This is a genomic window from Streptomyces albicerus (genome assembly GCF_008905045.1).
Taxonomy (GTDB): Bacteria; Actinomycetota; Actinomycetes; order Streptomycetales; family Streptomycetaceae; genus Streptomyces; species Streptomyces albicerus.
On the sequence record NZ_VWMY01000041.1, the window covers coordinates 1 to 57,671 of the forward strand.

Sequence of the window (57,671 nt, forward strand, 5' to 3'; positions counted from 1 at the left end):
CTCCTCCCCGAGTTCCCAACCATCCACAACCGATGGTCCTCCGAAGCCACCAGGACGGGGCCCCAGCCCTCATAGAGTCAGGTCAGCGCTTTAATCGGACACTTAAGACATCCCTGTGCGTTGTACGAGAGTGGCTCCGGAGAGCATGCTCATGGCGCGGCAGGCTATATGCCTGAGCTGCAAGAACTCTGAGCAGGGCCGGCGTTGCTGTGATCCACGCGCTCCTCACACGTGCGCGGCAAGCGCGAGCCTGCGGCCGCTTGTGGCCGACTTGGATGCACGCCAAGGCTCTGCGTCTCGGCGCAGGCTGTGATCTTGGTCCAGAGGTGGGCGCTCGCACCGCTCGCCGTCTGCCCTACCTGCAGGTCACCGGTACCGGAGCGGGTGGACGGCTGGGCATGTCTCCGCGACGACACGGCCATTTGTCCAGCGAGGTGTTGGCCGTACCCATCGCCGAACGAAGGATTCTCCCCAGGGTGTCAAATCGTCCCTGTGTCACCTAGCATAAAACCATGGTGGAACTAAGTGATCTCGCGGGACTCGTGAAAGATCTCTGCTGGCAGCTCGAAAATGATCTAAACCACAAGTTTAGTCCCCTGCCCTCCGCTGCTGCCGAAGATCTAGCGTATTCCTTGGCTGAGATCGCTGAGGTGCTGGATTTTGGTAACACCTCGGTCCCGGCCGCTATTCGCCATAAGTCATCGCATCCCACCAAGGGTCTGCATCTATTGGCGCAATTGGCTGAAACCTTGGAGAGGGATCTCCTTGGGAATAGCTGGAGTAGTGTAGAGAACCCTTCATATGTGAGGACGATGCTGCTCGGTGCTGCCGCTCGCCTGAGTTACTACTCGGAGCAAATCGAGGATAGGTATCGGCGGCCCGATCTTCACGCAATCGAAAGCACGCTACGTGTGGCGGCTCTCCCATATCGCCTCGATAGGGTCGTTCCGTTGCCGGAATCCGGGATGCTGGCATTTGCCAACGCCGAGATGGATCGGTTCGAAATCCCGCAACTCGGTGAGCATCCTATGGAGGGTGAGTCGGAACAGGTCCCGGTAGACATTTACATCGATAGCGATAATGAGGGTCAGATTGCCGCAATCGTAAACAGTGCTGCGGCGTTGCTGGAGGCGATGGGGTACGAGGAGTTCGGCGAGCCTGAAATCTATCGAGGGTCGATATTCAGAAGGTCAAAAGCCGTCGCTAACCAAGGGATCGACGAGCTAAAGAACCGGCTCATGAAGGTTGAACGGGGAATCGAGCTGGCCCAGCTTGACCTCAGACAGGCTGAGGTGAACTCCAAGGAGGCGGAAGCCGCAAGTAATCTCCTCGCGTCGCTAGAAGGGGTTCCGCGTGCTTGCGTTCGCGTAGGATCACTCTTGATCGTGAAGTACACGTACCAATCAGAACCCGTCGTACTGATCCGGAACCTGACGCAAGTCGAGATGCATGCGTTGGGGCGCTTTCCGGAGATTCAGAAAAACCCCGAGCGCGCCCTTGAGATGTTGGCTACAGCCATCGCCAACACGCCAGAGTCTGGTGACGTAGTGCCTCTCCAAGACGGGGAGATAGCAGATTAGTTATTGCTTCCATAGGTTGACCTTTTCACCTCCGATCATCGGTGCTCCTTCGGGCCCTTTTACGTGTGGTGCGATCCAGACGGGCCGATGAACTTGCAACCGGGGGTACCACTGCTGTCGCCAATGGCCGCGTACGATCCATTGGTGGTGGTAGTCGCGGGGGGTCCCTCCCTCTCCTGGGTCCTCGCTTCTATTCGGACGACGCAGCTCGATTACGCGCACGCTTGCTGGCTTTCGGTTGGCGCGCTGTAGCCGCTTGCGCGTAGCGCGATCTGGCTCCAGGTCGGATAGCTTTGCCAGTGGCTGGCGCATCAGCAACCAAGCCGTGAGGATCGTCCGGCCCCAGAGGTTGAGGACGCTGTCCTCGTTCAAGTGCATGTCGCTGTCAACGAAGTGGGCAGCGTCCATGGTGTAAGCGAAACGAGGTTGTGCCCTCTTTTGTCTCTCCGCTTCCTCTTCCGTGATGGTGCCTTCGGCGACTTCAGCCTCGAAGGTTCGATGGAGATCAACGTAGAAACTGAACCAAAGAACTGGGCTCTGCAGGCCCATATCGGTGAAACTCCATGATGCCCCTGAAATGTACACAGGCTCGCCGTGTCCACCCTTAGTGTTTGGGTCTTCGGCGATCGGTTCTTCAAAGATAATGAAGCCGTTAAGGGTGGGGACATCAGAGGATGCTAGCTTGAATGATGGAAGTGAGTCTGCTGCCGCAATCGCCAGTTTTGTCATGGCAGATGAGACGAAGAAGAGTTCAGCAGATCCCAAGCGATTGATTTCGTCCAGTCGCCGCTGGTTTCCAGTTGGACTTAGTCCTGCCTGTGGTCGACCCATTTCATCTTCAACAGACATGGCTGCGCGAACCGGTCGTTCTGACCACCAGTTCACCACTAACGGATGTTCGTAGTGAGCTAGTAGATCACTGCGGAGTTCTGGAAGGTCAACGGCCCGAATATCGGACATGTTCCCGGCCCCCTTACGGGCATCAAGACGGCACAGAATGTATGTGGGAGGCGCCTGAGCGGTTGCCTCGCGACCAGCTCTACTGTTCGGCTGTTCACGCCTCCTTGCACGTGACTGTGCCCGGCCGCGCCGCATCGCAAGCTGTGTGGCCCTGGGTAGGCGGGGGATTGGCCGGGGCACCGACCATGGACTAGGTGAGGGTGTTACAGCCCTCCGCCTGGCCGGACAGGTGGGACAGTTCCGTTTCTCGCTGTCCCACCTGGTTTCGCAGGTCACCCCGACTGTTGGGACAGCCGGACACGTGGGACACCCCTGTCCACCACTAGGGATCTCGACCGTATAAGGGCGTCGACGCGGAGCGTCGGCAACCGACGACAACGCCGCAGATGGGCGCACCAAGCCCCGCGTCTGCGGCATGACCCGCCGGACAGGACCCGGACACTTCGTCCGGGTCCTCTGCCGTTGGGTGCCTCACGCTCGGTCGGGCGGACAAGGAAAGACCATCTGTCCAGCGTGGCGACCGGATCGGTACCGTGAAGCTGGCCCCTACAACCAGGAGGCAACACGCAATGCGTGGTCTTGGAGATCACCTCAGCATCGGTGAGCGCATCGCGTTCTACCGGAAGCGCCGCGGCTACACGCAAGAGGTGCTGGCCGGTCTGGTCGGTCGTAGCACCGATTGGCTCGCGAAGATTGAGACCGGGCGCCGGAAGCCGCCCCGTATCGACATGCTCGCGGAGCTGTCGCGCATCCTGCGTGTACCTCTCGGGGACCTGCTCGGACAGACCGTGCTCATGGAAGACGAGCGGCAACAGGACGATGTCCCCGCCGTGCGCGACGCCCTCATGAGCCCGCGTCGCCTCTCGCGCCTGCTTTTCGGTCCTGACGCTGAGACTCAGCTTCCGACGCCTGCCCCTGCGGCCGTGCGTGTGGAGCAAACATGGAACGACTACCAGGGCGGAAGGCTCGGCAGCGTCATCGCCGCGCTCCCCGCTCTGCTTCAGGCGGCACAGGAGTTGGAGGAGCGAGCAGGGCGCCGCGGTGAGGACCGGGGTGATTGCTGGGCGGTATCGGCCCGGACACACCACCTCGCGGCAACGACGCTCGCGAAGATCGGTGAATCGGACATGTCATGGCTCGCTGCTGAGCGCGCGATGCGAGCCGCTGACGAGTCGGACGACCCGCTCGTACTCGCGTCCGCGGCACGGTCCGGCACACACGCCCTGCTCGCCAACGGGCGATATGACGATGCCCTCGAACTGGGCAACACGGCCGCAGCGTGGCTGTCGTCTCAGGTGGCCGAGCGCGATCCGGCGGCACTCAGCCTGTTGGGGATGATCCACCTGCGTGCCGCCGTCGCGGCAGCGCGGCATCAGGACCGGCCCACCGCCACGGGGCTGTTGGACCGTGCCGAAGAACTCGCGGACGACCTCGGGTCGGATGAGAACTACTGGCAGACCGGATTCGGGCCGACGAACGTACTGCTCCATCGTCTGTCCGTTGAGCTGGACCTCGACAACGTCACGTACGTCGTGGAACACGGCCGGATCAACGTCGACCACATGCCGCAGGAGCGCAGCGTCTCGCACCGCATCGACTACGCGCGTGCTCTGTCGCTCGCTGGCCAGGGAGATGAGGCCTTCGGGGAGCTGCGTACGGCTGAGCGCACGTCGCCGCAGCTCGTACGAAACAATCCGAGGGTGCGCGAGACGCTGCGGGACCTGATCAAGCAGTCCCCCGTGACCGGCGGTTCGCGCTCGTCCGAGGTGTTCGTGATGGCGCAACGGTGCAGGGCGGTGCAGTGAGTTCAGGCAAGCGTGGGGTGCTCGGGGTCGTCGGATCGGCGGCCGGAGGGGTCGAGGCACTGCGTACCGGTCTCGTCGAACCGGCGATGGACCGCGGATGGCAGGTAGCCGTCACGCTGACGCCGACCGCAGGTCAGTGGCTGCGCATGAGTGGCGAGGTTGAGCGGCTGGAGAAGCTCACCGGCCTGCCCGTACGCGACGAACCGCGCCTCCCTGGCGAGGCCCGGCCGCATCCTCCGGTGGATTGCTACGTGGTCGCTCCCGCGTCAGCCAACATGGTCGCCAAGCTCGCGACTGGCCTGATGGACAACCAGGCGCTCACCCAGGTTGGCGAGGCTATCGGCACGCTCGGTCTGCCGGTCGTCGTCTTCCCGCGGGTGAACGCGGCGCATGCTCGCCACCCCGCGTGGCAAGGCCACATCGACGCCCTTCGAGCCGGGGGAGTGTACGTCGTCTACGGCCCGGACGTCTGGCCGCTGTACGAGCCGAGGGAAGCGCCGGCGGGGCGCGAACTCCCATGGGCCGCAGTGTTGGACGCCGTGGAGGAAGCCATTCGGTGACGATCCGTCAACCCGCTTGACCTGCAAGGAAAGAGGACCCAGACAGTCTGTCCGGGTCCTCTTCCAATTCCGGCCGCATGCTCATTGCCATGTCAGGGATCAATGAGCGAAGCGGCGAGTTGGGAGGTCTGACTCCCACGGAACTTGCCTTGATCGAAGCAGGTTTGAGCGAGGCGCGCGCCACGGTCGAACGACTGTTGAGGCGCGCGGACGACCTCACGGCGCGGGTGGAGTCCCGTCGCCGACAAGCTGTTCAAGGCGGTCCAGTCGCTCGCCGAGTAGATGAAGAGCGTCATGAATCGAGCTGAGCTCTGCGGCCAGTGCGGTGAACGCGGGGCTACTGCCCGGCTCGGTGCCGAGCGGCATCGACGGGTCACGGACGAACGTCCCGCGGCCCTGCTGGGTGAGAACCAACCCCTCGTCGCGGAGCTGGCCGTACGCGCTCTGCACGGTCATTAGCTGCACGCCAAGGTCCTTGGCGAGCTTGCGAGCCGCGGGGAGCTGGTCTCCCGGGTCGTACTCGCGGTTCGGGCCCGTGATCTTCTCGCGGAACTCCGCAGCGATCTCCTTGGCCGTGGGCGTCTGCTTGGGCGCTTCTGGGCTCTGCTCCATGGGTTCGAGAGTAGCCGGACCTAGGTCAATCTCTGCTCTACGCCCGGGCCCTCTTGACAGTCAGATTGACCTAGGTCAATCTGAAATCACGCGCCGGCGGGTCCCGTGAAAACGGGAGCCCCTCCAGGGGTTACCGCACCCGTCGGGAGCGTCTGACCTTTGACAACTGAATGGGGATCACGCCGCCTCTCCTCGACCAAGTAGGCGGTCACGCGGGTCTCACCCGCGTGAGGTATAGCGCAACCAACCCCCTTGCAGCGCTTCGGCGTTGCGGCCCCGACCTGCCGCGATGGTGGCGGATCGAATCCGCCTCGGGGCACTCCGGGCGACCGTCTCTCACCACTTCACGACCATGGCCGCCCGGCACCTCCATATCCCTTCGACACAGGAGCGCTGCATGCGTGCCTACATCGGCGGTCATCAGGCCGTCTCGATCAACGACTTCATCGAACTCGCCCTGGGCACCCCGGTTGAGCTATGGCTGGGGGAGGAGGGCGAGACCGAGGACGAGCGGGCGGCCCGGCTGGACGCGGCCCGCGACATCCTCACCGAGAACCCCGACCTGCCGGACGACGTGACCCGCATCGCCGCCGAGGTGATCGAGGCGTACGCCCCGGAGCTGCTCAATGTCGTCCCGCTGACCCGCCCGGCCAGGCGCCGTCGGCCCTCCCGGAAGGGAGCGGCGGCATGAGCGCCCAATCCCCGACCGGGTTCGCCCTGGTCCTGGTCCTCTGCGGCTCGCTCATCGCGACCGTCGGTTCCGTGGCCAGCCTCGTTGCGCACGACCACCGGCTGATGGGCATCGCCGCGGCTGGATTCGCGGTGCAGTTCCTCGGGTGGAAGCGGCATGCCCGCCGGAACGGGGGTGCGTCATGACGACTGCCACCGAGACGATGCGGCCCCAGGTGCCGAAGCTGACCAAGCCCGAACTGTGGCTGTTGGGCGGTGTGGCCGTGCTCGCGGCCGGGGTGGGCGGACTGGGTCTTGCGTCCTCGTTCGAGGCGGTGTCGGCCGCGGGTGCCCGCTGGGGGTTCGACTCCCCGTGGATGCTGCCCGTGGGCATCGACGTGGCCATTCCGGTGTTCACCGCGGCGTTCCTGCTGCTGATCCGCACGGACATGCCGCTGGGCTGGGTGCGGTTCGTGCCATGGGCGCTGACCGGCGTGACGTGCTGGCTGAACATCGCGGCCGGACACTCGCTCTCCGCGAAGCTCGCGCACGGCACGATGCCGCTGCTGTGGGTGGTCCTGTCCGAGGTCGCCGCGCACGTCTACGCCTCGCGGATCGGCGCGGCCACGGGCCGTCGGATGGAGAAGATCCGCCGCTCTCGCTGGCTGCTCGCCCCGCTGTCCACGTTCGCTCTGTGGCGCCGCATGACCCTGTGGGAGATCACCTCTTACTCGGAGGCCCTGAAGCGGGAGCGGGAACGGCAGTTGGCCCGCGCGGAGCTGCGGGAGCGGTTCGGCCGGCGGTGGCGTTCGAAGACTCCCCGCCCGGACCGCGTGCTGTTGAAGCTGGGTGAGCTGGCCCCGGCCAGTGAGGACGTTCCGCCCGTGCCGCCGCAGGACCCGGAGTCGAAGCGCGAGGCGCCCAAGCCGCCGCGCAAGCGCCCCAACAAGGCCAAGGCCAAGACGCCCAAGGCGTCGCGGACCCCCGCGGAGCTGCTCGCCGAAGCCCGTGAGGCCACGGCCGAGTGGAGCGATGACGCGATCAACGCTGAGGCGATCCGCACCACGCTGCACTGCTCGGCAGCGAACTCCCGCGTGCTGCGGGACCTGTTGCTGAGCGAGCGCGTGGACGGCCGACGGCTGCACCCCATCGACGACGACGGCGCCGACGACGGCGTGAGCGGCGAGGGGGCTGCGGCATGAGCACCCTGGCCACGATCCTGCTGTCCGCGCTGCCCCTGATGACTGGTTGGGCGGTCCATGTGTGGTGGCTGCGTGGCTGCCTGAACACGGCACGGCGTGACCCGCTCACCGGCTTACGGACCCGTGACGGGTTCACTCGCCGCGCCACGGCCCTGCTCAGGGACCCGCGCGCGGTCGTGGTGCTGGCCGACGTCGACAAGTTCAAGCAGATCAACGATACCCACGGGCACGCGGCCGGGGACGCGCTGTTGAAGGCGACCGCCGACCGGCTCGCTCACCACGTCGGACCCTCCGGGGTCGCCGGGCGGCTCGGGGGTGATGAGTTCGCCGCCGTGGTCATCGACGGCCACGGCACCGCGGGTGACCTGCTTGCCGTGCTGCACGGCGTGCTCGCCCGGCCGGTCGACGGCCAGGACCCGGCCGTACGCACCACGGTCTCGCTCGGCTGGGTGCGCGCCGCGGACTTCCCGGGCGATGACCTGTCTGGCCTGCTGCGGCGGGCAGATGAGGCGATGTACGCGGCCAAGCAAGCCCGCGCCGGAATGCGCCGCGCGGGACTGGGCTGGCTGTTCGCCACCGTCACCGGCCGACGTGCCGGCCGAATCGGTGCCCGCACCGATGCGCCGGTTGTGGAGGTGGCGGCATGAGCGAGCCCCTGGCCGCGGTCGACACATGGCGGCCCGTGATGGAAGCAGCTGGGTTCCGCTGCCAGTGCGAGGGCGAGTGCGGCAACGCGCACGCCAAAGGCGGCGGACGCTGCCCGCACGAACACGACCACTACACCAGCAAGCACGGGCGCCGGATCCGGCTGATGGCCGCACCCGCCGACCCGCTCACCCCCGGCACGGCCGCTGTCCGCCTCCCGGCGAGCGAGCTGCGTGCGTGGTGCCCCGACTGCCACACCGCCGCGGCACGGCGCGCCCGGAAGCAGCTCCCCGCGACCCCCGCAGAACAGTGCGGCCTGTTCGACATGTGACCCGCCGACGCGTTCAGGAGACTCCGACATGAGCCACGAGAGCAAAGTGATCGTTCCCTCGCTGGGCGAACTGGGCCCGGCCATCAAGGCATTGTCCGCGCTGACGGTGGCGTTCCCGGCGCTGCCCGGCCGCACGATCGAGGTCGGAACGGTGCTCACCCGGACCGGTGTCGAGCTGGGCATCCGCGTGGAACTGCACACCACCTTCGCCGACTTCGAAGCCTGGCGGGTGGCGTTGGGCGTTGCCCCGGCCGACATCGAGCACCAGCCGGGGGCCCGTACCCAGACGCTCCGGGCGTACGGCGCCTTCCACGGCGTCCCCGTGGTGGTGACCGCCTACGGCCCGGTCTACGCCCTCGCCCAAGCCGCATAGCCGCGCATCCCCCGGCGCGACGCATCGCCCCGGCATCCATGCCGTGAGGGCGCCGGATCGAATCCGGCCCGGGGCACGCACGAACCGCACGAGACGGGCCCGACCGCTCACCTCCTACAGCGTCGGCCGGACCCGCTCTCCCTCACACCCGGAAGTGGAAGGACCCTCAGTGAAACACCCCGACGACGACAACGAACTGTTCAACCGGCTGGAAGCCGAGATGGCCGACCCGGGCGCCCCTTCGCGGGGTGAGGTGGTCGACCTCGACAAGGCCCGGACCGCGCGCGGCGAGTCGGCCGACTCGACTCCCGACGCGTCGGCCGACTCCGCGCGGTCGAAGTCGGCCGACCCGGAGCCGACCGAGTCGCCCGACGCGACGCCGACCCTGGTCGACCAGAAGGTACCGACCGTGTCCGGCCCCGGCGTCATCGACCGCATCAAGAACTCCAAGCGGCTGGACGTCTTCCCCGCGTGGATGAAGTCGAGTGCGGAGTTCAAGGAAGCGCTCGGCTGGCTGGCCGGGCATGCCTGGCACACCGTTGCCTTCCACGTGGTCCGCGTGCCGTTCGTCTACTTGCCCAAGCTGGTCTGGCGCTCGCCGCGCGGCGCATTCAACATCCTCGGCAAGGTGGGCCGTTGGGCCGTGGACGGCGAGGGCGAGACACTTCGCCAGTACACGGCCACGAACGAGCAGGTGGATGAGTACCTGAAGCTCTCGCGGCAGCGGGACCGGCGGGTGCGTCTGCGGATGGTCCTCACGGTCCTGGGGGCGGTCTTTGCCCTGGGGGTGGCCCTGTTCCTGGTGTACGGTGCGGAGCCGATGACGCAGGTCATCGCGGCCATTGTGGCGGTGCTCGGGTGCGGGCTGGCCGGGGCGCCGGCGGATGCGCCGCTGGCCACGCGGGCGGTCATCAAGACCGAGGTACAGAAGCTGACCAGCGACATCGTGGTCAAGGCCATGGCCTCCATCGGCATCGGCCAGATCGCCTCCGCGGTAGCCAAGGGCCAGGACGGCATCAAGTTCGTCTCGCCCATCACCCGCGAGGGTCCGGGCTGGCGCGCGGACATCGACCTGCCGCTCGGGGTGACCGTGGCGGACGTGGCCGACCGGCGCTCCCGGCTCGCCTCCGGCCTGCGCCGCCCGCTCGGGTGCGTGTGGCCGGACGCCGACCCCAACGAGCACGAGGGACGGCTGATCCTGTGGGTGGGGGACCGCGACCTGTCCAAGACCGGCATCGTCAAGTGGCAGCTCGCGAACGCCCGGCGGCACGACATCTTCAAGCGGAACCCGTTCGGCATCGACCCGCGCGGCCGTGCTCAGTCGGTGCCGATGATCCAGCACAACATCCTCATCGGCTCGCTGCCCGGCCAGGGCAAGACCGCCTCCGTGCGGGTGCTGGCCTGCGGCGCCGCCCTGGATCCGTCGGTGGAACTGTGGCTGCACGAGAACAAGGGCACCGGCGACCTGGACTCCCTCGAATGCGTCAGCCACCGGTTCGTGTCCGGCATCGACGACGACTCGATCAAGTACGCGGCCGACTCCCTCAAGCTGCTGCGTGCCGAGGTCATGCGCCGCGCGGGAGTCATCAAGAAGCTGCCGCGGGACCTGTGCCCGGACAAGCGCATCACCCGCGCGATTGCCGACAAGCGGTCGCTGAAGCTGTGGCCGCTGGTCGGCGTGTTCGACGAGTGCCAGAACCTGTTCGCGCACCCCAAGTACGGCAAACAGGCTGGTGAGGACGCGGAGTTCATCATCAAGCTCGGTCGTGCCCTCGGGGTCATCCTGGTGCTGGCCACCCAGCGGCCGGACAAGGACTCGTTGCCCACGGGGATCAGCGGCAACGTGTCCATCCGCTTCGCCCTCAAGGTCGCCGGGCAGGTCGAGAACGACATGATCCTGGGCACGTCGGCGTACAAGAACGGTGTGCGCGCGACCTCGTTCCGCCCGGAGATCGACGCAGGTAACGGCTACCTCGCCGGAGCCACCGCGCTGCCGGTCGTGGTGCGCACCGCCTACCTGGACGACAACGCCACCCACGCCATCGCTCAGCGCGCGCATGCGCTGCGCAAGGCCGAGGGCACGCTGTCCGGCCACGCCCTCGGGGAGGACGCGGAGAGCACGTCGGGACCGTCGTATGACCTGCTCGCCGACGTGGCCGCGGTCGTGCCGCCCTCGGAGAAGCGGGTGTGGAACGAGCGGGTCGCCGCGCGGCTCGCGGAGCTGCGGCCGGAGGTCTACGGAGGCTGGAAGGGCGAGAACGTCACCAGCGCGCTCAAGCCGCACGGCATCAAGACCACTGGCGTGGCCGGGACGACCGACGACGGCGAGCGCACCACCCGCCGCGGCATCGTCCGCGACGACCTCACCGCCGCGATTGCGGAGCGTGACGAAAACCGGGGTGCCGCCTAGCCCCACAGGGCCGCTACCGGTAGCGGGCTCACCTGCTACCGGTAGCACCCCCGCTAGCACCCCAAACAGCTTCCCATCTGCGATCTAGCGGATAGTACCCCACCTGCAGAAACCCTGAAAACCGGCCCGGAGGGACCCTGATGACCCCCATAGCCCTTGCTATCGCCTGCCTGTTAGTCGTCACGTTCTGTTACACGGCTGTGTGTGCGGGCAGCCCGTTCGGCGACTGCCGCAAGTGCAACGGCTTCGGCTTCGCCATGACCACCGACCGCAAGGGACGCCCCAAGCGGGGCAAGAACTGCCGCCGCTGTAAGGGCCGCGGCAAGCGCGTCCGCATCGGCCGCTGGATCTTCAACCGCGCCCAGCGGCTCTACCGCGAAGGCACCCGCTGACCACCGCCCCGACCCGTCGGAAGGAGACCCGCCGCATGGCCGTGACCGTCTCTCTCGCACTGCTCTTCGGCTTCGTGCTCTTCATGCTGCTGCGCTCCAAGACCCTCGGAGCGGGCTCCGCGTTCGTCGCCGTGATGTTCGGCTTCTACCTCGCTTCCACCGGCGCCGCCGACACCGTCAACCAGCTCATGAGCGCCGTCGTCACCGCGCTCCCGGACCTGTAGGAGCGACCGTGAACGAACAGATCGTGGCGCGCCACTGGCTCGCCCACCTCGCCCCCAAGGCTGCACCGGCGCTGGCCACGTCCACCGTGCTCATCCTGGCCCGGATCTGGAACGCCAATGGCGCCGAACACTCCGTCGGCAACGCGGTGTTGATGACCGCGCTCTCCCTCGCCGCGGCCGCGGCCGGGGCGTGCGCGAGCGTCGGCCGCGCCGGAGACCCCGTGACCGCGGGAACCGCGTTCGCCGTCTCCGGCGGGCTCGCCCTCGCCGGCGTGGCCGGATACGCCGACGGATGGTCTCTGCCGCTGCTGTTGTGGGTGCTCGCCACCGCTGCCGCTTACGGGCTCGCCGCCCGGTACTGGCGCGACGACCGCCGCACGCGCGTGGCGTACGAGCGGCACGTGAGCGACCGGCGCGAGGAACGCGCGCACATCGAGCGCGTGGAAACCATCCGCGGCACCACACAGATAGAGGTGGCCCGCACCGGCGCCGCCTACGCCGAACAACTCGCCGCCGCGCTCACCGCCCGCGCCGCGCTGCCCGGCTTCGACCCCCAGGCCCTGGCAACCGCAGGCCTGCCCGAACTCCCCACCGCTGAGAGGAAGTCCGTATGAGCGCCGTCTTGTGGCCCGTCACGGCCCACATCGTCGTCGCCCTGAATGCCGCCAACGGCACAGGCGAGCACGAGAGCGCGATGCGCCTGATGAAGGTGACCGAGGAAGCCGGTGAGGCCACCGCCGCGTACATCGGCATGACCGGCCAGAACCCCCGCAAGGGCACCACCCACACCCGCGCCGACGTGGCCGACGAACTGTGCGACGTCATAATCGCCGCCGCCGTCGCGTTGCACGCCTTCAGCGCCGCCCCGCCCGCCGTCCTGGACGCCAAGCTGCACGCCGCCGCACGACGGCTGCACGCCCACGACCTCAGCACCGAACTGCCCCTCTAACCCACCTGAAAGCGAGTGATCCACATGTCCGTGGGAGAGACCCCCATCACCGTCGTCGGCAACCTCGCCGCCGAACCTGAACTGCGCTACACCCCCAGCGGGGCCGCGATGGTGAAGTTCTCCGTCGCCTCCACCCCCCGCAGCTACGACAAGACCACCGGCCAGTGGCAGGACGGCACCGCGATGTTCCTGCGCTGCACGGCCTGGCGCGACCTGGCCAACCATGTCGCCGAGACCTTGACCAAGGGCATGCGCGTGGTCGTCACCGGCCGTCTGCGTCAGCACAACTGGAAGACCCCCGAGGGCGAGAACCGCTCGATGCTCGCGCTGGAAGTCGACGACATCGGCCCCTCGCTGCGCTTCGCCACGGCCAAGGTCGAACGCGTCCAGCGCAACGGCGCCACCTCCGGCCCGGCCGCCGACACGTGGAACACGGCCCCGGCCGGGGCCGCCGCCGTGGGCGACGAGCCGCCGTTCTAGATCAGCCCGGGGCGGTCGCCTCTCACCACAAGACCACGACCGCCCCGGTTCCTCTTGTCCCTTCGACAGCACAGGAGCTGCTACGTGCTGACCTTGACCGATCTGTTCTGCGGCGCCGGGGGATCATCCACCGGAGCCATCGCGGTGCCCGGTGTGACGGTGCGGATGGCCGCCAACCACGCCCGGCACGCCGTCGACACCCACCAGGCCAACCACCCCGAAGCCGATCACGACTGCGCGGACATCTCGCAGGTGGAGCCGCGCCGATACCCGGCCACCGACATTCTGTGGGCCTCACCGGAGTGCACCAATCACTCCATCGCCAAGGGCCGCCGTCGTGGCCACGGCGCTCACACCGACGGCCTGTTTGCCGAGAGCGGCACTGACGAAGCCGCGATCCGCTCGCGCGCCACGATGCACGACGTCCCCCGCTTCGCCGAGACCCACCAGTACCGGGCGATCATCGTGGAGAACGTGGTGGACGCCTACTGGTGGGGACCGGAGCAAGCCAGGGGCGCCGCGTTCGACGCATGGCTGCGCACCCTGCACGCCTGGGGATACGAGCACCGCATCGTGTGGATGAACTCGATGCACGCTGCCGCCTATGGCCCGCCCGCGCCGCAGTCACGGGACCGGATGTATGTGGTGCTGTGGCGCACCGGCGAGCGCATGCCGGACTTCGGCAAGTGGACCCGCCCGGCGGCCGACTGCCCCACCCACGGCCACGTCCGCGCCATACAGGCATTCAAGCGTCCGGACCGGCGCTGGGGCCGCTACGGGGTGCGTGCCCAGTACCTGTGGCGCTGCCCGCGTGTGGAGTGCCGCAACCAAGTCGTTGAGCCGGCCGTGCGCCCCGCCGCCGACGCGATCGACTGGGGTCTGCCCGCCACTCTGATCGGGGAGCGCAAGCGCCCCTTGGCGGCCGACACGATGCGCCGGGTCCGTGCCGGATTCACCGCGTTCTCCGAACCGCTCACCGTCCCGGTGGAGGGCCGCAGCGGCAAGCGCGCGGCTCCGGCATCGTCGCCGCTGCGCACGGTGACCACCCGCAATGAAACCGGGCTGGCGCTGCCGCCGTACATGGTGGAGCTGCGCGGCGGAGGTTCCTCGCACCGCGCCATCACCGCGCCGCTGGCCACTGTTACCGCGGGCGGCAACCACCACGGCATCGTCACCGCCCCGGACCTGGTGGTGCCCTACTACGGCAACGGCACTGCCCGGCCTGCGAATCGGCCGCTGCCCACCGTGACCACGGTGGACCGGCACGGCGCCCTGTACGGAGGCACCGTCACCTCCGTGGAGGAGTGCCGTTTCCGGATGCTCGAACCCCACGAGTACGCCGCCGCGATGGCCTTCCCCGACAGCTATCGGCTGCTTGCCAGCGACAAGCGCACCCGTGTGCTGATGCTCGGCAACGCGGTGACCCCGCCCGCCGCCCGCGACCTGGTCGCCATGGTGGCTGAGGCCCTCACCGGCCACGAACTCTCGCTTGCCCACGGCCTGTAGATACGCCCGAGGCGGCCGTCTCTCACCACAAGACCACGGCCGCCCCGGTTCCTCTTGTCCCTTCGACAGAACAGGAGACCTCCAGCATGACACCTGCATGCAAGACCGTGCTCCCGCACGTCATGCATCACCCGAACGGGGACCCGTTGCGCACCGCGCTGCATCTGGCCGCAGCCGGAGTTCCGGTGCTGCCCCTGCGGGGGAAGGTGCCCTTCGGGAACTGCCGCGCCTGCGCGAACGGCGCGTGCGGCGGCCGCCCGCACATGAAGAGCGCGGGCAGCTGCCAGTGCCCGGCGGTCTGTCACGGATGGGCCGCCGCCACCACCGACCCTCGCATCATCACTTCCCGTGCGTGGTCTCCTGCTTGGCGGCAGGCCGTCTCCGTCGCCTACCACCCGGGCGGGGCCGGCCTGACCGTCGTCGACCTGGACACCCCGGCGGCCGTCGAATGGGCGCGCGAGAATCTCCCCGCCACCTGCACGGTGCCGACCACACGCGGGCAGCACTGGCTCTACCGAGGGGGTATGCGCTCGGCCAACGCGGTCCGGTCCGGCGTGGACATCAAATCGCGCATGGCCTACGCCCGCTGGCTCGGGCCCGGCTACGGGAACATGGCGGACCTGCCGCCTACCGTCCGCGCACTCGCCGTGAGGGAAGAGGCCACCCCCTGCGCGGGGAAGGTGGCCTCTTCGTCCGGCACGCGCGCCGGATGGGACCGGACCGTTGCGACCGGGTGCAGGCACACCGAGCGGTACGTACGCACCGGCCTGGAACGCGGTCTGGCCATGGTCCGCAGCCACACCGAGTCCGGCGCGGGATCGCAGGCGTTCCAAGTGGCCCGTTTCCAGGCCAACCTGCACGTGCAATGCCCCGGACCGTGTGCACTGGACACCATCGGTGCGCTGATCGTCGCTGCTGCCGTGTCTGTCGGCGTCCCCCAGGCGTACGCCCGCCGCGCCGTCGCCAATGGCCTCAACACCGCCACGGGCAGGGCGGCATGAGCACCAATCCCATCCCCCCGTTGCACCTGTACTCCGTGCCCAGCGATCCCGAACAAGCCCCGCGGGAGCTGCCGAAGCGGGAGCGCCCGCGCACCGCATGGACCGCGGATCAGCTCATGGCCGCGGACTTCCCGGAGCCGAAGTGGGCGGTGCCCGGCATCCTTGCCGAAGGCGTCAACCTGCTCGCTGGACCACCCAAGGTGGGCAAGTCCTGGCTGTCCCTCGGACTGGCCCTCGCGGTCGCCTCCGGGGGCCATGCCTTCGACTCCCTGCCGGTCGACGGGGGGCCGGTGCTTTACCTCGCCTTGGAGGACACCCCGCGCCGTCTCCAGACCCGTATGGGCAAGATGTTGGGCGGGCAGCCGGCCCCCACCGGCCTGACCCTGGTCACCGAATGCCCGCCCTTCCCTCAGGGCGGCAGCGACGCCATCGCGGGGTGGTTGGACCGCAACCCGGACGCTCGCATGGTCGTCGTCGACGTGTTCGCCAAGATGCGTGGCCCCGCCCCGCAGGGCGTGTCCGCGTATGACGCGGACTACGTCGCCGTCACCTACGCCAAGCGGATCGCCGACCACTACGGCATCGCCGTGGTCCTCGTCCACCACGTCCGCAAGATGGCGTCCGAGGACTTCCTGACGGAGGTCTCCGGCACCAACGGCATCGCCGGAGCCGCGGACGCCACGCTCGTACTGAAACGGGCACGCGGACAGGCAGACGGCATCCTGCACGTCACCGGACGCGACGTCGACGAAGCCGAGTACGCGCTTCAGTTCCAAGCCGCCTCCGGCGCCTGGCGCATGCTCGATGGACCGGTCACTGACCACACCATCGGCGACACCCGCGCTGCGATTCTGCGGCATGTCCGGGAGAACCCCGGCGTCCGGCCGAAGGACATCGTCGCCGCGCTGCCGCAGCTCGATGCCGAGAACGTCCGCCGCACCTGCTCTCGCATGGCCGCTGACGGACAGCTCACGAAGGACGGCACCGGCCGCTACTACCCGGACACCGAGACCCGGACGCAGGGCATCCCGGAGGTGTCCCACCTGTCCGGCTGTCCCAGCACACCCGATGACCTGCGCGAACGAGTGGGACAGCCGGAATCGGGACTGTCCCACCTGTCCGGCTCGACAGACGAAGGGAGCGCGCGGTGACGACGGCTCTGCCTAGGTCACGAGACGACAAGCTCACGCTCGCCGAGATCTGCAAGGACCTGAAGATCTCGCGCTCAACCTTCTACGACTGGCGCGCGAAGGGGCGCGCCCCGCGTTGCATCAAGCTGCCGAACGGTGATCTCCGGATCCGTCGAAGCGACTACGAGCACTGGCTGAACGACCGGGAGGACTGCGCCTGATGGACACGACGTACAACGTCAAGATCTGGGGCATCAGGGTCTATCGGGGCAAGCAGAAGACGTCGTATAGCGTGCGCTGGGCACTGGACGGCCGAGAGTGGCGCGCACCGTTCGACACCAAGGCGCTTGCGGACGCGTTCCGCTCCGAGCTGGTCAGCGCCACGCGCCGTGGTGAGGCATTCAGCCTCACCACGGGGCGCCCGGTCTCGCACCAGTCCGGAGCGAGCTCGATGAGTTGGTACGACTTCGCCGTACAGTTCGCGGACTTCCAGTGGCACCGCACCGCCGGGAACAGCCGAAAGAACACGGCCAAGGCTCTGATGGGGGCGACCGTTGCCCTGCTGCGCACACCGCCAGCGGCCTTCAGGCCGGTCGACGTGCGCACCGCGCTGCGGGAGTTCGCGTTCAATACCAGGCGCCGGGAAGAGGCTTCCCCCGAAGTAGCCGCGATCCTGAAGTGGGTGGAACGCAACACCTTGTCCATGGCTGCGTGGGAGGACCCGGCCAGGGTGGACGAAGTCCTGCGCGCCTTGGGGACCAAGCTGGACGGCACACGAGCCGCGGCCAGTTCCGTGAAGCGCAACCGGCGGATCCTGAACGTGGCAATGGAGTACGCGGTCAAGCATCGGATCTTGCGGGGCAACCCGCTGCCGAAGGGCAGAGGCTCAGTGCCCAAGACGTCGAACGCGATCGACAAGCGGTCGCTGCTCAACCCGGAGCAGGCGGGGCGCCTACTGGGCTGGGTACGTCGCCGCCCTCGCGGCGGCAAGCGGCTGCACGCGTTCTTCGCCACGATGTACTACGCCGGGCCGCGTCCAGAGGAAGTCGTGGCGATGGACGTGACAGACGTCCGGCTGCCCGAGGAAAGCGCCGAAGACCAGTGGTGTGAGCTGTTGTTTCACACAGCTCAGCCGGAAGTCGGGAAGCACTGGACCAACGACGGCGAGATTCATGAAGAGCGCGGACTGAAAGGGCGCGCGGCGGACGACACCCGAGTTGTCCCCGGCCACCCCTCGCTGACGCGTATTCTCCGCGAGCACATCAAGGCGAAGAACCTGAAGCCAGGAGAATTGCTGTTCCAAGGCGAGAAGGGGGAAATGCTCGCCGGCTCCGTCATTCGGCGGGCGTGGCGGAGTGCCCGCGAGAAAGTGCTCACGACGGAGGAGTTCGCCTCACCGCTCGGCAAACGGGTGTATGACCTCCGGCACAGTTGTCTGACCCGGTGGCTCAACGACGGCATCCCACCCGCGCAGGTGGCTGAGTGGGCGGGCAACAGCGTCCCTGTACTACTGGCCGTCTACGCCCGGTGCATCTCCGGACAGTTAGGAGACCTTAAGCGGCGGATGGAGGCTGGCGAAGACCTCCCGGAAGGCTTCGCCTGACACATGTGGTCCTTGGCTCGCTACCTGAAGTTGGTAGCGAGCCAAGGGGGGAACCGGTAGGGGAATTGCTGGGAATTCTGAAGAGTATTAGCGACTACTCCGTGGCTTCCTTGAAGTTGACAACGCGGCATTTTCCCGAAGACTTGGCCATCCGGAGGGCCAGAAAACTTTGGCGCAGAGTGGACCCCACCCCGGCTGAGAAGGTGAGAATTCCGGGCTTCTGCTCTTTCTTTAGGGCTTCTGCTATGAGTTCTACGCTGCCATCTCGTATTTCAATCAAGATACTGTCGCCCCCTGCGTGAACGAGGGAGACTCCAGGCAAGTCGGCCATGCGGGTAGCTATTCCTTCGAGTGCCGCATTGATCATTCTGGATGACTCGACGAATTTTGCTATGTCATTGGCGAGAATGTGTGTCTCAACCTTGTTTCCTACGTCATCGCCGTCAATTATCGCAAAGGCCATGCTGGTCTCTTGACTCCTGGTTGTGGCGGTCAGTTGTAGTCGATGACCTTTGTGGATGGTGGTAGTAGTGCCCCAAGGGAGAAAGTGAGGGAACTGGGCGCCTGGATAAATAGGCGACCTTCGGGCGAGGATTGGTGATTTGCTGCTTGCGTTGAAAGGTAGAGTGACCAGTCCTGGGCAATCTTCTTCAGAAGTTCATTGTAGGCTGATCTGTCATTGGGGAAAGGGGAGACGGTGCTTTCGATCACCAGGGCGCTGCTGCATACGTCGTTGGGTCCCACGGTATACCTGCTCGGTGTGGTTCCCGACGCTGCTGAAGTTGCTTCAGTGATCATCGTCGGGTTGTTGGTCAAGTTAAGAATCAGTGCATGTCGATTTACTGTTGGCGCAATGGTTGTCGTCAGGTTGGTGGGTGTGCATTGAATCATCTGTGCGAGTTGCGGATACGTTGACTGTGTGGTTTGGGGGCCGGTCGGAGTTCCTTCGAGTACTAGTGGGGGCAGCGGTTGATGGGATCCTGTATTAGTAACTTGGTGTACAGAAATCTCCTTGAACTCAAGGATTCTGAGCTGGGCGCCGTGAGCGCCGTTGAAGGTCTGCTGTCCCAGTCTGTAGGCGTTGGCCAGGCTACATGTTAGGTAGAATGAGATATGGCTGGACTCTTTCGGGTCCTCTTCTTTGAGTCTGGCTTCAATTACGCGTTGGGTAAGTTCTGCCCTCTCGTCCATAGTCAGCCCGGAGTGCAGTTCATCGACATTCACGTAAAAAAAGCTGATATGGCGATTCTTGGCATCGGCGGCATGTCGTAGGAGCCTCGAATCCGACCAAGTCGATGCTGGCGTCGGCTTGAGGAAGACGGCAACTCCGACACCAGTACGACCGTGAAGGCTAATCCAACTTATGGCGAGGATGACGAATCCAACTGCAAGAAGTACGGCGAGGGTCTTATTCTCCCCAGGAATGAGCTTGAGTAGCTCCGGCATCGTCCCGGCAACCAGGGACGATCCCAACGCTGCTATGAGTGCGGCCGAGACGGCCCTGTCTTCACTCACCTTGCGAACGCTGCGACTGAGTCGATTCGCCATGCGTGACGGTCCCCATCTGCTCAACGGTGCATCGTCTGTGAGTCGCCCCAACAGCCTCACGGGCGAGAGATTCAGTATGCAGCGCGCCTGTCTCTGGCCTCACCGGCGGATGGGGGAACGCCAGAGCTGCGCTACAACTCGTCGGAGTGCAGCACCCATTGCGCCTTCGTGACGAACGCCGCTTCGGCTGTCTTGAACACCTGCTCAGCAGCGAGGTGGCAGGCGTCCATGGTGGAAGGGCGTTGCTCATACTCCGTACGGGAGTCGACGACGGCTTGGAGCGCTTCACGCACATCCTTGGCCAGAGCCTGCGTGTCGTCTGCAGGGCCGACGATTGCAATACGTCGGACTGCCGCGTCGGCATCAAGGAGGGCTGCTTCTACCGGGTCCCAGACCAAGGCCTGTGCGTGTTCGTCCGGGTCATGTTCCCCGCCCATTCCGAAGTCAGGCCCGTGCTGCATGTCGATCACTGCCCTCAGGCGTGCCCGGACGCTGTCTGTCGCGGACAGGAGTTGTGCATACGCCTGTTGGCGCTGGTCCAGAAGCCAGTTGCGCTGCTGTTCACGGCCCTGGGTGAGAGTTTGCCGGGCCATGGCTCTGCCGGTAGCCCAAGCCGCCACTGCGGCCCCGAGTGCAGCGGCAAGGCCGGCGATGACCGCCCCCCACGCTTCGTTCATGGCCCCAGAGTGCCGGACCGCGTGATAGCCCGTTAGTCCTTGAGTGCCTGTCGTGTGATGAGCCTCAAGCTGTGAGCTTCAGTGCCAACGGGCGCGGATCTGGACGACTCTCAGCCGCTCGGGAACTTCGCCACGTATTTGCCACGGCCACCCGCAGAACTCCAGTGACAGCCGGACAGCGCCGGACCCTCCCCGCGATCATCAGAGGAGGGTCGGGAACCTTCCATGCCTGGCTATACGTGCTCTGAACAGCAAAAACGCCCTCCCGATGGGAGGGCGGGGATAGGCGCCCCCGGCAGGACTCGAACCTGCGGCCAAGCGCTTAGAAGGCGCCTGCTCTATCCACTGAGCTACGGGGGCCGGGTGTGGTGGCCTGTGGTGCTGGTGCCCGGGTGTGGGCGGGTCCGTGACCTTGCCGGGGACAAGGATAGAGCGCCCGGGTCCCTGTCCTTGGTGCTTCGCCTCCGTGGCTCGATGTGGAGGTTCAGTGAAGCGGTCCTGATAATCGCAGGCAGGTGCGAATCGTGCATCGCTTTTGGCGTCTCACGCCCCGGGTGTTGTGCACTCGTTATGCCTGCGCCCCAGTCGTCCCTTCCGCCCCGTGTGTCCGATCGGCGCGCAGACATGCCCATATGCTTCAGAAAGCCTCCAAAATTGGGCATTCTTCGCATGTGGTGACCTTGGACGTACGGCCTCAGCTGCTCGACGCACTCTCCGCCCTGCGCGACCGTGTCGCCGCCGCACGCTTCCCGCTGCCCCTGGCGGGGGCTCCACGCGCGCGTGCCAACCGCGACGAACTGCTGGCGCAGCTCGACGATTATTTGGTGCCCCGGTTGAGACAGCCTGAAGCACCGTTGCTCGTCGTGATCGGGGGATCGACCGGGGCCGGCAAGTCGACACTGGTCAACTCCCTTGTGGGACGGCGGGTCAGCGAGGCCGGGGTGCTCCGGCCCACGACGCGCACTCCGGTGCTCGTCTGCCACCCGGAGGACCATCACTGGTTCAGCGGGATGCGCGTACTGCCCGACCTCACGCGCGTGTGGGTGCCCCAACAGGACGCCGGGGACGACCTGCTGCTGCCCGGCGAGGACGGCACGCGCGTCCTGCGCATCGAGACCGCCGACACCCTTCCGCACGGGCTCGCCCTCCTCGACGCGCCCGACGTCGACTCCTTGGTGGCCGACAACCGGGTGCTCGCCGCTGAGCTGCTCTGCGCCGCCGACATCTGGGTCATGGTCACCACGGCCGCGCGGTACGCCGACGCGGTGCCGTGGCATCTGCTGCGTACCGCCAAGGAGCACGACGCCACGCTCGTCACCGTCCTGGACCGGGTGCCCCATCAGGTCGTCTCGGAGGTCTCGCGGCAGTACGGCGCGCTGCTCGCCAAGGCGGGACTCGGCGACGTACCCCGCTTCACCGTGCCCGAGCTGCCCGAGTCGGCGTGGGGCGGGGGGCTGCTTCCGGCCACCGCCGTGGCGCCCCTGCGCGCCTGGCTCATCCAGCAGGTGCAGGATCCGGGGGCTCGTCAGCGGGCGATGGCGCGTACGGCGTACGGGGTGCTCGACTCGCTGAAGTCGCGGATGCCCGAGCTGGCCAGTGCGGCGGCCGCGCAGTACGCCGCCGCGCTGCGGCTCACCGCGGCCGTCGACGGGGCCTACGACAGCGAGCACGCGCGCGTACGGGGCCGTTTGCAGGCCGGGGCGGTGCTCGCCGGCGACGCGCTCAAACGGTGGCGCAGCTACCCCCTGGACTGCACCGCAGCCGAGCTGCTCGACGCGCTCGCCGAGAGCCTGGCCGCGCTCCTGCTGTGCGCCGTCACCGCCGCCGACGAGCGCATCGACGAGGCCTGGCGGCGCGAACCCGCCGCGGACACACCGGGGCTGACGGACCGTGATCCGACGCTGGAGAGCGCCGAGCACCGCATCGGGATGGCCGTACGGCGCTGGCGACGGGTCATCGAGGAGTACGCCGAGGAGGAGGTGCGCCAGCTCGAGAAGAGCGTCGCGCCGGACCCCGAGGTGGTGGCCGCACTCGTCGCCACCGCGCTCCTGGGCGGCCGCCGGGCGCGGTCCGCGGGCGAAGGGCTCGCCGAGCGGATCGGCGCCCGCGGTGCTCTGCGGCTGCGCGACAAGGGCGGCCGACTGCTCACCGACTACCTCGACAGGACGCTGCACGCCGAGAGAGAGCGGCGGCTCGCCCCGCTCGACGCACTCGACGTACGCCCCGAACCCCAGGCCGAACTCATCGCCGCGCTGTCCGTACTGCAGAAGGAGAGGTGACCGCGGTGACCGCCGTCACGGACCACACGGATCAAGCCGACCACCCCGGAGACGACGAGGGGCGCGAGGACGGCGAGCACGCGCGGGTGGAGGACGATTCCGTGTCCGCGCACGAATCCGCCCACAAGGAGGAGAGCGAATTCGCCCACCGCGACTCCGTACACAACGAGGAGGACGATTCCGGGCACGCGCGCGTGGAGACCGGTAAGGACCCGCAGGAGCCGGATTCCGCGGAGGCCACGAACGCCACGAACGCCACGAACGCCACGGAGACATCAAGCGCATCAGAGACGTCAGACGCATCAGAAGCATCAGAAGCATCAGACGCAACGAATTCTTCGGACTCCGAGAGCGCCTGGGACGACGGACTGATCGCGCGGCGCGTGTCCGCCACGACCGAGGGACAGGCCCGGCCCGTAAAGGAGGCAGTCGTGGAGAACAGGCCGCCCGTTGTGACCCCTCTCGCGTACGACGGGCCGCTACGGTCCCGTCTTGACGCGCTGCGTGAACTGGTCGGGCTCTCCCGCACCCGGCTCGACAGCCGGACGCTCGCCGAGGCAGGACGTGTCCTGGACGAGGCGGTGGCGCGGCGCAGGCTCTCCGGGCAGCACACCGTCGTCGCCATCGCGGGGGCCACCGGCAGCGGCAAGTCGCAGCTCTTCAACGCGCTCGCCGGAGTGGCCATTTCGGAGACCGGAGTACGCAGGCCGACCACCGCCGCGCCCATCGCGTGCAGCTGGAGCGACGGCGCGGCGACCCTCATCGACCGGCTCGGCATCCCCGGGCGGCTGCGGCGGCGACCGCTGCAGAGCCCGGAGGCCGAGGCGCAGCTGCGCGGGCTCGTCCTGGTCGACCTGCCCGACCACGACTCCGCGGCCGTCCAGCACCGCGAACAGGTGGACCGCATCCTCGCGCTCGTCGACGCCGTCATCTGGGTCGTCGACCCGGAGAAGTACGCCGACGCCGTGCTGCACGAGCGCTATCTGCGCCCCATGGCGGGGCACGCGGAGGTCACCTTCGTAGTCCTCAACCAGGTCGACCGACTGCCCGGAGAGGCCGCCCACCAGGTCCTCGACGACCTGCGGCGGCTGCTCGACGAGGACGGCATCGCGCTCGGCGAGTACGGCGAGCCGGGCGCGACCGTGCTCGCGCTGTCCGCGCTCACCGGGGACGGCATCGCCGAACTGCGCGAGGTGCTCGGCCACTTCGTGGCCGAGCGGGGAGCCGCGGCGCGCCGGATCTCCGCCGACGTGGACGCGGCCGCGGTGCGACTGTGGCCCGTCTACGCGAACCGGCGGCAGGCAGGGCTCAGCGAGGAAGCGCGCGACGAGTTCGCCGACCGGCTTGCCGACGCCGTGGGCGCCACGGCGGCGGGCGAGGCGGCCGAGCGCGCATGGCGGCGCAACGCCAACCGCGCCTGCGGCACACCCTGGCTGCGGCTGTGGCGCTGGTGCCAGGACCGGCGCGAACCGCCGACCGGGCGCCTCGCCGTACGGGCGCACGCCGACGAGGAGGCCACGGCACGGCAGCGCGTCGAACAGGCGGTGCGTACGGTCGCCGAGCAGGCGGCCGGGGGACTGCCTGCACCCTGGGCGCAGGCGGTCCGAGAGGCGGCCGTACGGGGGGCACAGGGGCTGTCCGAGGCGCTGGACCAGCTGGCGGTACGGGCGGGGACGCCGGTCGGACGGCCACCGCGGCCCGGCTGGTGGCCGGTCGCCGTACTGGCGCAGGCCTCCATGACGATCCTCCAAGTCATCGGCGGACTCTGGCTGTTGGGGCAGGTCATCGGATTCATGTCGCCGAATCTCGGGGTCCCGGCGCTGCTGATGGTGATCGGCATCGTGGGCGGCCCGGGCGTCGAGTGGGCCTGCAAGCTGGCGGTGCGCGGGCCGGCGCGGCGGTACGGGCTTGAGGCGGAACGGCGATTGCGGGAGGCGGCCTCCGGGTGCGGGCGGGCGCGGGTACTCGATCCGGTGGCGGCGGAGTTGCTGCGGTATCGGGAGGTGCGGGAGCAGTATCTGCGGGTCACGGGGATCGGGGCCTCGGCGGGGTGAGAAAACTTGGCTCGGCGGGCGGGCGCGCGAGGGCTCTGGGGTTCGGCCTGCCGGGATGGGCTCTGGGGCTCTGGGGGCGGGGGCGGGCTCTGGAACGGCTCGTTCGGGTGACGGAGTTGTCCACAACCGGGCGGTAGCCCACAGCGCTCAGCGGGCTCGGGCCGACGGAGGCAGTCTGAGGTCGCGGCGATCACTGCGCGAGCACATCGCGGTCGCCGCGACAGACGCAGCCGTACGGGACGGGCCCGTACGCGTGGGCAAGGGAGGGGTTCGCGATGAACGAGACGATGGTGTGTGTGGTGGGGAACGTGGCCACGCAGCCGGTGTTCCGCGAGACGGCGGCAGGCTCGTCGGCGAGGTTCCGGCTGGCGGTGACGCAGCGGTACTGGGACCGCGAGAAGAACGCGTGGAAGGACGGGCACACCAACTTCTTCACGGTGTGGGCCAATCGGGCGCTCGCGACGAATGTGCAGGGGTCCGTCTCGGTGGGCGATCCGCTTGTGGTGCGGGGGAGGCTGAAGGTCCGCTCCGAGCAGCGCGACGGGCAGTCGTGGGCGGGCGCGGACATCGAGGCGTCGGCGATCGGCCACGATCTGGCGCGGGGGACCGCGGCGTTCCGGCGGGCCTCCAGGGGCGGGACGGCATCGGACACGCCGGACACGCCGGACACGCCGGCTCGGCCGGAGCCCAGCTGGGAGACGGAGCCTGCGGTTCAGCCGGACGAGGCCGCTCAACAGCAGCAGGAACCCGCCCTGGTGACGTGAGATCAGGTGCCGGATCAGATCCAACGGTCCGACCGAAGTGCGGCTTATCGACGAATGCGTTCCGAACGGTCCTGGTGGATTTGTCGATAAGCCCAGCTCACGCCCTGTGCCGGCGATAACGATTCCGAGTCGGATCGCTTATCCGATGGCATGACTGGGGAGAGCGGTGCGCCCCGTCCTTAGGATGCCGGGCATAGCTCTCGAGGCTTCTGATTCTGCTGGTGGGACCGTAACCCCCCACGTCAACGGGTCCTGCTCGAAGGGGAATTCTGTGCTTTCTTCGTTCTCTGCGTCGTCCGCGCACGGACGAGGTGTCGCTCGCCTCGTCGCGGCGGCCCTGGTGTCCGGACTCGTCGCCGTGAGCGCCCTGACCACCGCGGGTACGGCCGCCGCCGACGAACTCCCCCAGAGCCAGGGCGGCGCGACCGCCACCATAGGCGGCCTGAAGATGTCCGGGCCGGCCGTCATTCACGAGAACGGCGAGGACAAGCAGGTGTCCGCCGGGCTGTTCGAGATGTCCGTCGACAACGGCGGCACCCTGCAGACCTACTGCGTCGACATCCACAACCCGACGCAGAAGGACGCCAAGTACCAGGAGACGCCCTGGAGCGGCACGTCGCTGAACGGCAACCCCGACGCGGGCCGGATCCGCTGGATCCTGCAGAACTCCTACCCGCAGGTGAACGACCTCGCCGCGCTGGCCGCCAAGGCCGGCGTGACCGGCCTCACCGAGCAGGACGCGGCGGCCGGCACGCAGGTGGCGATCTGGCGGTACTCGGACGGCGCCGACGTGGATGCCGTGGACCCGCAGGCGGAGAAGCTCGCCGACTATCTGCAGCGCAGCGCGCGGAACCTCGCGGAGCCCGAGGCCTCGCTGACCCTTGACCCGCCCGCGGTCTCCGGTCGCGCCGGTGAACTGCTCGGCCCGGTCACCGTGCACACCAACGCGGACGGTGTGACGGTGACACCGCCCGCCGACGCGACGAGCGGAGTGAAGGTCGTCGACAAGGACGGCAAGGCGATCACGTCCGCGGCCGACGGCGGCCGGCTCTTCTTCGACATCCCCGAAGACGCCGCGGACGGTTCGGCCGCGCTGACGGTGCAGGCCTCGACCACCGTGCCGGTCGGCCGGGCCTTCGCCTCCGAGACCAGGAGCCAGACCCAGATCCTCGCCGGCTCCAGCGAGTCGACGGTCTCCGCGACGGCGACCGCGAACTGGGCCAAGAGCGGTGCGATACCCGCGCTGTCGGCCGAGAAGAACTGCGCCAAGGGCGGCGTGGACATCACGGCGGCCAACGAGGGCGACGAGGCGTTCACCTTCGAGCTGATGGGCTTCGAGCACACCGTCGAGGCGGGCGCGTCACAGACCGTGACGATCCCGCTGCAGGAAGACCAGGCGTACGACTTCACGATCAAGGGGCCGAACGGCTACGAGAAGCGGATCAAGGGCGTACTCGACTGCCAGACCCGGACCAGCGCCGGCGGCGAGACGACCCAGACCCTGAACGAGCCCAGCCCCGCCACAGCCGGCGGCACCTCCACCACGACCACCGACCTCGCCGAGACCGGCGCCTCCAGCGCCACCCCGGTGATAACCGAAATCGCGATCGCCCTGGTCGTACTCGGCGGCGCGGCGGTCCTCTTCGTCCGCAAGAAGAAGACACCAGGGCAGGACTGAAGACGCGAAAGAAACAGCACCTTGAAAACTGGACAGCGAGTAACCACCCGCTGACTCCCTGCTTGCCCGTCCCTTGAGTGGGCGACCCTGGCACCGCCGAGGACAGCTCGCGCCCCAGAACCCGCAACGTTCACGAACGTCCTGCGTCATGTCCTGCGGCGCCCGTGCTGATCGCGTGCCTATGTCGACGACCAGTGACGGGTCGACTACAAGGGTGCTCCGGGAACGTCCAGGTCACGGGCCCTCGACCAAACGGGTTTCCTTCGAGGGGTGGCCGTCGGGCAAGATGGGGTGTATCTGCCCACTGCCGATTTCAAGCGTCCGGACGGTTTCTCTTGGCTGAGTTCATTTACACCATGCGCAAGACGCGCAAGGCGCACGGCGACAAGGTGATTCTCGACGACGTCACCCTGAACTTCCTGCCGGGGGCGAAGATCGGCGTTGTCGGTCCGAACGGTGCCGGTAAGTCGACCGTGCTGAAGATCATGGCTGGTCTCGAGCAGCCGTCGAACGGTGAGGCGTACCTGTCGCCCGGCTACAGCGTCGGCATGCTGCTGCAGGAGCCGCCGCTGGACGAGTCGAAGACGGTCCTGCAGAACGTGCAGGACGGCGCTGCCGAGATCATGGGCAAGCTCCACCGCTTCAACGAGGTCGCCGAGCTCATGGCGACCGACTACTCGGACGCGCTGATGGAGGAGATGGGCAAGCTCCAGGACGACCTGGACCACGCCAACGCGTGGGACCTCGACGCCCAGCTGGAGCAGGCCATGGACGCACTGGGCTGCCCGCCCGGCGACTGGCCGGTCACCAACCTCTCCGGTGGCGAGAAGCGCCGCGTCGCGCTCTGCAAGCTGCTGATCGAGGCCCCCGACCTGCTGCTTCTCGACGAGCCCACCAACCACCTGGACGCCGAGTCCGTGCAGTGGCTGGAGCAGCACCTCGCGAAGTACGACGGCACCGTCGTCGCCGTCACCCACGATCGGTACTTCCTCGACAACGTCGCGGGCTGGATCCTGGAGCTCGACCGTGGCCGGGCCATCGGCTACGAGGGGAACTACTCCGTCTACCTGGAGAAGAAGCAGTCCCGCCTCAAGGTCGAGGGCCAGAAGGACGCCAAGCGCGCCAAGCGGCTCAAGGAAGAGCTCGAGTGGGTGCGGTCCAACGCCAAGGGCCGGCAGGCCAAGTCCAAGGCGCGACTGTCCCGTTACGAGGAGATGGCCGCCGAGGCGGACAAGATGCGGAAGCTGGACTTCGAGGAGATCCAGATCCCGCCGGGCCCGCGTCTGGGCTCCATCGTGGTCGAGGTCAACAACCTCTCCAAGGCCTTCGGTGACAAGGTCCTCATCGACGATCTTTCGTTCACGCTGCCGCGGAACGGCATCGTCGGTGTCATCGGGCCCAACGGCGCCGGCAAGACCACGCTCTTCAAGATGATCCAGGGTTTTGAGACGCCGGACTCCGGCGAGATCAAGGTCGGCGAGACCGTCAAGATCGCCTACGTCGACCAGGGCCGCGAGAACATCGACCCGAAGAAGTCGCTGTGGGCCGTCGTCTCGGACGAGCTGGACTACATCAACGTCGGCCAGGTCGAGATGCCGTCCCGCGCCTACGTGTCCGCCTTCGGATTCAAGGGCCCGGACCAGCAGAAGCCGGCCGGAGTCCTCTCCGGCGGTGAGCGCAACCGCCTCAACCTCGCGCTCACCCTCAAGCAGGGCGGCAACCTGCTGCTCCTCGACGAGCCGACCAACGACCTCGACGTCGAGACCCTGTCCTCGCTCGAGAACGCGCTGCTCGAGTTCCCGGGTGCCGCGGTGGTCGTCTCCCACGACCGGTGGTTCCTGGACCGGGTGGCGACGCACATCCTCGCGTACGAGGGCGACTCCAGGTGGTTCTGGTTCGAGGGCAACTTCGAGTCGTACGAGAAGAACAAGGTCGAGCGGCTCGGACCGGACGCCGCGCGTCCGCACCGCGCCACCTACAAGAAGCTGACCCGGGGCTGATCTTGCGGCATATCTACCGCTGCCCGCTGCGCTGGGCGGACATGGACGCGTACGGCCACATCAACAACGTGGTCTTCCTCCGTTATCTGGAGGAGGCGCGTATCGACTTCCTGTTCCGCCCGGACAAGGATTTCCGGCAGGGGTCCGTGGTGGCGCGCCACGAGATCGACTACAAGCAGCAGTTGGTCCACCGGCACACGCCGGTGGACATCGAGCTGTGGGTCACGCAGATCAGGGCGGCGTCGTTCACCGTCGCGTACGAGGTCAAGGATCCGGAGCAGGTGTATGTCCGGGCCCAGACGGTCATAGTGCCGTTCGACTTCGAGGCGCAGCGGCCACGCCGCCTCACCGCCGAGGAGCGGGAGTTCCTCGAGGAGTACACGGACGACGAGGACGACCCCGCGGGGGCCGTCGCGGCATGACGGCTCTGCACCTGGCCGACGAGGGGGAGGCGGCGGACCTCGCCGCCTTCCTGGCCCGGCTGATCCACTACGACCGCGCGGCCGCGGTGCGGCTGCAGGCGTCGGGGAAGACGCTGGCGGTGTTCGGCCGGCCACCGTCGTTCGAGGTGCTCGCGATCCGTACGGCTCGGCTCGCCAAGCCGTACGAGAACGGTCTCGACGCCTCGCTCGACGTGACCGTCTCGGCCGGTGAACTCCTGGAATCCCTCGACGAGTCGGCGGCCACCGCGACCGTGCCCGCCGTCGTCACCGGCCCGCCGTGGGCCGGAGTGCTGCCGCCCCGCGGCGGCTGGCGGCCCGAGCCGGGGCTGCCCGCGCTCGACGCGGTACGGGCGATGGTCGCCGCGGCGGTCGCTGAATTCCGGTCGCGTATCGACGAGCTGGCGGCCGAGGGGCGTACGCGTGCCCAACTCGACCGCATCGGGCGGGAGATCTGGTCCCGGCCGATCGGCGACACTGAACTACCGGTGCGGGCCGCGCACGCGGCGCAGTCGCTGGGATTCCTGAGGCCCGCACGCACGGCCGTGCCCGACGAGGCCGTACTGCGGCTGCTCTCGTCGGGCGCGTGGCTCAGGCTGCGTACGCCGTACGGGTCGATCGCCGTACGCAGGGCGGGACTTGGGGCGTTGGACGTCAGCGTTCGCTGAGCGGCCGCATTTCAGACCAGCGGCCGCATTTCAGACCAGTGGCCGGTGCAAGACCAGTGGCCAGAGCAGGACGAGTGGTCGGAGCTAGACGAGTGGCCAAAGGGCTGCCGTCAGGCCGAAGCCCATCACACCCATGGTGGTCGTCAGGACCGTCCACGTGCGCAGGCCACTCGCCACATCCAGGCCGGCGAGCTTGGTGAACATCCAGTAGCCCGCGTCGTTGATGTGCGAGACGGCCAGGCCGCCCGCGCCCATCGCCAGGGCGACCAGGGAGAGTTGGCCCGTGGACAGCTCGGCGCGTTCCAGGAGCGGGGTGAGGATGCCCGCCGTGGTGATCAGTGCCACCGTCGTCGAACCCTGGGCGGCGCGCAGGGTCAGCGCCATCAGGAAGGCGAGGAAGAGGGCCGGCAGGCCGGTCCTGTCGAGTACGTCGGCGATCGCGTCACCGATGCCGCTCGCCACGAGGACCTTGCCGAAGACACCGCCCGCGCCCGCCACCAGGATCACCATCGCCACGGGCGGCAGGGCGGAGCCCATGACCTCGGCGATGCGGGTGCGGTGCCAGCCGCGGCGGGCGCCGAGGAAGTACGCGCACAGGGTGACGTCGATCAGCAGGGCCACCATCGGAGCGCCGAGGACCGTGAGGACGGCGCGGAGGGTGGAGCCCTCGTCGAGGAGGTTCTGGCCGAGGGTGCCGAGGAGGATCAGCAGGATCGGGGTGACGATCAGGGCCAGGACCATGCCGAAGGAGGGCGGGCGGACCTCCGAGGTGGTGGTCGCGGCGGTCGCGGAGGGCTTCGTGAGTACGGCGGTTCCGTGGCCGTCGTCCGTGGCAGGGGCCGGTGCCGAACCCGGACCCGCACCTGGACCCGCACCCGGACCCGCACCTGAACCCCGACCCGGACCCGGGGTGGCTCCGCCGTCGGTGACCTCGCCGGATGCGTCCTCGCCGTAGACCTCGGCGTACACCGTCGGGTCCATCGGGTACTCGCGGCGGGTCATACGGCGCGACACCAGGTAGCCGAGCAGGACCACGACCGCGGTCAGCGGGATGCCGATGAGCAGGACCAGGCCCTGGTCGGCGCCGATCGCCTGGGTGACGGCGACCGCGCCCGGGTGCGGCGGCAGGAAGGCGTGCACGGTGAGCATCGCGGCGCCCATCGGCAGCGCGTACACGAGGAGGGGCTTGCGGGAGGCGCGGGCGACTCCGTACGCGATCGGCATCAGGATGATCAGGCCGACCTCGAAGAAGACCGGGATGCCGAGGACGAAACCGGCGACGGTGAGCGCGAGCGGGGTGCGGCGGGAGCCGAAGCGGTCGATGAGGGAGTGCGCGAACGACTGGGCGCCGCCGGAGAGTTCGATGATCCGGCCGATCATCGCGCCCAGGGCGATGATCGTCGCGATGTGGCCGAGCGTGGAGCCCATGCCCGCCTCGATGGTCTCCACCAGCTTGGCGGCCGGTACGCCCGCGGCGAGGGCGACGCCGATGGAGACGACGACCAGGGCGACGAAGGGCTGGACCTTGGCGCGGAGGATCAGCAACAGGAGGGTGGTGACGCCGGCGAGGGCTATCAGGAGGAGGGTGGTGTGGCTCATCGGGCGTCTCCCTCTGGGGAGTTGTTCTTCGGCGACAGGACAGTGACGACGGAGGAGTCGTCGTGGGCGGCGAGGCCGGCGCCTTCGCCGAGGAGGTAGAGCTGCTGGGCCGCGGACGCCAGCGGAACCGGGACGTGGGCGTCCTTGGCGATGCCGGTGACGATGCCCATGTCCTTCACGAAGATGTCGAGGCGGGACTTCACTTCGGGGTCCGGGCCGTCCGCGTACGTCTCGACCATGCGAGGGCCGCGGTCGGCGAACATGAACGAGCCCGCCGCGCCGTGGCGGAGGCTCTCCACGACCGTGGCCGGGTCGAGGCCCAGGGCGCGGGCGAGGGCGATGGCCTCCGCGGCCGCGGCGATGTGGACGCCGGCGAGGAGCTGGTTGATCGCCTTGAGGGACTGGCCGTCGCCCGGCCGGGGGCCGACCAGGGTGAGGGTGGAGGCGAGGAGGCCCAGTACCGGGCGGGCCTGGTCCAGGGCCTTGTCCTCGGCGCCTACGACGATGAGGAGGTCGCCGTTGCCCGCGCGGACCGGGCCGCCGCTGACCGGGGCGTCGACCGTGAGGATGCCTTTCTCTGCGAGGCGGGCGGCTGTGGTGCGGGCCGCGTCCGGGCCGACCGTGCTGGTGAGGACGACCGTGGCGCCGGGGCGGAGGGTTTCGGCTGCGCCGTGCCTGGCGAAGAGGGCGCCCTCTACCTGGGACTGGTCCCGGACTGCGAGGAGGACGATGTCGGCGTTGCGGGCTGCCTCGGCGGGGGAGGTGGCGGCTGCGCCGCCCGCCTCGGTGACCAGGGCTCGGCGGTCTTCGGCTATGTCGTAGGCCGTGACCGGGAGGTGGGCGGCGAGGCGGGTGGCCATGGGCAGGCCCATGGCGCCCAGGCCGAGCACTGCCGTGTGGGGAGCGGTTGGCATGTGGGTGTCCTTTGGGGAGGGGAGGGAGACGGGGAAGAGGGGGGTGTGGGGGATGACTTCGGCTGCGGGTGGGTGGGGGCTGGTCGCGCCCACGCGGCGGAGCCGCATATCGGTACAGCCCCGCGCCCCTGATGGGGCTGGGGCTGTGGATTGGCTGCCCGCTCCTGGGGCTCGGGGCCTTGCCCTGAAGTGCCCTTGCTTTGAAGTGCCCTTGGCCTGATCCCGGCCTTTGGCCCCCGCAGCGGCCCTTGCCCTGAACGCTGCTCTGGCCCTGAACTACGCGGACTGTGGGGTCAGTTGGGCGATGACCCGGATCGCCGCCTGGGTGACCGCCTCGCGGCCCGCCCGCCAGAGGCTCACCACGTCCGAACCCGGTAGGGCGGACGGGAGTTGGGCGGCGACGGCCTGCAGGTAGGCGCGGCGGAGTTCCGCGTTGACGTTGACCTTGGCTACTCCTTGGGTGAGGGCGGGGTGGAGTTCGGCGGTGGGGAGGCCGCTGGCTCCGTGGAGGACGAGGGGGACGGGGGTCACCGCGTGGATCGCGGACAGGCGGGCGAGGTCCAGGTGGATCTCGTGGGTGGTGAAGCCGTGGACGTTGCCGACGGCGACAGCGAGGGCGTCGATGCCGGTCTCGGCGGCGAACTCGGCTGCCTGGGCCGGGTCCGTCATGGTGGAGGGAGCCACGGTGGCGTTCGTCGAGACGTCCTCGTCGCCCGGCAGGGCACCCAGCTCGGCCTCCACCCAGGCCCCGTGGTCGCGGGCCCGGCGTACGGCCTCCTTCGTGAGCTTGACGTTCTCGGCGAAGGGGAGATGGGAGCCGTCCACCATGACGGACGTGTAGCCCGCTTCCAGGCAGGCGGTGATCTCGTTGAGGTCGCGGCTGTGGTCGAGGTGGACGCCGAGACGGGCGGTCGAGCGGGTGGCCGCGTCGAGGGCGAGGCGCATCAGGGGTTCGCGGCCCGCGTGTCCGAAGGGGCTCGAACCGGCCTGGATCAGCACCGGGTGGCCTTCGGAGGCTTCCGCCGCGGCGACTATGCCCTGGACCGTCTCCAGGTTGTACGCGACGAAGCCCGGGAGCGCGTATCCGGTCTCGTACGCCTCGGTGAGGGCCTTCAGGCCTTCGGCTCCGGTGAGCAGCATCAGGCGGCGCTCCTCAGGAGGGCGAGGGCGTCGGAGAGGGCGTCGTCGCCGCCGACGTTGCCCGCGAAGACGACGTACGGGATGCCGGCGGCCGGGCCGTCGACGGGCTGCCAGAGGGAGACGATGCCCGGCAGCAGGGTGCCGCGGGCCCAGGCGCGGCGGATCTCCAGGCCGTGGGTCGCGGTGTCGCTGGAGGTGATGCCGCCCTTGGCGATGACGAAGGCGGGGCGGCGGACGGCGTTGACGAGGCGTACCGCTTCGACGAGGGCGGCGGAGACGCGGCGGGAGATGGCGAGGCTGGCGTCCGCGTCCGTGCCGGTGACGAGCGTGCGGGTGGTGCGGATGACGGCGTCGGAGGTCTCCAGGGCGGCCGCGGCCGCGGTGGCGATCTCGCAGATATGGGCGTCGCGGCGCGTGTCGTCGAGGAGGTGGGCGACGTCGAGTTCGTACTCGGTGAGGTTGCCCTGCTGTTCGCGCAGGCGGTCCAACTGGCGGGTGGTCAGGGAGACATGGGAGCCGACGACGATGAGGCCGTGGGGGGCGTCGCCGCGCAGAGGGCGGAGTTCGGCGGGGGTGAGCGGCTGGTGGGCGGACTGGCCGGCGCGGGCGCGTACGAAGGAGGGGCCCACGCGGTAGAGGAGGTGGGCGCCGTTCTCCTCGGCCTCCGCGAGGGCCAGGGCGAGGACGCGGAGGTCGTCGTCGCAGACCGCGTCGACCACGGCGGGGGCGCCGTGGCGGAGGGTGGAGAGGAGGGACGCCACGTGGCTCGGGCCCTTGGTACGGAGATCGGTGAGCGTGATGCGGAGGACCTTGTCGGCGGGGGTGCGGCCGTTCGTCTTCTCCTCGATCCAGTCGGGGAGGCGGGAGGAGCGGTAGCCGAAGGTGGCGTCCCGGGCGAACTCGCTCTCACCGACCGGGAGGAGGCCGTCCGGGGTGCGCATCCAGTGGGTCGAGTCGATGGTGAGGCGGCCGGCCTCTATGTAGGCGGGGACGAGGACGACTCCGTCGGGGGTGGAGGCGCCGACGGACGTCAACTCCTCGGCGAGTACGTCGGTTTCGAGGGGGAAGTGGCCGCGCAGGGTGGAGTCGCTCCGGGAGGCGATGGCGTAGGGGATGCCTTCGGCCCGGGATGCCTGGTGGAGCGCGCGGACTATGGCGCGGTTGCGGGTCGCGGTGTCCTCGGGGGAGAGGCTGCGGGTGTTGGTGAGGACGAAGAAGGCGGGGGTGCTCTGGCGGAGGGCCCAGCGGAGGTCGTCGACGGTCCAGGTGGTGAGGACGGGGATGTCCTTGACGGTCTGGGTGCCGGTGGGGTCGTCGTCCAGGACCACCAGGCGGGGAGCCGAGCGGATTCTGGCGGCGACTTCCGCGGCGGGGATCTCGCGGACCGGCGGAAGGCCGGCGAGGACTTCGGGCTCGGGGAGGGCATGGCGGGGTAGGGACATGGCGGTTCCTGGGTGAGGGTGAGGGATCGGGGGATGGGGGCGGGGATTGGGATCGCTCGGGGGAGGTGAGCACACTCGTGCCACCCCAGTGGCACGAGTAACTACCGCCACGTACCGGTTACGCGTACGGATTACGTGTGCCTACGGCCACCTGACCGCTGCGGGGCCGGGAGCTGTGCGCGTCAGTGGTGGTCCGGGTCCTTGATCACGTGCGTGCGCAGGTCGTTCGCCGTCTGGTTCATGTGGGCGTCCATCGCGCGGCGGGCCTTCTCCGGGTCGCCGGACTCCAGGGCCACCAGGACCGCCTCGTGGTGGGCGATCGCGTTGACGCGGATCTGCGGGACTGCCGAGGTCTCGCGGCGGCCCTCCGCCAGGAGGGGGCCGAAGGGTTCGAAGAGGAGGGGGACGAAGAGGTTGCCGGTCGCCCGCATCACCGTGGCGTGGAAGTCGATGTCCGCCTGCACGAACTGTTCCGTATCGGCCGCGTCCGCCGCCTCGCGCATCGTCGCGAGGTGCTCGCGCAGCTCCGCGAGGTCGGCCTCGCTGCGGCGGAGGGCGGCGAGTTCCGTCGCGCCGTTCTCGATGAGGCGGCGGGCTTCGATGAGCCGCTCGGAGAGGGCGGAGTGCGAGGAACGGGACGCCGCGCGGACCACGTGTTCCATGGCGGTCCAGCGGTCCGGCGGGTTCACGTAGGTGCCACGGCCGCGGACGACGCGTACGACGTTCTGGGCGCGCAGCTGTTTCACCGCCTCGCGCACGGTCAGGCGGCTCACGGACGACTGCTCGGCGAGCTCGGCCTCCGGGGGGAGGGCGGCGTCCGGCGGGTACGTGCCGTCGATGATCGCGCTGAGCAGCTGCTCGGCGAGGTCTTCGGAGAGCGACATCGTTGGGCCTCCGGCGGGCGGGTCTGGGCAGGTGGTGACCAGAGTCTGTCATCAGGTGATCCGCATGATCCCAGGAGAGGTGATCTGGAAGTCTGACGTCAGACATCTGATGTCTCGATGGCGGTAACCATGACACCGGGGTCGGGAGCCGTCAATACCTCCGCGCCATTGCGGTTCGGTTACGGCGATGGATCAAGCGAGTCGGCCGAGGGGCCGGGTCACTCGTGCTCGCTGTCGTCCGGCCATACACCGATGTGGTCCGGCTCCAGTTCCAGGGCGACCCGGTCGCGCATACCGAGGGCCTCGGTGTACTCGGCGGGAAGCTGCAGCCTGCCCGCCCGGTCGAGCATCGCGTACTCGCGGGCCACCACCGTCTCGTGGCCGGTCGTGGCGTCGACCTCCGTGCGGCGCAGGACCTCCGTGGAGGTGCGGCCGTCGCGGATGGCGACCGTGCGGCGGACCTCGCCGGCGACCGCCTGGTCGTGCGTGACGATCACGATGGTGGTGCCGAGGTGTTCGTTCGCGGTGCGGAAGGCGGCGAAGATCTGCTCGGCGGTGTGGGAGTCGAGCTCGCCGGTGGGTTCGTCGGCGAGGAGGACGGCGGGGGCGTTGGCCAGGGCCACGGCGATGGCCACGCGCTGCTGCTGGCCGCCGGACATCTGGTACGGGCGGCGGGCTCGGCAGTCGGCCACGCCCAGCAGCTCCAGCAGTTCCAGGGCGCGTTCGGACTGGGCGCGGCGGCGCTTACGGGATCCGGAGCCGGAGCCGGAGCCAGAGCTGGTGCCGGTGCCGGTGCCGGTGCCGGTGCCGGTGTCGGAACCGGAGCGAGAGCCGGTGAGCTGCATCGGCAGGGTGATGTTCTGCGCGGCCGTCAGGTAGGGGAGGAGGTTGCGGGCCGTCTGCTGCCAGACGAAACCGACGGTCTCGCGGCGGTAGCCGAGCCGGTCCTTGGCGTTCATGGTCAGCAGGTCGTGGCCCGCCACCCGGGCGGCGCCCGCGGTGGGGGTGTCCAGGCCGGCCAGGATGTTCATCAGGGTCGACTTGCCGCTGCCGGACGCGCCCACCAGAGCCATCAACTCGCCCTCGCGGACCAGGAGATCGAGGCCCTGGAGTGCCTGTACCTCGACACCGTCCGTGGAGAAGATCCGGACCAGCCGGTCACAGGTGATCAGGGCGTCGTGGCCGTAGGCGGGTCGGTCGCGGCGGTCGGCGGCGCGCTGGGCGAGGTCGGCGAAGGTGGGGTCGGTGGGCTCGGTGGTTGTCATCGGGCGACTCCGGTGGTGATGGTCATGGGGTCACTCCTGCGCTGCTGGTCTGTGGGTCACTCGTGTGCTGCCGGTCACGGGGTCACTCGTGTGCTGCTGGGAACGGGCGGTCGTCATCTGCCGTCCCCCGCCCGCAGCTCCCTGACCGACCCCCGCCGCCCCGTCCACCACGCCTGGCCCGCCGCGACGCCCGTCGCGAGGAGGAGCAGGGTGAGGGCGGGCAGGAGCAGGGACGCCGGGTCGGTGTGCAGTGCGGCGGTGCCTGGCGGGGGCGCGCCGCCGGGGGTGGCGAGGGCGATGGAGGTCAGGTCGACGCCGGGGGCCAGGAGGCGCACCGTCGCCCAGCCGGTCAGCGTGCCGCCCGCCGCGGCGAGGAGGGCTTGCGGCAGCGCTTCCAGTACGAGCAGTCGCCGGCCCTGAGCTCGGGTGAGACCCATGGTGCGCAGTCGGGCCAGCAGGGCGGTGCGTTCGGGCGCCGCGCGCACCAGGGCGAGCAGCAGCGCGAGTACGGCGTATCCGGAGCCCGCCGCCACCGCCACCGCATAGACGCGTTCCGCGCCGGACTGGAGGGGGGAGTCGACGTATCGCGCGCGTTCCTCGGACCGCAGACGTACGTCCGGGCCGGACGGGCCGGACGGGCCGGTGTCGGCGGCCTTGCGGAGGGCGCTCGCGTTCAGGTGGTCGCCCGTCACCAGGAGTGCGGTCGGGCGGGCGGGGACGGTGCCGAGGCCGGTGCGGTCCACGACGACGAAGTCGCTTCCCGGCAGGGCCGGGGTCAGTTCGCGTACGAGGGTGATGCGGATGGTGACGTCGCTGCCGTCCTCCAGGCGTACGGAGAAGGGGCGGGTGCCGTAGCGGTCGGCGACGGAGGGGGAGGCGAGGGCGGGAAGCGGGGCCTCGGCCGAGCCGTCGCCACCCCCTCCCGCTGAGCTGCCGGCCCTCGATCCGGCTGAACTGCCGGCCCCTGATCCCGCTGAACTGCCGCTTGCCGTTGGACTGTTGGCGTCCGCCGAGCCGCCGCCCGGCCCCGCCGAGCCACCTGGTCCCGCCGATCCGCCGGGCCCTGCCGAGCCGCCGGCCCCCGGCGAGCTCCCGGTGCCACCCGAGCCCGCGTTCCCCGCCCCCTCCGACCCGCCCGCGGCCTTCAACTCGTCCGCCGGGAACGCCCCCAGCCCCGTCCGCCCCGCCAGCCGTGCGTACCCCTCGGGATCCACCCCGGCCAAGGGCACCGTCTCCACCCCGGCCCCAGGCTTGGCCTCGTAAGCGATGCTCAGGGGCGTGACCTCCCGTACGCCGGGTGCCGAGCGGATCCGTTCCGGCAGGGCGGCGGGCAGTGCTCCGATGGTCTCGACGCGTGCGTCCGCGCCGAGGGTGAGCAGGGCCGCCCTGTCCCGCGCGTCCGTGACGCCCGCGAGGACCGAACCCCCGAACGCGGCGGTGGTGAGCGCTGTCAGCAGGGCCAGCAGCGGGAGCACCGTGGAGACGGAGGTACGGCCCGCGCGGGCCAGCGACAGGTGGCCGACCGCGCCGCGCAGCCGGCCGGCGGGGCGGGCCAGACAGCGGAGGGGCAACGGATAGAGCCGGACCAGGACGAGCGCGGCGATGACACCGATCAACACCGGGGCCAGCGAGACGAGTTGATCACCCGAGCCACCCGAGCCACCCAGGTCACCCAAACCGCCACCGCCGTCCGAGCTGCCCAGGCCACCCGACCCGCCGGAGCCGTCAGAACCGCCCGACCCACCCGACGTCCCGCGCCTCCGCAGAGCGAACACCGCCCCCGACGCCAGCACGAGCAGCGTGAGTTCGGCGACGGTACGGCGCCGTGAGGGACGTACGGACGCGAGGTCCTCGCGGGCCCCGTGCACGCGTACGACTCGGTGGGCGGCCGCGGCGCGCAGGGGCAGCGCGGCGCAGGCGAGGAGTGCGACCGCGAGGGCGGCCCCGACGGCGTACGACGGGCGGCCGTACGGGACCGCGAGCAGCGCGCCCGCGAGGCCGAGCGCGCCCGCCGGCAGCGCGACCACCGCCGTCTCGGCGAGCAGCCGTCCGGTCAGGCCCCGCAGGGAGGCGCCTCGGGCGCGCAGGAGGGCGAGTTCGGTACGGCGGCGGTCGGCGGAGAGGTGGCCGGCCATGAGGAGGACGACGACCGCGACCGCACCGGTGCCGAAGGCGGCGACGGAGACGAGGGGGCGTACGCCGGAACGGAGCTCGGCGTACGAGGTGAGGACCTCGTCGAGGTCGGTGCTCACGCCGGCGTCCGCGTCCGTGGAGTCGCGTACTTTCAGCAGGCCCGGGCCCGATTCCAGCGAGGCGACGGCCCTGCCCAGGCGGGACAGGTCGTGCGCGGTCAGGGCGGCGGGATCCGGGGCGAGGTGCCAGTAGCGCGCGGGTTCGCCGGGGGTACCGAGGAGCGCGGGGGCGGCGTCCGGGGGCAGGAGGAGGGCGCCGAGCCAGTAGTGGCTCGGTTCGCCCGTCACGGGGAGCCGGATGAGGGACGGGGTGCGCAGGAGGGGCTCGGTGGACCAGTACGCGCCCTCGGGGTTGCGCGGGGCGACGATGCCGGTGATACGGAGGGCGAGCGGGGGACGTTCCACGGCGGGCACGTGGATCACCGAACCCACCTTGATCCGGAGGCGCTCGGCCGTCTCCGTGGTGACCGCGGCCTCCACCGCCGGGGTCGCAGCGGTCACCGTGCCGTCTGCGCGTGGGAGGCGGCCCGCGCGCAGACGGGCGTGCTCGGCCAGCCCGTTCGGCGCGGCGAGCGACATCTGCGCGGGCAGTCCGCTCGGCCTCGGCAGCCAAGTCTCCGGCGCCTCAAGGGGTTTGGCGTTGCGGACGCCGTACGTGGACTGCGCCGGGTCGGTGACGAGCGGCCGTTCGATCACGCCCAGCACTCGCTCGGTCTGCTTGCGCAGCGTGTCCGGGCGCAGGGCCGACTCCCGTTCCGACTGCGGGACGTAGACGGGGGGTTGCGGGGCGGACACCTGCAGGGTTGTCCTGAGCGGCGTGGCGTCCGCGACCGCTCGGCGCAGGCCCGCGTCCTCGTAACGCTCCACGGCCCGGGGGAAGGCCGCGGCCAGGCAGGCGGTCGCCATCACCAGGAGAGCGAGGGCGAGAGCGGCGCCGGGGGCGCTGCGCAGCCGGGTACGGATCCAGGGGGCGACGGGCCGGTCCGGACGCCGGAAACCCGGACGCCGGAAGCTCAGACGCGAGAAGCCCGGGCGCGACCCGAAGTCGGAGCGCGGCTCGCCTCCGTCACGCCGCCCCTGCCCCTGCCACCGCTCACGCCACCGACGCCCCACCTCACTCACTCCCCCGCTCGTGCAACGACCGCATCGACCGCAACGAAGGAGCCGCATCCTCCCGCCGCAGCGCCAGCCCGCCTGTGACGAGCAGCGGCGCGATCACCACGGCGGCCAGCAGGAACGCGACCCGGCCGGGCGGAAGTTCCACCAGTACCTCCGGGACCGGCCGAGCCGCTCCCGACGTCAGCACGATCAACGGAATCACCGCCCGCGTCAGAACCGCCCCCAGCGCCACCCCCACCACCAGCGCCAGCGCCACCAGAACGCCCTGCTCGGCAGCGACCATCCGGGCCAGCTGACGCCGCGGCGCGCCCAGCGCGCGCAGCAGCGCGAACTCGGCACTCCGTGCCCGCACCGACCCCGCCGTGCTCACCGCGAAGCCGACCGCGGCCAGCGCGGCGGCGACCACGGACGCCGCCGCGAACGCCGCCTCGGGACCCGCCCCGAAGGGGTCGTCCCGCAACTGTTCGGCGACCTCGTCCCGCACGACCACCTGCGACGGCCCGACGTCGGGCCGCTCGCGCAACTCCGCCGCCACACGCGCCGCCGCCCCCGGCGCCGTCCGCAGCCACCACTCGGTGGGCGTGACGCTCTCGCCGTACCCCTGGTCCAACGCCCGGTTCACGGACCGGAGATCGACCAGCAGCGCCCCGCCGGAGGCATCCCCGCCGCCGGAATCCTGCGTGGTCGGCAGCGCCCGTACGCTCCCCACGATCCGCACCCGCACGGTCGAGCCGGCGAACGGCACGTCCACCCGTTGCCGCGTACGCGCGCCCGTCGCCTCCAGGAAGCGGTCGGTCGCCACCGCCGTGACCTCGGGTGCGGCGGGCCGGGCCACCCGCAGCCGGACCGCCAACGACGAAATCTCCGAGGTGAATTCACCTGGGGCGTACCCGGTGCCGTAGTCGACCGTCAGCGGGCTCCCGGACTCCACGGTCGGGGGCCGCGGGTTGCTGTCGGCCTTGGGGTCCGCCGTGGTGCTGCTGCTGCGGGACGTCACCTTCCAGGACGCGGGCTGCGTCAGGCGCCGCTCCGAGCCGTCGGGTCCCGTGGCCGTCAACTCCTCGACGGACAGCCGGTGTTGTTCGGCGCGATCCGTCGGCTGGACCATGTCCAGTTGCATTCCGGTCAGCGTCAGCGGCTCGGCCGCGCGGCCGTTCGGGGCCTCGGCGGCCTGCGCCAGGTCCAGGGTGAGCCGGTGCGCCCGGCCGTCGGCGGGGAGTTCACCGACGCGGATGCGGTACGGCGTGCCGTACCGGTCCTCCAGCGTCACCGTCACGTCCACCGACATCTCGGAGCGGTGCGCCGCCGGGTCCGGGTCCGCCGTCGAAGAGTCCGGAGCCTGCGTCGCACGCGCAGCGGCGGCCCGGATCCGCAGCACCAGACCGAGCCGCGTACTCCCCTTGGGCAACGCCGCACCCACCGACTCCGACCGCGGGGGCCCGAGCTCCGCCAGCAGCCGCCCCACCGGCTCCTCCGCCAGATCCCCGCGCATCAACAACCCACCCCCGGCGTCCGATCCGACGTCCGATCCGGCGTCCGTTCCGGAGCCCGCCCCGGCGTCCGCCGTGTCCAGCGCCACCACCGTCGCCGTCCGATTCCCGGACAGCGGCAGCGACGTACGCACCGCGGGAGCGACCCCGCGTACGCCGTCGACGTCCGCGTAGACGCCGGCCCGCCCCAACTCGCCCTCGCCGCCCCCGAGTACACGGACGGACGTGCCGGCCCGGAAGTCCGCCTGGTCGTCCTGCGAGCGGTCCCACGACGCGCCCTGGCCGATCGCGAGCATGCCCAGGGCGATGGCCAGGACGAGCAGCAGCACGGGCCCGGCGCCGCGCATCGGGCGGCGGCTGAACTGCCAGCCCGCGAGCGCCGCGGGCAGCCCCCGGCCGCTCGCCGCGCGCCGCTCGGCGAGGCGGGCGACGGGTGGCAGCAGACGCAGGGTGAGCACGGTTCCGGCGAGCAGGGCGAGCGCCGGGGCGGAGACGAGCAGCGGGTCGATGCCGAGCGTGCCGGAGCCGTCGCCCGTGACGGCGCCGGAGGTCTGCCGGCTCAACTGCCAGTACGCGACCGCCGCGATCACCAGCAGGCCGACGTCCGCACCCGCCCGTACCGGAGCGGGCAGCGAACGGGCCCGCCCGCCCGCCGAACCCCCGGTCAGCGCGGGCACGGTCACCGCCAGCGCGCACCCCAGCGCGACCCCGGCCGCCACCGCCCACACCCCACCACTCGCCACCGAGGTGTCCAGCCGCAGCCCGATCCGCGACAATGCCCCCTGCCCGGCCAGCAGCCGCGTCAGCGGCCCGGCGAGCAGCGGCGCGCAGAGGGCGGCCGGCACGGCGAGGAGCAACGCTTCCAGCGCGGCGAGCCCGGCCACCCGCCCGCGCGAACCGCCGCGCGCCCGCAACAGCCGTGTCTCACCCGCCCGTTCGGCACTGAGCAGCCGGGCCACGAGCAGCAGCGCGTACCCGGCGAGCAGCGCGAGCTGGAGCGCGACGATCAGCAGCGTCGAACGGGAGACCAGCAGCGACCGCTCGACCCGGTCCAGTTCCTCCGGCAACGATGTCGTGACAGCCGTGGTGCCGTGCAGCGCCGGGGCCTTGAGCAGCGTACGAGGGCCCGTGCGCGCCGCGTCCCGCAGCGCGTCGATCCGCCCGGTCGTCAGCGTCGAGAAGTCGGCGGACGCCAGCCAGGCGGTCGGCCCGCCGCTCACCACCTGCCCACGCCCGGCCGGCCGCAGCACCGCCGGATCGGCGAGCAGCGGCCCGTACGTGGTGAAGTCGAGCTTGCTGATCCCGCGGCCGGCGAGGTCGTCCAACCGCCAGTACGGCGAGGTGACGCGGGCGGGCCGGTACAGCCCGGTCACCAGGACCCGTGCCTTCGGACCGTCGAACCGGTCGACGAGCGTCAGCCGCGCACCGGGCTTCAGCCCCAGCTGTCGCGCGGCCGCGTCGGGAAGGGCGACCTCGATCTCCGGTGCGGCCTTCCCCGACCCGCCGCCGGGCGCGGCCGGCAGACGCCCCTCGACCACCCGCACCTGCGTCCGATCCAGCGCCGCGAAGTGCGTGAGATCGGGATCCCCCGAGCGAGCGGCGGTGGGCTGCAGCGACCTCGGCAGCGCGTACGGCCCCGACCGTGTCAATGTGCGCAGCGTCACCGGCAGCCCGTCGAAGGTGCGCCGCGCGCCCTCCCGTACGGTCTTGTCGGCGGCCGCACGCTCCTCCGGGGGGACGTCGGCCTTGACGATCAGGTTCGTGGCCGCCGCGCTCTCCGTACGGGCCGCACCCTCTGTCGTGTCGAGGAGCGAGTGGCGCAGGGCCGCGTCGCCGATCGCGCCCGAGTACGCGGTGAGGGTCGCCAGGACCGCGGTGGTCAGCAGGACGGTGAGCAGCGCGGCGGCCAGCAGCAGGCGGTGTGCCCGCGCGCGCAGTAAGACGAACCCCGTCACCCGGCCCCCCGCCGTATCCCGGACATCCCGGATCTCCGGGCGATGCTGTCAGAGGGAACGGGTCGCGGGTAAGCGCTTGTGATCCGAGTTTGACCGGATCGTGACCGGAATCCGGCGACGCGCGACCGGAATCCGCGCGTCAGCGGCGGTACTCAGCCCGTCGTGTTCACCGGTCAGTCCGTCGTGATCACCGGCCGGCCCGCCGTGTCCACCGCTCAGCCCTCGGTGTTCACCATCGACGCCGCCGCGTACGTCAGGTAGTTCCACAGCGTGCGCTCGTGCTCCTCGGAGAGGCCGAGCTCCTCGACGGCGACGTGCATGTGCTTCAGCCAGGCGTCGTGCGCCGCGCGGTCGACGGCGAAGGGGGCGTGGCGCATCCGCAGCCGGGGGTGGCCGCGGTTCTCGCTGTACGTGGTCGGGCCGCCCCAGTACTGGATCAGGAACAGCGTGAGGCGCTCCTCGGCCGGGCCCAGGTCCTCCTCGGGATACATGGGCCGCAGCAGCGGGTCCTCGGCGACACCTTCGTAGAACCGGTGCACGAGGCGCCGGAAGGTCTCCTCGCCGCCGACCTGCTCGTAGAAGGTCTGCTCCTGAAGCGTGCCGCGCGGAATCTCATTCACGCCTCCATGGTCTCAGACCGGGCGACCGAGGACTCAAGGCGTAGGACCACCGCTGTCGGGCGACCGATTCCGGCCTTGAGGGACTGATTCCGGAACGGTCGCCCCCGGCGCTCGCCTCCCGACCCGTCCCGCAGCACAGTGGACGTATGAGCGCGCACGCCATCGACCACAGGCTCGACGACCTCGCCGCCACGGCGCGAGCGGCGCTGGTGCGCGAGATCGACGCGAGCGGCGCCTGGGACGCGGACCCGGTCTGGCGGGAGGCGTTCGAGAACGTCCCGCGCCATCTCTTCGTGCCGTACTACTACGTCGGCGTGGTGGGCGGCTACGAGCGACGGTGGGGCGAGGACCCCAGCCTGCGCCGGCGCGAGAACTGGATGCGCGGCGCGTACGCGGACGCCCCGCTGGCCACCCGCGTGCGCGACGGCGAGCTGCTGTCGTCCAGCAGCCAGCCGTCCCTGATGGCGAAGATGCTGGCCGAGCTGGAGGTGGCGGACGGGAACAGGGTCCTGGAGATCGGCGCGGGCACCGGCTACAACGCGGCGCTGCTGTCGTACCGGCTCGGCGACGAGCTGGTCACCACGGTCGACCTGGACCCGGAGATCACCGAGTCGGCCCGGCAGCACCTGGCCGCCGCCGGCTACCACCCGACCGTCGTCACCGGCGACGGGGCGCGCGGCTGCCCCGAGCACACCCCCTTCGACCGGATCATCGCGACCTGCACGCTGAACTCGGTCCCACGCCCCTGGCTGGCCCAGTGCAACCCGGGCGCCCGCGTCCTCGCGCCGTTCGCCACCGGCCTCATCGACCTGCGCGTACGGGACGCCGGGCACGCCGAGGGCCGCTTCCTGCACACGCCCGCCTACTTCGTACCCCTGCGCGGCGACACCCGGCCCGAGCGGGAGCTTCCCGACGTGGACCCGAACAGGCTGCCGCGCCGGGCCAGGACCCACGAGCTGTTCCGCTTCCTGCTGGCCCTGACGGCGGGCAGCCTCGACCCGTACGAGGCCTGCGTGCTGTGGGAGCGCGAGGACCAGCCGGTGCGCGAGCGGTACGGGATCACGGTCGGCGACGACCGCGCGTGGGCGTGGCTGGACGACCCCGAAGGGCCGAACACTTGGCCGCTGCCGTGAGCTCCGCTGGTTGGCTCCGCCGGTTGTGCGGTTCGTCTGCCGCGCCGGTGGGGGCTGGTCGCGCAGTTCCCCGCGCCCCTTACGGGGCCCTAGCCCCGCCTGATGGTGATCGTCGTCCACGCGCCCACGTGCACCCGGTCGCCGTCCTGCAGTGGTACGGGGACGAAGGGCTGGATGGGCTCCTCGGCGCCGTTGACCGTGGTGCCGTTGGTGGAGTTCTGGTCGACGACCGCCCAGCTGCCGTCGGGCTGCTGGACGAGGACCGCGTGCTGGTGCGAGACGCCCGGGTCCTCCGGCGGCACCGACAGGTCGATGTCCGGGGACTCGCCCGTGGAGTGGCGGCGGCGGCCGATCGTGATCTGGTTGCCGATGAGCGGACGCTGCTGTTCCGGCGAGTACGCGGGCAGGTTCAGGCCCGCGGCCTCCGGTCCCGAGCGCTGCATCATCGCCATGAAGTACTCGCGGTCGGGCCCGATCGTGATGCTCCACGACAGCGGCTGCTGCTGGTACCCGGGCGGCGCCTGCGTCGAGCCGGGCTGCGGGTAGCCGTAGCCGCCGCCCTGACCGCCACCGGGGCCGGGAGGACCGCCGGGACCACCAGGACCGCCGGGCGCACCGGTCGACGGGGGTGAGAGCACCCAGTCGTCGTCACCGCCCCCGAAGGACTGCCCGCCCGGTGCCTGCGGATGCCCGGTCTCCTGCGGGTACCCGGTCTCCTGCTGGTACCCGGGCGGAGCCGTCGGACCGGACTGCTGGTACCCCTGCGGAGCACCGGGGCCGCCGGGGCCGCCTGGGCCACCGAGACCGTTCTGCCCACCAGGTCCACCGGGACCGTTCGGGCCGCCGGGTCCACCGGGACCGTTCGGGCCACCCGGCCCGCCGAACCCGCCAGGCATCCCGGGCCCCGGCCCCGTGCCGCCGGGTCCGGGCGGCGGCGGAACCGGTCGTGACGGATCGCCGGGGAACCCGGACGGGTCCTCGCCGAACGGCGGGATCGGCTCCGCGGGCCGGTTCATCTGCGACGGCCGGGAGCCCTGGTAGTCGTACCCGCCATGGCCGCCACCGTGCTGTCCTGGCGGCTGCTGTTGGAACCGGAGCGCCGGGTTCGGCCCACCGGGACCGGCACCCTGGCCGGGCCCGGGCGGCCGCGGCGCGGCCGGTGTGTACGAAGTCGCGGTGTTCGTCAGGAAGTTCCACCGGCACTCCTCGCAGAACGGCGCCCCGCCCTCGCGCGGGGTACGGCACTGCGGGCAGAGCTCCGGCTCGGGCGCCGGGTCGGGCACCGCGGACAGGTGCGGGCGGCCGCCCTGGCCGGGCGGCGGAGGAGAGCCGGGCGGCGGATAGCCGTAACCGGCGGCCGGGGGCGGCGGCGGAGGTGGCGGGGGCACGGCACCGGCCATGCGGTGACCGCAGACCTCGCACCAGTCGTCGGAACCCGACTGGTGTCCGTTCGGGCAGGTCGGCATGTCGGCGCTTCCCCCTCTCCTGTTCCGGCCCCGGGGGACCGTATGTCGTGCAAACCGCTTGCGTACTGCTTGTCAGAGCCTGCGCACTGCTCTACTTCTTTACACGAACAGTCTTGGTCGACCGTGTCTCGAGAGTCATCTCGTCGGCCTCCGCGACCTTCGCCTTCAATCGCACAGTACCTGCCGCGGCGTCGACCACGTCCACCACCTTCGCAAGCAGTTTCGCCGTATCCGCGTTTCCGGAGGCACTGGCGAGCTGAACCGCGCGGCCCAGCTTGGCCGTTGCCCCGTCGGCATCTCCCGCTTTACGCGCATCCAGGCCCTGTTGGATGACTTGTGCCAGTTCCGCCTGACCTGTGTAGTGCGCGACCTGCGGATTGATCGACGTGGACGCCGCCATGTCATCGGTCCACACGGCCCGTACGAGCCCCTGAGCGCCCAGGGTCTGCGCGGTGCCGTCGCCCTGCGGGATCACCAGAGAGACGCGGGCGGCGAGCATCTCCTGGCCGATGCCGGCCTCCGGGACCTCGACGCACACGTGGTAGTCACGGGACTCGTCTCCCCAGGAGCCGGTGGGATAGTCCCCGGCGCGCGGGCCCGCCTCCGTGCGACGGTCGGTCAACTCCTCGACCGTGGGCGCGACCTGCTTGACGAACTTGATCGACGTGCCCACCGGGGTCCACAGCCGCAGCGCGACGTCCGCGACCTCCTTGCCCATGGCCGTCTCCATCATCTGCGTGAAGTCGGCGGACAGGCCCGCCGGGTCGGCGACGATGTCGGCGGTGCCGAGCAGCGCGGACGCGATCCCGGTGACCTCCTTGACCTCCCAGTCCGTCCCGACGCCCCGCGCGTCGGCCGTGAACCGGCCCGCACAGGCGTCCAGCGCCGCCTTCAGGTCCTCAGGCGACTCGTGTTCGTTGCGGCCGTCGGTGAGCACGATGCCGTGCCGGATCGCGACGTCCGCCGAGGACAGCAGCCGGTCCGCCAGCCGCAGCCAGGTGCCGATCGCGGTGCCGCCGCCCGCGCTCAGCTTGCGCAGCGCCTGCTTGGCCTGGTCACGGGTCTGCGGATCGGCGACGGCGAGCTGCCCGCCGCCCGGGTAGACCTCCTTGGCCACATGCGTACCGGCGATCACCGCGAAGTGCACACCGTCACGGACGGCGTCGATCGCCGCGGCCGTCGCGTCACGGGCGCCCCGCATCTTGGTCGGCGGGTAGTCCATGGACCCGGAACAGTCGACCATGATCGCCACGGCCGCGTCCGGGCCCTGCCCCGGCGTGTAGAGGTGGGGTGCCGCGACGGCACTCCCAATCGTGCCGCCGCCGGTCGAGGTCACCGTGACGATCGCGTTGACCTCGCGGCCGCCCTCCGGCAGGTACTCGTTCTGGTAGACGTCCACCGAGAACTGCGGCACGTTCGACTTCGAGAAATTGGCCATGCCTTCTCTGATCCCCCTCAGGACTCCCACGACGTGTGGGTGATGTCGGTAGGCGAACCGGTCCCCTCCGGTCCTCGGGCCATCCCGGCCGACCCGTTCGAGCCGGTCGCGATCTGCTTGTTCCGGCAGATCCCGTCCGGCCCGCTCAGGCCGGTCCCGTCCGGCCGTCGAGGCCGATACCGCTTCGCACCACTTCGGCCTCAGGCCGATCCTGCCCCCTGCGGCGGGGCCGGGAACGGCAGGACGGCCACTGTTACGTTGTCGTGGCCCCCGCCGTCCAGGGCGTGGCCGACCAGGACCTGGGCGCTGTGCAGTGGCCGGTCCGCGGCGTCGGGGGGGATGACCTCGGCCATTTCCTCGGCCGCCTCCGCGTAGTTCCACAGCCCGTCGGTGCACACCACCACTACACCCGGGCGGTCCGGTTTGAAGGAAGCGGTGTGCGGCTCCAGTTCGTACGCGTCCGCTCCGAGCCAGCCCGTGATGGCGTGGGCGCGCTCGTCCGCGTACGCCTCCGCCTCGTTCATCAGGCCCGCGGCGACCATCTGGGCGGCCCAGGAGTCGTCCTCGGTGAGCCGGGCCGGGGGTGACGTCCGGTCCACGGGCACCCAGTAGGCGCGGCTGTCGCCGACCCAGCCGACGATCAGCAGGCTGGGGGTGACGATGGCGCCGACGAGGGTGCAGGCGGGCGCGTTCACATGCGGCTGGTGCTCGTGGGCCGGAGCGGTGCGGTCCGCAAGGGAGTTGACCGCCTCCGAGGCCGCGAGGATCGCCTCGTGCATGGCCTGCTGCGGGTGTGTGCCGCGCGGCAGGGCGCCCAGGAGGGACTCGTTGGCCGCGCGGGAGGCGGCGAGGGAGGCCTCGTCGGGGCGGGTCGCCGAGGACACGCCGTCGCAGACGATCGCGACGACGGCGGACGAGCCGTCGGGCAGCGCGGTCGAGGACACCGTGAACGCGTCCTCGTTGCGATGGTGGCGCAGACCCCGGTCGCTGACCGCGGCGACCGCGCTCAGCTCCTGCTCCATGTGGTCGCGCTCGCGCGGCTGCGCGTGCCCGCAGTTCTCGCAGTAGCCGTCCCGGTCGACCTGGCCCGCCCGGCAGGCCACGCAGACCTTCATGCCCCCGCCGGGCGTCGAGAAGCCGGCCGCGCGAGGATCGGCGGGCGCCGCCTCGGGTGGCAGCGGGGCGGCGAGCGGGTACTCGTCCGGTTCCGCGGACGGCGGCGCCGACGGCTGTGCGGGCCGGTCGAACCGTACGCCGGGGCGGTCGGAGCCGCCCGACTCCCGGCCGTCGATGTCCGCCGGCAGGACCACGGGCGCGGGCGTGTCCGAGCTGTCCGCCTCGGGGGCGACCGGCCAGTCCACGGACGCCACGGCCGAAGGGGGCCGCGGCGCCGTGCCGTTCATGGTGACCGCGGGGTTGTCGTCCGGTGGTGCGGGTACGGCCGACAGGTCGTACCCGCACGCACCGCAGTAACGGTCACCCGACTCCAGCGGCTCCTCGCAGCTGGGGCAGGCGGACAGTTGGGGCATCTGCGACATCAATTACACCCACGTCCGGGGGCGGTAGCGGTTGGCGCGCTCCACCAGATCGATCCTCTCCTCGCCACGCTGGGCGAGCCGGGCCAGTGTCCGGTACGAACGCTCCAGTCCGAAGCGCAGGCCCCGCTCGTCCAGGTCACTGCCGAGCAGTACGGTCCGCGCCCCGGTACTCGGCGGGGCGGAACCCTGGCTACCGGAGAGTACCCAGTCCAGAGCGCAGCCAAGGACCTCTGTGGACAACTGCTCGCGGCGCACCGCGTCCAGACCGTATCCGTCCAGCGCCTCGACCTGGGCCGCGGCCGAGGTCAGGTCGTCCAGGAACGGCGCGTCGGCCATTGCCTGGCCGGCAACTACCGGACCCGGCATTCCCTGGCCGTTCGCTCCCCGACCCGGCGTCGCCGGACCGGGCGGCGGCGGTGCGGCCTCGCTCAACCGCTGCCTCAGCCGCGCCCGTACGGCGGCGACCCGGGCCGCCGTGTAGTGGATCGAGGCTTCCGGCACCGACTCCAGCGTCCGTACGGAGCCCCGGCGGTCGCCCGCCGCGAGCTGGACGCGGGCCAGGCCGAACGCGGCGCTCACATAGCTCGGGTCGGTCGTCCACACCAGGCGGTAGTACTCGGCGGCGTTGTCCAGCTGCCCGAGGACCTCCGCGCACAGGCCGAGGGCCAGCTTGGGGGCGGGCTCGCCGGGGAACGCGTCGTAGATCGCGTCGAAGGACACCGCCGAGACCTCGAAGTCACCGGTCGCGAGCGCCGCCACGCCCCGGTACCAGACCACCCGCCAGTCGTCGGGGTGGTCCGCCTCCAGGGCCTCGAGGGTCCTGGTCGCGCTGTTCAGTTCGCCCATCTCCAGGCGCGCCCGCAGTTCGCGCAGCCGCAGCTCCAGGGAGCCGGTGGGCGCCGCGTGCAGCGCCGTGATCAGCTCGGCGGGCGCGGACGTCATGAGACCGGCCAGGAACCCGGCGTTCGGGTCGCCGGGGTCGACCCGGGGGACCGGCAGCGCGAGCGCGGCGGCCGCGGTGTTCAGCGGCCTGACGAGGGAGCCCGCAGCGGGTGCGGGGGCCGGCGGGAGGGCCGGCGCGCCGTTCGTCCCGGACGTCAGCTCGGGTGCGCCCTTCTTCCCCCGTACGGGAATGACCCGCATTCCCAGCCGCGACACATCGCCGTCCAGCTCGCCGAACAACTCCGTGTCGGTGACCTTCAGTTCGGGCCCGAACAGGGTGGACAGCGCGGGCCGCGCGCGCCCGGTCTGTACGGAGACGACCTCGCGCAGCACACCGGTGAGCTGCTCGGCCATCTCCTGCGCGGAGGCGAACCGGCGGGCCGGGTCGGGGTCGGTGGCCCGGACGAGGAGCCGGTAGAACGACTCGTACGTGCGGAAGACCTCGATGTTGTCGGGGTCCGGCAGGGAGTCCACGAACACGTTCGTGTAGCCCTGGAAGTCGAAGGTCAGGACGGCGAGGGTGCGGGCGACCGTGTAGAGGTCGGAGGCGACCGACGGGCCGAGCTCGGCGACCTCCGGCGCCTGGTAGCCGACGGTGCCGTAGATGGCCGACTCGTCGTCGTCCATCCTGCGCACCGCGCCCATGTCGATCAGCTTGAGCTGGTCCTCGGTCTGGATCGCGTTGTCGACCTTGAAGTCGCAGTACAGGAGGTTGCGGCTGTGCAGATGGCCGAGGGCTTCGAGCGCCTCGATGCCGTACGCGCACGCCTGCTCCACCGGCAGCGGATCGCGCTTGCCCGCCTGCGTCCGGCGGTCGTTGGCGATCTCCTTGAGGGACTTGCCGCCGACGTACTCCATGACGATGTAGCCGTCGAGGGAACCGGTGCGCTGGTCGAGATGCTCCACGAAGTTGTAGATCCGCACGATGTTCGCGTGCTCGATCTCGGCGAGGAAGCGGCGCTCGGAGATCGCGGCCGCCATCGCGTCCTGGTCGCCCGTGTCGAGGAGGCCCTTGAGGACCACCCAACGGTCGGACACCGCGCGGTCGACGGCGAGATAGACCCAGCCGAGCCCGCCGTGCGCGAGGCAGCCCACGACCTCGTACTGCCCGTGCACGATGTCGCCGGTCTGCAGCTTCGGCACGAACGAGTACGGGTGGCCGCACTTGGTGCAGAAGCCCTCCGTGCGCCCGGCCCTCTCACCGCGCGAACGCCCCACCGGGGCACCGCAGTCGGAGCGCGAGCAGAACCGCTTCCGCTCGGGGACCTCGGGATTCTCCTGGACCATCTCGCGCGGGTCGGGACGCGGCACGTCCGGGACCTGCACGAGGCCGACGCCGAGCCGGCCGCGGCCCGAGGACCCGGTGGTCTTGCCGGAGCTGCGCACCGACACCGAGCGGCCCGTCGTCCGGCCCGACAGCGAGCGCGAGAGGCGGCCCGACACGGAGCGCCGGGACTGGGCCGAGCGGGACGAGGAGCGAGAGGACGCGCGGGAGCTGGAGCGCGAGCTGCCGCTGCCGGAACTCCGCGAACTGCTCTTGCCGCCCCCGGTGATCCCGGTCGGCGCGGACCCCACCATGCCGCTCGACGAGACGACCGGCGCCAGACCGCAGGTGTCGCAGTACAGCTCGCCGCCGCCCACGTCCTCGTACGACCCCGAGCAACCGGGCCGCTGGCACTGTTTCTGCTCACTCACGCTGCATCCCCCTTGTCGCTCACGCTCCGGGCCCCCTCCGGTCCTGCGGTCCGCCGTGACCGGGGACCCTGGGCACCAGCAGTTCGGCGGCCGCGTGCTGGTAGCGCAGCACCGCCTGTTCCGCCACGCGCAGGTCGCAGGGCGCGCTCCACAGCATGCGGCGCGCCGCGTCGTACCGCTCCACGAGCAGCGGGTCCTCGGCGAGGCCGTGCCGGGCGACCTTCGCCTTGTACGCGTCGAGGCGGCCGCGCAACTCGGCGCGGACCGCCAGCGGCGCGGTGACCGCGCTCAACGACTCGCGGGCGCGCAGCAGTTCGTACTCGGCCTTCTCCTCCAGCGACTCGAGGAGCGGCGAGAGACGGTGCCACTGCGCGTGCCTGCGGTACTCGGCGGCCGTCGCCAGCTGCTCCTGCAGCTGCGTCGGCGGGCCGCTCACCGCGGGCACCTCGGACGCGGCGATCTTCGCCAGCACCTCGCCACGCGCGGACCGGGCCTCCGCCAGCGTGCGGTCCGCGCGGGACAGCACGTCCCGCAGCTTCACCAGGCGCGCCTCCGCGTCCTGCCGCACGGTGAGCACGGCGTCGATCTCGCGGCGCACCTCCTCCAGCGCGCGTGCCTCCCGGTCGTAGCGCGTGGTGTCGGGGCGGCCGCCGCCCGGCGCCGAACTCCCGTGCGCGGGAAGCCAGAAGGCCAGCGGGTCCGACACCACCTGCTCGCGCAGCGAGGTCAGCGTGCGCGTGATCCGCTCCAGGTCGTCACCCGACGGGTGCTCACCGGGCCGTACGCCCACGGAGTGCGCGAGCTGGCGGGTGCGCTGCAACTCCGCGGCCAGTAAATCGATCCGGGCGGGCAGCGCCGACCAGACCGCGTCGGCCGCGACGACCATGTCGAGCGACTGCGCGTACAACTCGTTCATACGGTCCACGAGTTCGGCGAGGGTGAAGCGCTCGCTGAGCTTGCCCGTGCCCGCCATCGTGGGGGCGGCAGCCGTGGCGGACGCGCTGCCGGCCACCGTGACGCTCTCGCCGCGCAGCAGCTCCGTCAGCTCCGCGAGGTCGTCGCGGTTGGACCAGCGTCTGCGCGAGCGGATCTCCCGCGCGGAACGCAGAGCGTCGGCGTACGCGTCGAAGTACGCCCACAGCAAGGAGATCGACGCCTCGGCGGCCTGCCAGCGCTCCTTGGTCGTGCCCGTGAGCTCGGCGCCTTCGAGGAGTCTGCGGCCCGCGTGGTCCTGCAGGGCGAGGAGCGAGGTCTCGATGGCCTCGTGCTCCGCGCCGAGCCGCGCCAGCGCACGGTCCACCTCGTCCCGGTCCATTACCGGCCCGGAGGGTCCCGCGGCGCCCATCGATCACCCCTCGCTTCGTCCGTGTTGCTCGGTTGCTCGGTTTCCTGCTTCGTCTCTATGAACTATGCGTCCTTCTGAACCTCTGACACATCTCGGCTACCGGTACTGGACCGGGGGCGGCCCGGTCGTCTCGCCGAGGCTCGCGGCGAGCCACTTGTCGTACGACTGCTGCCAGCCGTTCTTTCGGTAGTCCACCAGGACCTGGTTGACCCGGCGTACCAGATCGGCTGCGTCCTTCTTCATCGCCACGCCGTAGTACTCCTCGGTGAACGGCTCGCCCTTGAGCTCGACCGTCGGGTCCTGCGCGGCCTGGCTCGCGGCGAGCGCGCCGTCGGTGACCACCGCGTCGACCTCACCGAGCTGCAGCCTTACCAGGCAGTCGAGTTGGTTCGGCACGGTGGCGGTGATGTCGGCGGACGCGACGAGGTCGCCGTCCTTCTGGTCCGCCTCCAGTGTGTCGTACGCGGTGGAGCCCGTGGCCGAGCAGATCCGCTTGTCCGCCAGCGAGTCGTCGTACCCGGTGATGTCCGACTTCTTCGGGGCGAGCACCTGCTGGCCGGTCTCGAAGTAGGGCGAGGAGAAGGAGACGTCCTCCAGCCGGGCGCAGTTGATCGTCATGGTGCGTACCACCATGTCGACCTTGTCGTTCTGGATCGCCGGGATGCGTTCGATCGTCGGGATGGCCTGGAAGCGGACGTTGTTCGCCTTCTTGCCGACGATCTGGTCCGCGATCGCGTGCACGAGGTCGATGTCGAAGCCCTCCAACTGGGCGGTCTTCGACGTGCTGTTCGGGTCGCGGTAGCCCCAGCGGAAGCTGTTCTGGTCGACGCCGACGGTCAGATAGCCGCGCTCCTTGATGGCCTGGACCGTCGCGCCGTTCTGGTCGCCGGAGGCCGGCGACAGGCTCTGGTCCTGGGGGTCGGTGCACTCCTCGGCCTTGGCCTGGTCGCCCTGGGTCACGCCCTTGCCGTCGACGCCCGTGCTGCCGTCCTCGCGTGACTGGGCCACCGGCAGCAGCAGCGCGAAGACCGCCGCGAGGGCGCAGACGACCGCCATCGCACCTACTCCGCCCCAGCCCCTCAGGCCGGCCCGCAAACGTCGTGCGTTCATTGTCGTGCCCCCTCTCACCGGTACTCCGACAGCCTGCGCCCGATGCCGAGCACCGCGCCGGCCGCGGCCAGTACGGCGAGCACCGCGGCGCCCACCGAGAGGCCGTTCATCGCGCCCCGGCCGTCGCCGGCCGCCAGCTCGAACTCGGTCCGCTCGTGCTTGAGCGCCGTCTCCAGGGCCGCGTCCACATTGTCGAAGCACTCGCCCGTCGGCTTGTCCTCCTCGGAGCCGATGACCTTGTCGAGCGCGCCCTGGTAGTCGCCCGAGGTGTCCTCCGCGCGGGCTTCCTTGTGGCGTTCCTTCCAGACCTTCATGTTGGCCGCGGCCGCCTCGACCGGCTTCACACCCGCGCTGTCGTCGGCGAGGTCCTCGGCGGCGGCCAGCTTCGTGGTGAGGGCCTCCATCTGCAGCTCGTAGTCCGTGTCGTACACGTCCACGGTCTTCTTGTTCGCGCCCGTGCCCACCTCTTTGGTCTCCGCGCCGCGGGCGACCAGCGTGAGGTTCTCGTTGCCCCGGGCCTTGAGCGAGGCGATCCGGGCGTCGTTCAGCGTGTTCAGGGAGCGGACGCCGTGGTCGTACGACTCGTTCAGACCGGCGCGGGCCACGCTGTGGCCGACGACCAGCCAGAGCAGCACGACCGTGGAGGCGGCCGTCGCGGCGACCAGGCCGTGGTTCAGCACCCGGTTCGTGCGCTGGTAGTTGCGGCGCTGGGCCCAGACGAGGCCGCCGATGGCGAGGACACCGACGCCGATCGCGATCCACGGGTAGGGCGTCGCGTCGTCGTAGTCCGAGCGCAGCCGTTCGTTCTCCACCTTGTAGAGATGCTCGGCGTCCTCGAGCATCACCTGCATCTTCGCGTTGGCGTACCGCAGGTAGGCGCCGCCGAGGGGGAAGCCCTGCCGGTTGTTGGCGCGGGCGCGCTCGATCAGGCCCTTGTACTCGGGCAGCAGCTTGTTCAGCTTGGTGATGGTCTTCTCGGAGGTCGAGCCGGGCTCGGAGTTGGCCGCGGCGGTGACCATCTTGTCCGCGGCCGTCCTGATGTCCCGCTCGTAGCGTGTGCGGGAGGCCTCTGTCTCCTGGCCGCCCGCGAGGAAGCCGCTGGACGCCGCCGTGTTGGCGTCGGCCAGGGAGCGGTAGATGTCCGCCGCGTCGGCGCTCAGCGGCTGGCTGCTGTGCAGCACGTCGTCCGCGGCGGCCGAACGCTCCGTCATCTCCCAGGCGGTGACCGCCCCGAACGCGACGACGAGGAGGGCCAGGACGGCGCCGATGATGCGCAGCCGCCCGGGCTCCGTGGTCGCCGCGGCGCGCAGCTGGTCGACGCCCTCAGCCCACGCCGTACGGCGCGCAGGCTCGGCCTCGGGCGTGCTCGGCCGGCCCTGCGGCCCCGGCGGCGGAGCCTGCGGCGGTACCGCGGGCATGGTGGGCGTCGGCGTCCCCGGTGGCGCCGAACTGCCCTTCTGCTGGTATGTCACTTGACCTCCCCCATGGTCATCGGCCGGTCACCTCCGCCCGGCGCCAGGAAGCACGGGAAGAGGTGCACGGCCGCAAGTATCGCCGCCGGGACTGACATCCGCACAGGCCTTGACTCGATCTTGTTCGGATTGCAGCACAGCGAAGATCCCGCACCACCCCTGCCCATGAATACGCCAAGCCGAACTGTTCGGTTCCCGGCGTGCTCAGACCCCCTCGTAAAACTCCCGCACGCGGGCGTGCGCCCAGGCCGGGGCGCCCTCGTGGTCGAGTCCGAGGAGCGCGGATCCGAGGACCGGCCGGGCGGTGACGACGCGGGGTACGGCCTTGGGGGCGCGCTCGGCCAGCAGTTCCCGTATACGGTCGTCGAGTTG

Annotated in this window: 50 protein-coding genes and 1 tRNA gene (1 of these 51 running past the window's edge); 28 read left to right on the forward strand and 23 right to left on the reverse strand. The window is 70.2% G+C overall.

Annotated features, from left to right (window positions below; all coding sequences use genetic code 11):
- The first annotated feature begins 512 nt into the window (after positions 1-512).
- The gene (locus GAS53_RS33085) at positions 513-1,580 is read left to right on the forward strand and encodes a hypothetical protein (protein ID WP_151481434.1); all 1,068 of its coding nucleotides are present in this window, start codon (positions 513-515) and stop codon (positions 1,578-1,580) included.
- Here the strand turns inward: GAS53_RS33085 and GAS53_RS33090 are convergent, their stop codons facing one another.
- A complete protein-coding gene (locus GAS53_RS33090) occupies positions 1,581-2,540 on the reverse strand; it encodes a hypothetical protein (protein WP_151481435.1) in 960 nt (319 codons plus the stop codon).
- Between the two features lie 569 nt (positions 2,541-3,109).
- Between GAS53_RS33090 and GAS53_RS33095 the strand changes: the two genes are divergently transcribed.
- Positions 3,110-4,345, forward strand: a complete 1,236-nt coding sequence (locus GAS53_RS33095) for a helix-turn-helix domain-containing protein (RefSeq protein WP_151481436.1) — start codon at positions 3,110-3,112, stop codon at positions 4,343-4,345.
- Entirely contained in the window at positions 4,342-4,905 is a 564-nt protein-coding gene (locus GAS53_RS33100) for a flavoprotein (protein WP_225859240.1), read from the forward strand. The genes GAS53_RS33095 and GAS53_RS33100 overlap by 4 nt, the downstream gene beginning before the upstream one ends.
- 216 nt (positions 4,906-5,121) lie before the next feature.
- Here the strand turns inward: GAS53_RS33100 and GAS53_RS33105 are convergent, their stop codons facing one another.
- The gene (locus GAS53_RS33105) at positions 5,122-5,517 is read right to left on the reverse strand and encodes a GntR family transcriptional regulator (RefSeq protein WP_151481438.1); all 396 of its coding nucleotides are present in this window, start codon (positions 5,515-5,517) and stop codon (positions 5,122-5,124) included.
- Between the two features lie 397 nt (positions 5,518-5,914).
- On the opposite strand from GAS53_RS33105, the gene GAS53_RS33110 reads away from it, so the two are divergent.
- The 17 genes from GAS53_RS33110 (at position 5,915) to GAS53_RS33190 (ending at position 18,432) form a co-directional block, all read left to right on the forward strand.
- Positions 5,915-6,208 (forward strand): hypothetical protein, encoded by a 294-nt coding sequence (locus GAS53_RS33110; RefSeq protein ID WP_151481439.1) that lies wholly within the window; start codon positions 5,915-5,917, stop codon positions 6,206-6,208.
- The gene (locus GAS53_RS33115; RefSeq protein ID WP_151481440.1) at positions 6,205-6,393 is read left to right on the forward strand and encodes a hypothetical protein; all 189 of its coding nucleotides are present in this window, start codon (positions 6,205-6,207) and stop codon (positions 6,391-6,393) included. The genes GAS53_RS33110 and GAS53_RS33115 overlap by 4 nt, the downstream gene beginning before the upstream one ends.
- Positions 6,390-7,388 carry a DUF2637 domain-containing protein gene (locus tag GAS53_RS33120; protein ID WP_151481441.1) on the forward strand — a complete coding sequence of 333 codons (999 nt, stop codon included), beginning with the start codon at positions 6,390-6,392 and terminating at the stop codon, positions 7,386-7,388. Before GAS53_RS33115 ends, GAS53_RS33120 begins: the two co-directional genes overlap by 4 nt.
- On the forward strand, positions 7,385-8,035 hold the full coding sequence (locus GAS53_RS33125) for a GGDEF domain-containing protein (RefSeq protein ID WP_151481442.1): 651 nt from the start codon (positions 7,385-7,387) through the stop codon (positions 8,033-8,035). The genes GAS53_RS33120 and GAS53_RS33125 overlap by 4 nt, the downstream gene beginning before the upstream one ends.
- Entirely contained in the window at positions 8,032-8,364 is a 333-nt protein-coding gene (locus tag GAS53_RS33130; RefSeq protein WP_151481443.1) for a hypothetical protein, read from the forward strand. Before GAS53_RS33125 ends, GAS53_RS33130 begins: the two co-directional genes overlap by 4 nt.
- A 28-nt stretch (positions 8,365-8,392) precedes the next feature.
- Positions 8,393-8,737 (forward strand): hypothetical protein, encoded by a 345-nt coding sequence (locus GAS53_RS33135; protein ID WP_151481444.1) that lies wholly within the window; start codon positions 8,393-8,395, stop codon positions 8,735-8,737.
- Positions 8,738-8,906: 169 nt separating this feature from the next.
- The gene (locus tag GAS53_RS33140) at positions 8,907-11,147 is read left to right on the forward strand and encodes an FtsK/SpoIIIE domain-containing protein (RefSeq protein ID WP_192583387.1); all 2,241 of its coding nucleotides are present in this window, start codon (positions 8,907-8,909) and stop codon (positions 11,145-11,147) included.
- A gap of 140 nt (positions 11,148-11,287) precedes the next feature.
- Entirely contained in the window at positions 11,288-11,539 is a 252-nt protein-coding gene (locus GAS53_RS33145; RefSeq protein WP_151481445.1) for a hypothetical protein, read from the forward strand.
- A gap of 35 nt (positions 11,540-11,574) precedes the next feature.
- Positions 11,575-11,763, forward strand: coding sequence for a hypothetical protein (locus GAS53_RS33150; RefSeq protein WP_151481446.1), 189 nt, complete (start codon positions 11,575-11,577; stop codon positions 11,761-11,763).
- Between the two features lie 8 nt (positions 11,764-11,771).
- Positions 11,772-12,377 carry a hypothetical protein gene (locus tag GAS53_RS33155; RefSeq protein WP_151481447.1) on the forward strand — a complete coding sequence of 202 codons (606 nt, stop codon included), beginning with the start codon at positions 11,772-11,774 and terminating at the stop codon, positions 12,375-12,377.
- Entirely contained in the window at positions 12,374-12,712 is a 339-nt protein-coding gene (locus GAS53_RS56785; protein ID WP_151481448.1) for a MazG-like family protein, read from the forward strand. The genes GAS53_RS33155 and GAS53_RS56785 overlap by 4 nt, the downstream gene beginning before the upstream one ends.
- A gap of 24 nt (positions 12,713-12,736) precedes the next feature.
- The gene (locus GAS53_RS33165; RefSeq protein WP_151481449.1) at positions 12,737-13,192 is read left to right on the forward strand and encodes a single-stranded DNA-binding protein; all 456 of its coding nucleotides are present in this window, start codon (positions 12,737-12,739) and stop codon (positions 13,190-13,192) included.
- A gap of 84 nt (positions 13,193-13,276) precedes the next feature.
- Positions 13,277-14,698: a DNA cytosine methyltransferase gene (locus GAS53_RS33170; RefSeq protein WP_151481450.1), complete on the forward strand. Its 1,422-nt coding sequence runs from the start codon at positions 13,277-13,279 to the stop codon at positions 14,696-14,698.
- A gap of 86 nt (positions 14,699-14,784) precedes the next feature.
- Positions 14,785-15,699: a bifunctional DNA primase/polymerase gene (locus tag GAS53_RS33175; protein ID WP_225859241.1), complete on the forward strand. Its 915-nt coding sequence runs from the start codon at positions 14,785-14,787 to the stop codon at positions 15,697-15,699.
- Positions 15,696-16,850 carry an AAA family ATPase gene (locus GAS53_RS33180; RefSeq protein WP_151481451.1) on the forward strand — a complete coding sequence of 385 codons (1,155 nt, stop codon included), beginning with the start codon at positions 15,696-15,698 and terminating at the stop codon, positions 16,848-16,850. The genes GAS53_RS33175 and GAS53_RS33180 overlap by 4 nt, the downstream gene beginning before the upstream one ends.
- Positions 16,847-17,050, forward strand: coding sequence for a helix-turn-helix transcriptional regulator (locus tag GAS53_RS33185; RefSeq protein ID WP_192583388.1), 204 nt, complete (start codon positions 16,847-16,849; stop codon positions 17,048-17,050). Before GAS53_RS33180 ends, GAS53_RS33185 begins: the two co-directional genes overlap by 4 nt.
- Positions 17,050-18,432 carry a tyrosine-type recombinase/integrase gene (locus GAS53_RS33190; RefSeq protein WP_151481453.1) on the forward strand — a complete coding sequence of 461 codons (1,383 nt, stop codon included), beginning with the start codon at positions 17,050-17,052 and terminating at the stop codon, positions 18,430-18,432. Before GAS53_RS33185 ends, GAS53_RS33190 begins: the two co-directional genes overlap by 1 nt.
- 94 nt (positions 18,433-18,526) lie before the next feature.
- On the opposite strand, the gene GAS53_RS33195 is transcribed toward GAS53_RS33190, so the two are convergent.
- The 4 genes from GAS53_RS33195 to GAS53_RS33210 form a co-directional block, all read right to left on the reverse strand.
- Entirely contained in the window at positions 18,527-18,895 is a 369-nt protein-coding gene (locus GAS53_RS33195; RefSeq protein WP_151481454.1) for a mCpol domain-containing protein, read from the reverse strand.
- Positions 18,896-18,924: 29 nt separating this feature from the next.
- Positions 18,925-19,947 (reverse strand): hypothetical protein, encoded by a 1,023-nt coding sequence (locus GAS53_RS33200; RefSeq protein ID WP_151481455.1) that lies wholly within the window; start codon positions 19,945-19,947, stop codon positions 18,925-18,927.
- A 164-nt stretch (positions 19,948-20,111) separates the two neighbouring features.
- On the reverse strand, positions 20,112-20,657 hold the full coding sequence (locus GAS53_RS33205; RefSeq protein ID WP_151481456.1) for a hypothetical protein: 546 nt from the start codon (positions 20,655-20,657) through the stop codon (positions 20,112-20,114).
- A gap of 287 nt (positions 20,658-20,944) precedes the next feature.
- Positions 20,945-21,017 (reverse strand) — tRNA-Arg (locus tag GAS53_RS33210).
- A 311-nt stretch (positions 21,018-21,328) separates the two neighbouring features.
- Between GAS53_RS33210 and GAS53_RS33215 the strand changes: the two genes are divergently transcribed.
- From GAS53_RS33215 to GAS53_RS33245, 7 genes are all read left to right on the forward strand, one after another.
- Entirely contained in the window at positions 21,329-22,936 is a 1,608-nt protein-coding gene (locus GAS53_RS33215; RefSeq protein ID WP_151481457.1) for a dynamin family protein, read from the forward strand.
- 5 nt (positions 22,937-22,941) lie between these two features.
- Positions 22,942-24,990: a GTPase gene (locus tag GAS53_RS33220; RefSeq protein WP_151481458.1), complete on the forward strand. Its 2,049-nt coding sequence runs from the start codon at positions 22,942-22,944 to the stop codon at positions 24,988-24,990.
- A gap of 275 nt (positions 24,991-25,265) precedes the next feature.
- Positions 25,266-25,754: a single-stranded DNA-binding protein gene (locus tag GAS53_RS33225; protein ID WP_151481459.1), complete on the forward strand. Its 489-nt coding sequence runs from the start codon at positions 25,266-25,268 to the stop codon at positions 25,752-25,754.
- A gap of 271 nt (positions 25,755-26,025) precedes the next feature.
- Positions 26,026-27,432: a Cys-Gln thioester bond-forming surface protein gene (locus GAS53_RS33230; protein ID WP_225859242.1), complete on the forward strand. Its 1,407-nt coding sequence runs from the start codon at positions 26,026-26,028 to the stop codon at positions 27,430-27,432.
- A gap of 335 nt (positions 27,433-27,767) precedes the next feature.
- Positions 27,768-29,432, forward strand: coding sequence for an energy-dependent translational throttle protein EttA (gene ettA / locus GAS53_RS33235; RefSeq protein ID WP_151481461.1), 1,665 nt, complete (start codon positions 27,768-27,770; stop codon positions 29,430-29,432).
- A gap of 2 nt (positions 29,433-29,434) precedes the next feature.
- Positions 29,435-29,854 (forward strand): acyl-CoA thioesterase, encoded by a 420-nt coding sequence (locus tag GAS53_RS33240; RefSeq protein ID WP_151481462.1) that lies wholly within the window; start codon positions 29,435-29,437, stop codon positions 29,852-29,854.
- Entirely contained in the window at positions 29,851-30,540 is a 690-nt protein-coding gene (locus GAS53_RS33245) for a hypothetical protein (RefSeq protein ID WP_151481463.1), read from the forward strand. The genes GAS53_RS33240 and GAS53_RS33245 overlap by 4 nt, the downstream gene beginning before the upstream one ends.
- An 84-nt stretch (positions 30,541-30,624) precedes the next feature.
- On the opposite strand, the gene GAS53_RS33250 is transcribed toward GAS53_RS33245, so the two are convergent.
- The 9 genes from GAS53_RS33250 to GAS53_RS33290 all read right to left on the reverse strand — a co-directional run bounded on the left by GAS53_RS33250 (position 30,625) and on the right by GAS53_RS33290 (position 45,160).
- Complete coding sequence (locus GAS53_RS33250; protein ID WP_151481464.1) at positions 30,625-32,139, reverse strand: GntT/GntP/DsdX family permease; 1,515 nt, start codon at positions 32,137-32,139, stop codon at positions 30,625-30,627.
- Positions 32,136-33,053: an NAD(P)-dependent oxidoreductase gene (locus tag GAS53_RS33255; protein WP_151481465.1), complete on the reverse strand. Its 918-nt coding sequence runs from the start codon at positions 33,051-33,053 to the stop codon at positions 32,136-32,138. The genes GAS53_RS33250 and GAS53_RS33255 overlap by 4 nt, the downstream gene beginning before the upstream one ends.
- Before the next feature lie 276 nt (positions 33,054-33,329).
- Positions 33,330-34,193: a class II fructose-bisphosphate aldolase gene (locus tag GAS53_RS33260; protein WP_151481466.1), complete on the reverse strand. Its 864-nt coding sequence runs from the start codon at positions 34,191-34,193 to the stop codon at positions 33,330-33,332.
- Positions 34,193-35,635, reverse strand: a complete 1,443-nt coding sequence (locus tag GAS53_RS57730; protein WP_151481467.1) for a four-carbon acid sugar kinase family protein — start codon at positions 35,633-35,635, stop codon at positions 34,193-34,195. Before GAS53_RS57730 ends, GAS53_RS33260 begins: the two co-directional genes overlap by 1 nt.
- A 182-nt stretch (positions 35,636-35,817) precedes the next feature.
- Positions 35,818-36,519: a FadR/GntR family transcriptional regulator gene (locus GAS53_RS33270; protein WP_151481468.1), complete on the reverse strand. Its 702-nt coding sequence runs from the start codon at positions 36,517-36,519 to the stop codon at positions 35,818-35,820.
- A gap of 218 nt (positions 36,520-36,737) precedes the next feature.
- Positions 36,738-37,784: an ABC transporter ATP-binding protein gene (locus tag GAS53_RS33275; protein WP_151481469.1), complete on the reverse strand. Its 1,047-nt coding sequence runs from the start codon at positions 37,782-37,784 to the stop codon at positions 36,738-36,740.
- 113 nt (positions 37,785-37,897) lie between these two features.
- Positions 37,898-40,882, reverse strand: coding sequence for an FtsX-like permease family protein (locus GAS53_RS33280; protein WP_151481522.1), 2,985 nt, complete (start codon positions 40,880-40,882; stop codon positions 37,898-37,900).
- Positions 40,883-41,090: 208 nt separating this feature from the next.
- On the reverse strand, positions 41,091-44,540 hold the full coding sequence (locus tag GAS53_RS33285; protein ID WP_151481470.1) for an ABC transporter permease: 3,450 nt from the start codon (positions 44,538-44,540) through the stop codon (positions 41,091-41,093).
- 215 nt (positions 44,541-44,755) lie between these two features.
- The gene (locus GAS53_RS33290) at positions 44,756-45,160 is read right to left on the reverse strand and encodes a globin (RefSeq protein ID WP_151481471.1); all 405 of its coding nucleotides are present in this window, start codon (positions 45,158-45,160) and stop codon (positions 44,756-44,758) included.
- A gap of 146 nt (positions 45,161-45,306) precedes the next feature.
- Between GAS53_RS33290 and GAS53_RS33295 the strand changes: the two genes are divergently transcribed.
- Positions 45,307-46,293, forward strand: a complete 987-nt coding sequence (locus GAS53_RS33295; protein WP_192583389.1) for a methyltransferase domain-containing protein — start codon at positions 45,307-45,309, stop codon at positions 46,291-46,293.
- A gap of 89 nt (positions 46,294-46,382) precedes the next feature.
- Here the strand turns inward: GAS53_RS33295 and GAS53_RS33300 are convergent, their stop codons facing one another.
- The 8 genes from GAS53_RS33300 to GAS53_RS33335 form a co-directional block, all read right to left on the reverse strand.
- Positions 46,383-47,759 carry an FHA domain-containing protein gene (locus GAS53_RS33300; protein WP_151481472.1) on the reverse strand — a complete coding sequence of 459 codons (1,377 nt, stop codon included), beginning with the start codon at positions 47,757-47,759 and terminating at the stop codon, positions 46,383-46,385.
- A 91-nt stretch (positions 47,760-47,850) separates the two neighbouring features.
- Positions 47,851-49,197: a vWA domain-containing protein gene (locus GAS53_RS33305; RefSeq protein ID WP_151481473.1), complete on the reverse strand. Its 1,347-nt coding sequence runs from the start codon at positions 49,195-49,197 to the stop codon at positions 47,851-47,853.
- A 200-nt stretch (positions 49,198-49,397) separates the two neighbouring features.
- Positions 49,398-50,738 carry a protein phosphatase 2C domain-containing protein gene (locus GAS53_RS33310; RefSeq protein WP_192583390.1) on the reverse strand — a complete coding sequence of 447 codons (1,341 nt, stop codon included), beginning with the start codon at positions 50,736-50,738 and terminating at the stop codon, positions 49,398-49,400.
- Complete coding sequence (locus GAS53_RS33315) at positions 50,739-53,372, reverse strand: serine/threonine-protein kinase (protein ID WP_151481475.1); 2,634 nt, start codon at positions 53,370-53,372, stop codon at positions 50,739-50,741. It abuts the gene before it with no gap.
- 19 nt (positions 53,373-53,391) lie between these two features.
- Positions 53,392-54,717, reverse strand: a complete 1,326-nt coding sequence (locus tag GAS53_RS33320; protein ID WP_151481476.1) for a coiled-coil domain-containing protein — start codon at positions 54,715-54,717, stop codon at positions 53,392-53,394.
- A 96-nt stretch (positions 54,718-54,813) separates the two neighbouring features.
- Positions 54,814-55,827 (reverse strand): glutamate ABC transporter substrate-binding protein, encoded by a 1,014-nt coding sequence (locus GAS53_RS33325; RefSeq protein WP_151481477.1) that lies wholly within the window; start codon positions 55,825-55,827, stop codon positions 54,814-54,816.
- Positions 55,828-55,841: 14 nt separating this feature from the next.
- Entirely contained in the window at positions 55,842-57,299 is a 1,458-nt protein-coding gene (locus GAS53_RS33330; protein ID WP_151481478.1) for a hypothetical protein, read from the reverse strand.
- Between the two features lie 204 nt (positions 57,300-57,503).
- Positions 57,504-57,671, reverse strand: partial view of an N-acetylglucosamine kinase gene (locus GAS53_RS33335; RefSeq protein WP_151481479.1) — the end only. Its footprint extends 807 nt past the window's final position; only the last 168 of its 975 coding nucleotides appear in the window; the start codon falls outside the window, past its right edge — the gene reads right to left on this strand; its stop codon occupies positions 57,504-57,506.

Coding starts and splice junctions, on each gene's coding strand:
- GAS53_RS33165 (WP_151481449.1), top strand. CDS start 12,737: ATGTCCGTGGGAGAGACCCCCATCACCGTCGTCGGCAACCTCGCCGCC.
- GAS53_RS33130 (WP_151481443.1), top strand. CDS start 8,032: ATGAGCGAGCCCCTGGCCGCGGTCGACACATGGCGGCCCGTGATGGAA.
- GAS53_RS33300 (WP_151481472.1), bottom strand. CDS start 47,759: ATGCCGACCTGCCCGAACGGACACCAGTCGGGTTCCGACGACTGGTGC.
- GAS53_RS33255 (WP_151481465.1), bottom strand. CDS start 33,053: ATGCCAACCGCTCCCCACACGGCAGTGCTCGGCCTGGGCGCCATGGGC.
- GAS53_RS33090 (WP_151481435.1), bottom strand. CDS start 2,540: ATGTCCGATATTCGGGCCGTTGACCTTCCAGAACTCCGCAGTGATCTA.
- GAS53_RS33320 (WP_151481476.1), bottom strand. CDS start 54,717: ATGGGCGCCGCGGGACCCTCCGGGCCGGTAATGGACCGGGACGAGGTG.
- GAS53_RS33305 (WP_151481473.1), bottom strand. CDS start 49,197: ATGGCCAATTTCTCGAAGTCGAACGTGCCGCAGTTCTCGGTGGACGTC.
- GAS53_RS33270 (WP_151481468.1), bottom strand. CDS start 36,519: ATGTCGCTCTCCGAAGACCTCGCCGAGCAGCTGCTCAGCGCGATCATC.
- GAS53_RS33125 (WP_151481442.1), top strand. CDS start 7,385: ATGAGCACCCTGGCCACGATCCTGCTGTCCGCGCTGCCCCTGATGACT.
- GAS53_RS33110 (WP_151481439.1), top strand. CDS start 5,915: ATGCGTGCCTACATCGGCGGTCATCAGGCCGTCTCGATCAACGACTTC.
- GAS53_RS33205 (WP_151481456.1), bottom strand. CDS start 20,657: ATGAACGAAGCGTGGGGGGCGGTCATCGCCGGCCTTGCCGCTGCACTC.
- GAS53_RS33250 (WP_151481464.1), bottom strand. CDS start 32,139: ATGAGCCACACCACCCTCCTCCTGATAGCCCTCGCCGGCGTCACCACC.
- GAS53_RS33325 (WP_151481477.1), bottom strand. CDS start 55,827: ATGAACGCACGACGTTTGCGGGCCGGCCTGAGGGGCTGGGGCGGAGTA.
- GAS53_RS33280 (WP_151481522.1), bottom strand. CDS start 40,882: ATGGCGACCGCCTGCCTGGCCGCGGCCTTCCCCCGGGCCGTGGAGCGT.
- GAS53_RS33095 (WP_151481436.1), top strand. CDS start 3,110: ATGCGTGGTCTTGGAGATCACCTCAGCATCGGTGAGCGCATCGCGTTC.
- GAS53_RS56785 (WP_151481448.1), top strand. CDS start 12,374: ATGAGCGCCGTCTTGTGGCCCGTCACGGCCCACATCGTCGTCGCCCTG.
- GAS53_RS33180 (WP_151481451.1), top strand. CDS start 15,696: ATGAGCACCAATCCCATCCCCCCGTTGCACCTGTACTCCGTGCCCAGC.
- GAS53_RS33175 (WP_225859241.1), top strand. CDS start 14,785: ATGACACCTGCATGCAAGACCGTGCTCCCGCACGTCATGCATCACCCG.
- GAS53_RS57730 (WP_151481467.1), bottom strand. CDS start 35,635: ATGTCCCTACCCCGCCATGCCCTCCCCGAGCCCGAAGTCCTCGCCGGC.
- GAS53_RS33150 (WP_151481446.1), top strand. CDS start 11,575: ATGGCCGTGACCGTCTCTCTCGCACTGCTCTTCGGCTTCGTGCTCTTC.
- GAS53_RS33190 (WP_151481453.1), top strand. CDS start 17,050: ATGGACACGACGTACAACGTCAAGATCTGGGGCATCAGGGTCTATCGG.
- GAS53_RS33145 (WP_151481445.1), top strand. CDS start 11,288: ATGACCCCCATAGCCCTTGCTATCGCCTGCCTGTTAGTCGTCACGTTC.
- GAS53_RS33245 (WP_151481463.1), top strand. CDS start 29,851: ATGACGGCTCTGCACCTGGCCGACGAGGGGGAGGCGGCGGACCTCGCC.
- GAS53_RS33105 (WP_151481438.1), bottom strand. CDS start 5,517: ATGGAGCAGAGCCCAGAAGCGCCCAAGCAGACGCCCACGGCCAAGGAG.
- GAS53_RS33135 (WP_151481444.1), top strand. CDS start 8,393: ATGAGCCACGAGAGCAAAGTGATCGTTCCCTCGCTGGGCGAACTGGGC.
- GAS53_RS33115 (WP_151481440.1), top strand. CDS start 6,205: ATGAGCGCCCAATCCCCGACCGGGTTCGCCCTGGTCCTGGTCCTCTGC.
- GAS53_RS33195 (WP_151481454.1), bottom strand. CDS start 18,895: ATGGCCTTTGCGATAATTGACGGCGATGACGTAGGAAACAAGGTTGAG.
- GAS53_RS33120 (WP_151481441.1), top strand. CDS start 6,390: ATGACGACTGCCACCGAGACGATGCGGCCCCAGGTGCCGAAGCTGACC.
- GAS53_RS33225 (WP_151481459.1), top strand. CDS start 25,266: ATGAACGAGACGATGGTGTGTGTGGTGGGGAACGTGGCCACGCAGCCG.
- GAS53_RS33275 (WP_151481469.1), bottom strand. CDS start 37,784: ATGACAACCACCGAGCCCACCGACCCCACCTTCGCCGACCTCGCCCAG.
- GAS53_RS33085 (WP_151481434.1), top strand. CDS start 513: ATGGTGGAACTAAGTGATCTCGCGGGACTCGTGAAAGATCTCTGCTGG.
- GAS53_RS33260 (WP_151481466.1), bottom strand. CDS start 34,193: ATGCTGCTCACCGGAGCCGAAGGCCTGAAGGCCCTCACCGAGGCGTAC.
- GAS53_RS33295 (WP_192583389.1), top strand. CDS start 45,307: ATGAGCGCGCACGCCATCGACCACAGGCTCGACGACCTCGCCGCCACG.